The sequence below is a fragment of the Pinibacter aurantiacus genome, assembly GCF_019130065.1.
GTDB classification, from domain to species: domain Bacteria; phylum Bacteroidota; class Bacteroidia; order Chitinophagales; family Chitinophagaceae; genus Pinibacter; species Pinibacter aurantiacus.
In genome coordinates this window covers 173,014-230,684 of record NZ_JAHSPG010000011.1, presented here as the reverse complement: position 1 = coordinate 230,684, position 57,671 = coordinate 173,014, and the positions used below count along the sequence as shown (strand labels likewise).

Annotated in this window: 45 protein-coding genes and 1 tRNA gene (2 of these 46 only partly in view); 27 read left to right on the top strand and 19 right to left on the bottom strand. The window is 40.6% G+C overall.

Annotated features, from left to right (window positions below):
- The 7 genes from KTO63_RS14365 to rfbD all read left to right on the top strand — a co-directional run.
- Positions 1 to 634 carry the 3' portion of a DegT/DnrJ/EryC1/StrS family aminotransferase gene (locus KTO63_RS14365; protein ID WP_217792016.1) on the top strand. 497 nt of this gene lie to the left of the window's left edge, so only the last 634 of its 1,131 coding nucleotides appear in the window; its start codon lies beyond the left edge, outside the window; it ends in the stop codon at positions 632 to 634.
- A gap of 26 nt (positions 635 to 660) precedes the next feature.
- Positions 661 to 1,977: a UDP-glucose dehydrogenase family protein gene (locus tag KTO63_RS14360; protein WP_217792015.1), complete on the top strand. Its 1,317-nt coding sequence runs from the start codon at positions 661 to 663 to the stop codon at positions 1,975 to 1,977.
- A gap of 166 nt (positions 1,978 to 2,143) precedes the next feature.
- Positions 2,144 to 3,127 (top strand): UDP-glucuronic acid decarboxylase family protein, encoded by a 984-nt coding sequence (locus tag KTO63_RS14355; protein ID WP_217792014.1) that lies wholly within the window; start codon positions 2,144 to 2,146, stop codon positions 3,125 to 3,127.
- 120 nt (positions 3,128 to 3,247) lie between these two features.
- Complete coding sequence (locus KTO63_RS14350; protein WP_217792013.1) at positions 3,248 to 4,501, top strand: nucleotide sugar dehydrogenase; 1,254 nt, start codon at positions 3,248 to 3,250, stop codon at positions 4,499 to 4,501.
- On the top strand, positions 4,498 to 5,562 hold the full coding sequence (rfbB, locus tag KTO63_RS14345) for a dTDP-glucose 4,6-dehydratase (protein ID WP_217792012.1): 1,065 nt from the start codon (positions 4,498 to 4,500) through the stop codon (positions 5,560 to 5,562). The genes KTO63_RS14350 and rfbB overlap by 4 nt, the downstream gene beginning before the upstream one ends.
- 77 nt (positions 5,563 to 5,639) lie before the next feature.
- A complete protein-coding gene (gene rfbC / locus KTO63_RS14340) occupies positions 5,640 to 6,206 on the top strand; it encodes a dTDP-4-dehydrorhamnose 3,5-epimerase (protein ID WP_217792011.1) in 567 nt (188 codons plus the stop codon).
- Between the two features lie 23 nt (positions 6,207 to 6,229).
- Entirely contained in the window at positions 6,230 to 7,108 is an 879-nt protein-coding gene (gene rfbD / locus KTO63_RS14335) for a dTDP-4-dehydrorhamnose reductase (protein WP_217792010.1), read from the top strand.
- Positions 7,109 to 7,251: 143 nt separating this feature from the next.
- Here rfbD and KTO63_RS14330 read toward each other — a convergent pair whose 3' ends face one another.
- Both KTO63_RS14330 and KTO63_RS14325 read right to left on the bottom strand, forming a co-directional pair.
- A complete protein-coding gene (locus tag KTO63_RS14330; RefSeq protein WP_217792009.1) occupies positions 7,252 to 7,455 on the bottom strand; it encodes a hypothetical protein in 204 nt (67 codons plus the stop codon).
- Between the two features lie 87 nt (positions 7,456 to 7,542).
- Entirely contained in the window at positions 7,543 to 9,297 is a 1,755-nt protein-coding gene (locus KTO63_RS14325) for an alpha-L-fucosidase (RefSeq protein ID WP_217792008.1), read from the bottom strand.
- A 217-nt stretch (positions 9,298 to 9,514) separates the two neighbouring features.
- On the opposite strand from KTO63_RS14325, the gene KTO63_RS14320 reads away from it, so the two are divergent.
- Positions 9,515 to 10,546: a LacI family DNA-binding transcriptional regulator gene (locus tag KTO63_RS14320; protein ID WP_217792007.1), complete on the top strand. Its 1,032-nt coding sequence runs from the start codon at positions 9,515 to 9,517 to the stop codon at positions 10,544 to 10,546.
- A 153-nt stretch (positions 10,547 to 10,699) separates the two neighbouring features.
- On the top strand, positions 10,700 to 11,413 hold the full coding sequence (locus tag KTO63_RS14315; protein WP_217792006.1) for a basic secretory family protein: 714 nt from the start codon (positions 10,700 to 10,702) through the stop codon (positions 11,411 to 11,413).
- Between the two features lie 129 nt (positions 11,414 to 11,542).
- Here the strand turns inward: KTO63_RS14315 and KTO63_RS14310 are convergent, their stop codons facing one another.
- The gene (locus KTO63_RS14310) at positions 11,543 to 13,840 is read right to left on the bottom strand and encodes a GH92 family glycosyl hydrolase (RefSeq protein ID WP_217792005.1); all 2,298 of its coding nucleotides are present in this window, start codon (positions 13,838 to 13,840) and stop codon (positions 11,543 to 11,545) included.
- 342 nt (positions 13,841 to 14,182) lie between these two features.
- The gene (locus KTO63_RS14305) at positions 14,183 to 14,638 is read right to left on the bottom strand and encodes an META domain-containing protein (protein WP_217792004.1); all 456 of its coding nucleotides are present in this window, start codon (positions 14,636 to 14,638) and stop codon (positions 14,183 to 14,185) included.
- 293 nt (positions 14,639 to 14,931) lie between these two features.
- Between KTO63_RS14305 and KTO63_RS14300 the strand changes: the two genes are divergently transcribed.
- The 4 genes from KTO63_RS14300 (at position 14,932) to KTO63_RS14285 (ending at position 20,162) form a co-directional block, all read left to right on the top strand.
- Positions 14,932 to 16,245, top strand: coding sequence for a Gfo/Idh/MocA family protein (locus KTO63_RS14300; protein ID WP_217792003.1), 1,314 nt, complete (start codon positions 14,932 to 14,934; stop codon positions 16,243 to 16,245).
- A gap of 245 nt (positions 16,246 to 16,490) precedes the next feature.
- Positions 16,491 to 17,435, top strand: a complete 945-nt coding sequence (locus tag KTO63_RS14295) for an FAD:protein FMN transferase (protein ID WP_232373182.1) — start codon at positions 16,491 to 16,493, stop codon at positions 17,433 to 17,435.
- Positions 17,436 to 17,559: 124 nt separating this feature from the next.
- Complete coding sequence (locus KTO63_RS14290; protein WP_217792002.1) at positions 17,560 to 18,759, top strand: Gfo/Idh/MocA family protein; 1,200 nt, start codon at positions 17,560 to 17,562, stop codon at positions 18,757 to 18,759.
- A 26-nt stretch (positions 18,760 to 18,785) separates the two neighbouring features.
- Positions 18,786 to 20,162, top strand: coding sequence for a 3-keto-disaccharide hydrolase (locus KTO63_RS14285; RefSeq protein ID WP_232373181.1), 1,377 nt, complete (start codon positions 18,786 to 18,788; stop codon positions 20,160 to 20,162).
- A gap of 104 nt (positions 20,163 to 20,266) precedes the next feature.
- Here KTO63_RS14285 and KTO63_RS14280 read toward each other — a convergent pair whose 3' ends face one another.
- Entirely contained in the window at positions 20,267 to 20,968 is a 702-nt protein-coding gene (locus KTO63_RS14280) for a MarR family winged helix-turn-helix transcriptional regulator (RefSeq protein ID WP_217792001.1), read from the bottom strand.
- Positions 20,969 to 21,089: 121 nt separating this feature from the next.
- On the opposite strand from KTO63_RS14280, the gene KTO63_RS14275 reads away from it, so the two are divergent.
- Together KTO63_RS14275 and KTO63_RS14270 are read left to right on the top strand one after the other, a co-directional pair.
- A complete protein-coding gene (locus KTO63_RS14275) occupies positions 21,090 to 21,566 on the top strand; it encodes a hypothetical protein (protein WP_217792000.1) in 477 nt (158 codons plus the stop codon).
- A 234-nt stretch (positions 21,567 to 21,800) separates the two neighbouring features.
- Positions 21,801 to 22,010: a hypothetical protein gene (locus KTO63_RS14270; protein WP_217791999.1), complete on the top strand. Its 210-nt coding sequence runs from the start codon at positions 21,801 to 21,803 to the stop codon at positions 22,008 to 22,010.
- Positions 22,011 to 22,052: 42 nt separating this feature from the next.
- Here the strand turns inward: KTO63_RS14270 and KTO63_RS14265 are convergent.
- Positions 22,053 to 22,123 (bottom strand) — tRNA-Gln (locus KTO63_RS14265).
- Positions 22,124 to 22,227: 104 nt separating this feature from the next.
- Between KTO63_RS14265 and KTO63_RS14260 the strand changes: the two genes are divergently transcribed.
- Positions 22,228 to 22,719, top strand: coding sequence for a DinB family protein (locus tag KTO63_RS14260; RefSeq protein WP_217791998.1), 492 nt, complete (start codon positions 22,228 to 22,230; stop codon positions 22,717 to 22,719).
- 123 nt (positions 22,720 to 22,842) lie between these two features.
- A complete protein-coding gene (locus KTO63_RS14255) occupies positions 22,843 to 24,156 on the top strand; it encodes an APC family permease (protein WP_217791997.1) in 1,314 nt (437 codons plus the stop codon).
- 80 nt (positions 24,157 to 24,236) lie between these two features.
- On the opposite strand, the gene tyrS is transcribed toward KTO63_RS14255, so the two are convergent.
- The gene (gene tyrS / locus KTO63_RS14250; RefSeq protein ID WP_262901990.1) at positions 24,237 to 25,535 is read right to left on the bottom strand and encodes a tyrosine--tRNA ligase; all 1,299 of its coding nucleotides are present in this window, start codon (positions 25,533 to 25,535) and stop codon (positions 24,237 to 24,239) included.
- Between the two features lie 192 nt (positions 25,536 to 25,727).
- Between tyrS and KTO63_RS14245 the strand changes: the two genes are divergently transcribed.
- From KTO63_RS14245 to KTO63_RS14235, 3 genes are read left to right on the top strand one after another with little or no spacing between them, the layout of a single operon-like run.
- Entirely contained in the window at positions 25,728 to 26,840 is a 1,113-nt protein-coding gene (locus KTO63_RS14245) for a putative type IX sorting system protein PorV2 (RefSeq protein ID WP_232373180.1), read from the top strand.
- Between the two features lie 9 nt (positions 26,841 to 26,849).
- Positions 26,850 to 31,970, top strand: coding sequence for a putative type IX secretion system sortase PorU2 (gene porU2 / locus KTO63_RS14240; RefSeq protein WP_217791996.1), 5,121 nt, complete (start codon positions 26,850 to 26,852; stop codon positions 31,968 to 31,970).
- A gap of 17 nt (positions 31,971 to 31,987) precedes the next feature.
- The gene (locus KTO63_RS14235; RefSeq protein ID WP_217791995.1) at positions 31,988 to 33,079 is read left to right on the top strand and encodes an acyltransferase family protein; all 1,092 of its coding nucleotides are present in this window, start codon (positions 31,988 to 31,990) and stop codon (positions 33,077 to 33,079) included.
- A 24-nt stretch (positions 33,080 to 33,103) separates the two neighbouring features.
- Here KTO63_RS14235 and KTO63_RS14230 read toward each other — a convergent pair whose 3' ends face one another.
- The 6 genes from KTO63_RS14230 to yidC form a co-directional block, all read right to left on the bottom strand.
- On the bottom strand, positions 33,104 to 34,519 hold the full coding sequence (locus tag KTO63_RS14230) for a hypothetical protein (protein ID WP_217791994.1): 1,416 nt from the start codon (positions 34,517 to 34,519) through the stop codon (positions 33,104 to 33,106).
- Between the two features lie 104 nt (positions 34,520 to 34,623).
- A complete protein-coding gene (locus tag KTO63_RS26465) occupies positions 34,624 to 35,730 on the bottom strand; it encodes a glycosyltransferase (protein ID WP_217791993.1) in 1,107 nt (368 codons plus the stop codon).
- A gap of 47 nt (positions 35,731 to 35,777) precedes the next feature.
- Positions 35,778 to 36,737: a UDP-3-O-(3-hydroxymyristoyl)glucosamine N-acyltransferase gene (locus tag KTO63_RS14220; RefSeq protein WP_217791992.1), complete on the bottom strand. Its 960-nt coding sequence runs from the start codon at positions 36,735 to 36,737 to the stop codon at positions 35,778 to 35,780.
- 11 nt (positions 36,738 to 36,748) lie between these two features.
- Positions 36,749 to 37,375 carry a PIG-L deacetylase family protein gene (locus tag KTO63_RS14215; RefSeq protein WP_217791991.1) on the bottom strand — a complete coding sequence of 209 codons (627 nt, stop codon included), beginning with the start codon at positions 37,373 to 37,375 and terminating at the stop codon, positions 36,749 to 36,751.
- Positions 37,376 to 37,575: 200 nt separating this feature from the next.
- Complete coding sequence (locus tag KTO63_RS14210; RefSeq protein WP_217791990.1) at positions 37,576 to 38,235, bottom strand: hypothetical protein; 660 nt, start codon at positions 38,233 to 38,235, stop codon at positions 37,576 to 37,578.
- 131 nt (positions 38,236 to 38,366) lie between these two features.
- Entirely contained in the window at positions 38,367 to 40,196 is a 1,830-nt protein-coding gene (gene yidC / locus KTO63_RS14205) for a membrane protein insertase YidC (RefSeq protein WP_217791989.1), read from the bottom strand.
- A gap of 449 nt (positions 40,197 to 40,645) precedes the next feature.
- On the opposite strand from yidC, the gene KTO63_RS14200 reads away from it, so the two are divergent.
- Complete coding sequence (locus KTO63_RS14200; protein ID WP_217791988.1) at positions 40,646 to 42,220, top strand: phosphoethanolamine transferase; 1,575 nt, start codon at positions 40,646 to 40,648, stop codon at positions 42,218 to 42,220.
- A gap of 46 nt (positions 42,221 to 42,266) precedes the next feature.
- Here KTO63_RS14200 and KTO63_RS14195 read toward each other — a convergent pair whose 3' ends face one another.
- Positions 42,267 to 43,913 (bottom strand): CTP synthase, encoded by a 1,647-nt coding sequence (locus KTO63_RS14195; protein ID WP_217791987.1) that lies wholly within the window; start codon positions 43,911 to 43,913, stop codon positions 42,267 to 42,269.
- Positions 43,914 to 44,253: 340 nt separating this feature from the next.
- Between KTO63_RS14195 and KTO63_RS14190 the strand changes: the two genes are divergently transcribed.
- Entirely contained in the window at positions 44,254 to 45,090 is an 837-nt protein-coding gene (locus KTO63_RS14190) for a dienelactone hydrolase family protein (RefSeq protein WP_217791986.1), read from the top strand.
- Between the two features lie 135 nt (positions 45,091 to 45,225).
- Positions 45,226 to 45,624 carry a c-type cytochrome gene (locus KTO63_RS14185; protein ID WP_217791985.1) on the top strand — a complete coding sequence of 133 codons (399 nt, stop codon included), beginning with the start codon at positions 45,226 to 45,228 and terminating at the stop codon, positions 45,622 to 45,624.
- A gap of 152 nt (positions 45,625 to 45,776) precedes the next feature.
- On the opposite strand, the gene KTO63_RS14180 is transcribed toward KTO63_RS14185, so the two are convergent.
- The 3 genes from KTO63_RS14180 to KTO63_RS14170 all read right to left on the bottom strand — a co-directional run bounded on the left by KTO63_RS14180 (position 45,777) and on the right by KTO63_RS14170 (position 48,927).
- Entirely contained in the window at positions 45,777 to 46,523 is a 747-nt protein-coding gene (locus tag KTO63_RS14180) for a shikimate dehydrogenase family protein (protein ID WP_217791984.1), read from the bottom strand.
- Complete coding sequence (locus tag KTO63_RS14175) at positions 46,523 to 47,296, bottom strand: phosphosulfolactate synthase (protein WP_217791983.1); 774 nt, start codon at positions 47,294 to 47,296, stop codon at positions 46,523 to 46,525. The genes KTO63_RS14180 and KTO63_RS14175 overlap by 1 nt, the downstream gene beginning before the upstream one ends.
- A 209-nt stretch (positions 47,297 to 47,505) precedes the next feature.
- Positions 47,506 to 48,927: a tetratricopeptide repeat protein gene (locus KTO63_RS14170; protein ID WP_217791982.1), complete on the bottom strand. Its 1,422-nt coding sequence runs from the start codon at positions 48,925 to 48,927 to the stop codon at positions 47,506 to 47,508.
- 189 nt (positions 48,928 to 49,116) lie between these two features.
- Between KTO63_RS14170 and KTO63_RS14165 the strand changes: the two genes are divergently transcribed.
- A complete protein-coding gene (locus KTO63_RS14165) occupies positions 49,117 to 49,446 on the top strand; it encodes a hypothetical protein (protein ID WP_217791981.1) in 330 nt (109 codons plus the stop codon).
- A 525-nt stretch (positions 49,447 to 49,971) separates the two neighbouring features.
- Here KTO63_RS14165 and KTO63_RS14160 read toward each other — a convergent pair.
- Positions 49,972 to 52,161: a glutamine synthetase III family protein gene (locus tag KTO63_RS14160; RefSeq protein WP_217791980.1), complete on the bottom strand. Its 2,190-nt coding sequence runs from the start codon at positions 52,159 to 52,161 to the stop codon at positions 49,972 to 49,974.
- A gap of 162 nt (positions 52,162 to 52,323) precedes the next feature.
- On the bottom strand, positions 52,324 to 53,367 hold the full coding sequence (locus tag KTO63_RS14155; protein ID WP_217791979.1) for a hypothetical protein: 1,044 nt from the start codon (positions 53,365 to 53,367) through the stop codon (positions 52,324 to 52,326).
- A 302-nt stretch (positions 53,368 to 53,669) separates the two neighbouring features.
- On the opposite strand from KTO63_RS14155, the gene KTO63_RS14150 reads away from it, so the two are divergent.
- The 3 genes from KTO63_RS14150 to rfaD form a co-directional block, all read left to right on the top strand.
- On the top strand, positions 53,670 to 54,863 hold the full coding sequence (locus tag KTO63_RS14150; RefSeq protein WP_217791978.1) for a glycosyltransferase: 1,194 nt from the start codon (positions 53,670 to 53,672) through the stop codon (positions 54,861 to 54,863).
- A gap of 164 nt (positions 54,864 to 55,027) precedes the next feature.
- Positions 55,028 to 57,262: a phosphoribosylformylglycinamidine synthase subunit PurL gene (gene purL / locus KTO63_RS14145; protein ID WP_217791977.1), complete on the top strand. Its 2,235-nt coding sequence runs from the start codon at positions 55,028 to 55,030 to the stop codon at positions 57,260 to 57,262.
- Positions 57,263 to 57,363: 101 nt separating this feature from the next.
- Positions 57,364 to 57,671, top strand: the 5' portion of a protein-coding gene (gene rfaD, locus KTO63_RS14140) for an ADP-glyceromanno-heptose 6-epimerase (RefSeq protein ID WP_217791976.1). The gene runs 670 nt beyond the window's last position; 308 of the gene's 978 nt are visible here — the first part of the coding sequence; it begins with the start codon at positions 57,364 to 57,366; the stop codon falls past the right edge of the window.

Genomic DNA, 57,671 nt, shown 5'->3' with positions numbered 1-57,671 from the left:
TTATACCTTTAAAGACGGAACGACTAAAAAAACAGGATCCATTGGTACAATAGGCTGCACGTCTTTCTACCCATCCAAAAATTTAGGATGTTATGGAGACGGTGGCGCAATATTTACTGATGACGATGCGTTAGCTGACAAAATGCGGATGATAGCCAATCACGGCCAAAGCAAACGCTACTACCATGATGTGGTGGGTTGTAACAGTAGACTGGATGCCATTCAAGCCGCCATATTGGACATTAAATTGAAAGAACTGGATAATTATATAGCTGCCAGGACAAAAGTGGCTGATTTTTATGATAACGCATTTGCCAATAACCCTAAGTTAAAGGTTCCCTTCAGGGCTTCTAACAGCAAGCATGTGTTTCACCAATACACATTAACGCTGGAAGGTGTGGATAGAGATGGTTTAAGCAAATTTCTTGCAGAACATAAAATTCCTTCAATGCTTTATTATCCGGTGCCGGCGCACCGTCAAAAAATGTTTGCTGCGTTTAACAGCGAAGCAACTGATTTGCCGGTAACGGATTATTTGACTGAAAGAGTGATCTCACTTCCAATTCATACAGAAATGGACGCAGATCAAATGAAGTATATTATTGACAAAGTATTAGCATTTGTAAACAACTAAATAAACCATAAAAACACTTTCCTAAAATGAAAATTGCAGTTGTAGGAACGGGCTACGTGGGGCTCGTAACAGGCACATGTTTCTCCGAAACAGGAAATGAAGTAACCTGTATTGACATCGATCAGAAAAAAGTTGAGAAGCTTACTAATGGAGAAATCACCATTTATGAGCCCGGCCTTGAAAAATTATTCCTTCGCAATTTAAAAGAAGAGCGTCTTCGCTTTACTACCAATCTCGAAGAAGGTATTAAAGATGCGCAAATAGTATTCCTGGCACTTCCAACACCTCCGGGTGAGGATGGATCTGCAGACCTGAGATATATATTGGGTGTTGCAGATCATATAGGTAAATTATTAACCGACTACAAAGTAATCGTTGACAAAAGCACAGTGCCAGTTGGTACCGCAGAAAAAGTGCATGCAGCCATCGCAAAAAACTGCAAAGTAGAATTTGATGTGGTGTCAAACCCTGAATTTTTACGTGAAGGTGTTGCGGTTGATGACTTCATGAAGCCCGACAGAGTGGTGATCGGTACAAGCTCAGAAAAAGCAAAGAAGTATATGAGCGACCTGTACGCGCCATTTGTGCGTTCCGGTAACCCTGTAATTTTTATGGATGAGCGTTCCGCAGAACTTACCAAATATGCGGCAAACTCTTTCCTTGCTACAAAGATCTCATTCATGAACGAGATTGCGCAGCTTTGTGAAAGACTGGATGCAGATGTTGACATGGTTCGTCGCGGTATTGGTAGCGACGAAAGAATCGGTAAAAGATTCCTGTTTCCCGGCATTGGTTACGGCGGAAGCTGCTTTCCTAAAGATGTTCAGGCACTGGTAAAATCTTCAACCGAAGTTAGCTATGACTTCCAGATACTGAACGCAGTTATGGATGTGAATGAAAAACAAAAACTTCATTTGCTGCCAAAAGTTAGAAAATTCTTCAAAGGTGACTTGAAAGGCAAACACTTCGCTTTGTGGGGGCTTGCTTTCAAACCTAATACAGACGATATTCGCGAAGCTCCGGCTTTATACATCATTGATGCTTTGCTGGCAGAAGGCGCTACTGTTACTGCTTACGACCCTGAAGCAATGAACAATGTGAAAAGCGTTATTGGAGATAAAATTCAATACGCAGAAAGCCAATACGATGCTTTGGCAGGCGCAAATGCATTGATCATTGCAACAGAATGGAACGAGTTTAGAACACCGGATTTCCTTAAGATCGTTTCTAACCTGAAAAGTAAAGTGATCTTTGATGGTCGCAATCTTTTCGAAGTAGACGCTATTGGAGAACTGGGTTTCCACTATGAAAGCATTGGCCGTCCGGCAGCAGTAAAAAAGTAAGGAATTAGGAATTAGAAATTAGGAATTAGATGTTCCTGGTTTCTAATTCCCTGTTTATATTCGGGTAGATGCTAATGACACATTCTATAAAACGTTGCATTTCATTCACACTCGTAGAATATGAAACACTAATTCCTAATTCCTAATTTCTAATTTCTCAAACAACATGTCCCGTAAACGAGTACTCATCACCGGCGCCGCAGGATTTTTAGGATCACATCTTTGCGACCGTTTTATAAAAGAAGGTTTTCACGTAATTGGAATGGATAACCTTATTACAGGCGATCTTCGCAACATTGAACATTTGTTCAAGCTCGAACAATTTGAATTTTACCACCACGATGTGAGCAAATTCATTCACGTTCCCGGCGAACTTCACTATATCTTACATTTTGCTTCACCGGCTAGCCCGATCGACTATTTAAAAATTCCTATCCAAACGCTGAAAGTAGGTTCCCTGGGAACGCACAACTGTCTTGGTTTGGCAAAAGCGAAAAACGCCAGGATGTTGATCGCATCTACATCAGAAGTATATGGTGATCCGTTGGTGCATCCGCAAAACGAGGAGTATTGGGGCAATGTGAACCCGATAGGCCCACGTGGTGTATATGATGAAGCAAAACGCTTCCAGGAAGCGATCACAATGGCATACCACACTTTCCATAATTTAGAAACAAGAATAGTACGCATATTCAACACATACGGCCCGCGCATGCGACTTAATGACGGTCGTGCACTACCTGCATTCATCGGCCAGGCATTGCGTGGAGAAGATCTTACAGTGTTTGGAGATGGTTCTCAAACCCGCTCTTTCTGCTATGTAGATGATCTTATCGAAGGCATTTACCGTTTGTTGATGAGCGATTATGTAAACCCGGTAAACATTGGCAACCCGGATGAAATTTCTCTGAAAGACTTCGCAGAAGAGATCATCAAACTGACCGGTACAACACAGAAGATTGTCTACAAGCCTTTGCCAAAAGATGATCCTAAACAGCGCAAGCCGGACATCTCCAAAGCAAAAGAAATCCTGGGATGGGAGCCAAAAGTAAAACGTGCAGAAGGCGTTCGAATTACTTATGAGTACTTTAAATCCTTACCTAAAGAAGAGCTTGTAAAACAGCCGAAAGAATTTCAAAGCGTCAAATAAATTGAAAATTGAAAGTTGAAAATTGAAAATGAACGGTGCAACCTTTCGTTCTCCATTTTCAACTTTCCATTTTCCCCGCCTGAATGACTTTAGTCGGGCAGGAACTTTCAATTAATGCCCATGTTTCAGCAGTTACAAGAAAAAAGGACTTCTCTTGCCGTAATCGGCCTGGGCTATGTAGGCTTGCCTGTAGCACTGGCGTTTGCTGAGCATTTTTCTGTAATTGGGTATGATATCAATGTTGATCTTGTAAAAGAACTGCAGGGTAACAAACAATATAATTCTGAGACTATAATATTTACAAATGAGGCCGCAGCGTTGAGCAAAGCCTCATTTTTTATTGTCACCGTTCCAACGCCGGTAAACAAGTACAATGTACCCGATCTTGGCCCGCTGACCATTGCTTCTACCCAAATAGGCAAGGCATTGAAGCGCGGAGATTATGTAGTGTACGAATCTACTACCTACCCGGGTTGCACGGAAGAAGACTGTCTCCCCATATTGGAAAAGTGTTCGGGCCTTACATTGGGCAAAGATTTCAAACTCGGTTATTCGCCTGAAAGAATAAATGTTGGCGACACAAAAAACACATTGCAAAATGTAGTGAAAGTGGTGTCGGGCAGCGACGAAGAAGCACTGCAGGAAATAGCGCAGGTTTATTCACTGATCATTACGGCGGGTATTTTTAAAGCACCTTCCATAAAGGTTGCGGAGGCTTCTAAAATAGTTGAGAATACCCAACGCGACATGAACATTTCATTGATGAATGAATTGTCAATGATATTCGACAAAATGGGAGTGAACACTTTCGACGTCATAGAAGCCGCATCTACAAAATGGAACTTTCTCAGATTTCAACCGGGCCTTGTTGGCGGACATTGTATAGGTGTTGATCCCTATTACCTCACCTACAAAGCCGCGTCTCTCGGTTATGAATCCAAGGTAATTGCAGCAAGCCGGTTTATCAACGATGATATGGCGAAATATGTAGCCAGAAAGATTATTACACATGTTTTGCGCACCACCAACGAACCTAAAGTATTGGTGAAAGGGGTTACTTTTAAAGAAAATGTTAGCGATATTCGCAATTCCAAAATTGTTGATACCGTAAAAGAATTGCTGGCTTTCAATATTAAAGTAGACGTAGAAGACCCGTTTGCGAAACAGGAAGATGTGCAACTACAATACGGGTTGAAACTTGTGGAAAATGAAAGCGATGATTATGATGCGATTGTCGTAACCATACCGCATGACGCATATGTTAATTTAGATGAAAATTATTTTATAACACATACGAAACCCAACGCCTTGATAGTAGATTTGAAAGGCATTTATAGGAACAAAATCAATCATAGAAAATACTGGAGTTTATGAGCAACGCAAAGAAAACAATACTGATAACTGGAGGTGCCGGATTCATCGGCTCTCACGTGGTAAGGTTATTTGTAAATAAATATCCTGATTATAACATTGTTAATCTGGATGCGCTTACTTACGCCGGTAATCTTGAAAACCTGACAGATATAGAAAACAAACCAAACTACACTTTTGAAAAAGCCGACATTACCGACGAGGCAAAAGTAGAAGCGTTGTTTGATAAATATAAATTTGATGCTGTTATACACCTGGCAGCTGAAAGCCATGTAGACAGAAGCATTCTTGATCCCCTGGCATTTGTAAGAACAAACGTTTTAGGAACCGTTACTTTATTGAATGCAGCACGCAAACTGTGGAAAGGAAATATGGAAGGCAAATTGTTTTACCATGTTTCAACAGATGAGGTGTACGGCTCTCTTGGTGAGGAAGGATTCTTTACAGAAGAAACTCCGTATGATCCCCGTTCTCCTTACTCTGCATCTAAAGCATCATCAGATCATTTTGTATTCGCTTATCATCATACCTATCATATGCCCGTTATCATGAGCAACTGCTCTAACAACTACGGGTCTCATCATTTTCCGGAAAAATTAATTCCGTTGATGATCAACAATATTAAAAACAACAAGCCTCTGCCTGTATATGGCAAAGGTGAAAACGTGCGCGACTGGCTGTTTGTAAATGATCACGCAAGAGCGATCGACACTATTTTCCACACAGGAAAAGTAGGCGAGAAATATAACGTTGGCGGTTTTAATGAGTGGAAAAACATAGACCTTATTCATGCGCTTTGCAAACTCATGGACAAGAAATTGGGCAGGGAAGAAGGAACTTCTGCAAAGCTGATCACTTACGTTACGGACAGGGCAGGACATGATTTACGTTATGCGATTGACGCCACTAAACTCAACAAAGAGCTTGGCTGGGAGCCATCTTTACAATTTGAAGAAGGATTGGAGAAAACGGTAGACTGGTATCTTCAAAATGAAAAATGGATCAATGATATTACGAGCGGAAGCTATCAGCATTATTACGAAGAACAGTACGCGAAGAGATAATTAATAAAGAATAATTAATAGGGTGGTTGAGCAGCAGAATAGCAACTCAAAACTCCTAACTCAAACTCACAGCCTTCATGCCATTTATTAAAACCGATTTCCCCGATCTGCTAGTATTTGAACCTGCCGTGTTTGGCGATGACAGGGGATATTTTTTTGAGAGTTATAATCAGAATTTGTTTGCGAAGGAAGGAATCGATATAAAATTTGTACAAGACAACCAGGCGCGTTCAGTATATGGAGTTGTGCGTGGATTGCATTTTCAAAAGGGAGCATCTGCCCAAACAAAATTGATTAGAGCTTTAGAAGGCGCTATTCTTGACGTAGTAGTTGATCTTCGTGCTGGTTCACCCACACAGGGAAAAGTTTTTTCGATAGAATTATCTGCAAAAAATAAAAGACAATTGCTGGTGCCGCAGGGCTTTGCGCACGGTTACTCCGTACTTACAGAAACCGCTGAAGTAATGTACAAATGCGATAATTTTTATGATAAAGCAAGCGAAGGCGGCGTTCTTTTCAATGATCCGGCATTGGCTATCGATTGGAACGTACCTGCAGACAAAATGATTTTATCGGATAAGGATAAGGTATATCCTGTATATGCAGATTGTGTACATGGCTTTGTTTTTGCAGCAAAAAAATAACGCGACTCTAATCTTATATTACTATGCAAACAATTCTTGTAACAGGCGCTAAAGGACAATTGGGCAGTGAATTGCAACAATTGGCTTCTTCTTACCCAAAGTTCGAGTTTATTTTTACCGACAAGGAAGAACTGTCTATAGTAGATGAAACTGCTATCAATAGTTTTTTCGATATGCATCAGTTTGCTTTCTGTATTAATTGCGCAGCATACACTGCAGTCGATAAATCAGAAACAGATGCCGATGCCGCTTATGCTGTAAATGCCAATGCTGCAGGGTTTTTGGCGGCAGCCTGTAAAAAACACAATACAAGATTTGTGCAGGTTTCAACCGACTACGTTTTTGATGGCACAAGTACTGTTCCTTACAAAGAATCAGATCCAACCAATCCGCTTGGTGTGTATGGCGCATCCAAATTAAAAGGAGAGCAGCTGGCAACAGAAAAAGACCCTTCTGTGATCATTCTTCGCACCTCGTGGGTGTACTCTTCATTTGGCGCCAACTTTGTGAAAACAATGTTGCGTTTGATGAATGAACGGGAGTCTATCAACGTGGTAAACGACCAACTTGGTTCGCCAACATTTGCCGCGGATTTGGCAAAAGCGATACTGGACATTTGCCAATGGTCAATTGATAACAAGCAATGGCCCGCAGGCATCTACAACTATTCAAATGAAGGCATCATCAGCTGGTACGATTTTGCGGTAGCTATAAAAGAGTTGAGCAACAGCAAATGCCAGGTAAACCCAATTCCATCATCTGCTTACCCTACGCCAGCCAAACGTCCCGCTTACTCAGCGTTTGACAAAGAAAAAATAAAATCAACGTTCCGTTTACATATCCCCGAGTGGAAAGATAGTTTGCATGCGTGTTTGCTGCAGATTATGAAATATATTGCGTAGAGGAATTAATAATTAATAATTAATAATTAATAATTAATAAGGCCGCATTCGTGATTGAATGCGGCCTTCTTATTAGTCCTAAGCAGAAGAGATGTTGCTCCTTTAATTCGATGCTACATCCATTAATTATTAATTATTAATTATTAATTATTAATTTGACCCTTCAGTTCTTTCTTAAAAAAAGAGTATGCCTTATTAATAAGGAAACTATACGAGCTATTTTCAAATGTTTTCAATGCGCCCGTAGTTTTATCGACAAGTGTCATCCGCATAAGTTCATCATCGTCCATGGAGAGGTCGATGTCGTACTTTAGCAGCACTTGTTTCAGCTTGGTAGTATTGCGCATGTTTTTTGGCAAAATAAATGAAAAGACCCGACAGACTTTTAAAGTCTACGGGTCTTTTTGTTTTCTCATGTGTTTGGTAAACAGAAATCAGGGAACAAGTTTAAGTTGTCTAAGATTAATTGCCTGCCATTCTTTAGGATCCGGCTGTGCAGTAACCGTATATGTGCCGGCTTTTGAAATAACGATTTTGCCGGTTGTAAATTCTTTGTAATTATTGTAGCCACCAGTATTCGTAATGGTTCCATCAATTTTTTGATCGGCTATACCAATTGAGAATTTGCTTTGCTGAGCAGGCGTTGCCGCCGTCAACATGCATGCATAGGTGCCGGGTTTGGCCACATGGATCGTCCAAGAAACAGAAGCGGCGCTGCTTGTCCAATAACCGATGTTCCTGTTGCTCCAGTCTCCCTCAACCAAAGCAGATGTTTCGCCTTGTTTGTTATGAATATCGGCAGTTTCTGCCTTTAATGTAAAAGAACCATCTGGCGCAGAGTTAATCACGTATGGATCAATTTGCAAAGCTCCTTTCACTTCAACTTTTATTACACTCGCCACGGCGTTAGGCAGTTCATTTGGTAGGGAAATAACAACGCCTTCGCTTATATTCTTTGCTTCAAGTGCATTTCCGTTAGCGAGCCATTTTATAGAAGAGATTTTGTTTTTTAAACCAGGTAAAAGGATTGCATGTGCGCCGGGATTGCTAAACACATGCAGGTACAGTGTGGCGCCGCTTGTAGTAACTTTCTTCGTGCAACGACCGGCCCATGGCAACACTTTAAACGGACTCGCGGTAGTGCCATAGATAGCTTCATGATTGATATCCATCCATGCGCCTATGTTTTTGAGCCTTGCTACAATCGGTTCTGGAAATTCACCCATTTCATCGGGACCAACATTCAATAAATAATTGCCGCCTTTAGAAGCGATGTCAATCAGGTTGCGAATAAGTTCTTCAGACGACTTCCAATTGCCATCATTCTTTTTAAAACCCCATGTACCATTCATCGTCATGCATGTTTCCCAATCACGGCCAGCAATGCCCGTTGCAGGAATATATTGTTCCGGTGTTGTAATGTCTCCCTGGAAGCCACCGCCGAGCCTGTCATTTGTAATAATTCCCGGTTGTAACGAAAGTAAAGCATTCAGTTTTTCCGCCCTTGCCTTGCTCATATCAGTAGGCACGTCCCACCAGAGTTCAACAACATCTCCATACTGGGTTAAAATTTCTTTCACTTGCGGAATAGCAACGCTGTCGAGATACTGATCCATTGTGCGACTTTCCTGAAACTTGTCCCAATGGCCGAAAGCGGCCGCTCCGCCTGCATTTGACCAGTCATTTGCCTGTGAATAATAGAAGCCCAGCTTCATATTGTATTTACGACAGGCATCTACAAGCGGCTTTAAAATGTCTTTGCCATATGGTGTGGCTTTTACCACGTTCCAGTTACTTGCTTTGGAATCAAACAAAGCAAAGCCATCATGATGTTTGGAAGTAATGACAATGTATTTCATGCCGGCATTTTTGGCCATCAATACCCATTGCTCAGCATTGTATTTGGTAGGATTAAACTGTTTTGCATACTGTGCGTACACATTCACAGGTATTTTCGCATCCTGCATAATCCATTCACCCAAGCCGTCAATGTTTTTGCCGTCATATACTCCGGCTGGCACGGCATACACGCCCCAATGAATAAACATGCCAAATCTTGCCTCACGCCACCAATCCATTTTGTTGGCTGAAACAGTTGGTTTTACTGCATTTTGTGCAAAGGAGCAAAAATTGAAAGAGCCGGAAACGATTAATGCGATCAAAGATTTCCTTGTAAGAGAAAATGTCATAATCTGTAGTAGGTTGTCGAGTTTTGTGCAAAAGGTTGTAAATAAAAGTAAATCGTTTTACCGTAAAATCAAAGAGAAACCGCGTCTTAGTAGAAGCTCTTCAGGTAAATAGTGCAACAAAATTCCCGAAAAATGTAAATGAACTTGGCTGTTGTGTATATTGTGGCGTAATGTTGCTTTTTGTCGCAACAGGAAATAAAAATTGCCATAGTCTCGCATGAAGAAAATATCTATCAAGGACATTGCCCGCATGACCGGAACATCACCCACCACCGTGTCATTTGTATTAAATGGAAAAGGGCGCACCAGTGATGCACTTACGAAAAAAATTCTGGCTACGGCAAAGAAAGAAGGATATCAACCGAATCAAATAGCGGTGAGCCTCCGCACAGGGCAATCAAAAGTAATAGGCCTTATTGTTGAAAATATGGGCGGTTCTTTTTTTGGTGCCATATCAAAAGAACTGGAGAGCGAAGCGAAAAAATACGGCTATAGAATTGTGTACTGCAGTTCTGAAAACAATATCCGTAAAGGCCGTGAAATGATGGAAATGCTGGCCCACCAACAGGTTGACGGCTATATTATTACACCCACTGCGGGATTGGAAAAAGATGTAATGAAGCTAATGACAAGCAAAAAGCCTGTGGTGTTGATGGACAGTTATTACCCTGGTCTTGATATTCCATATGTGCTGGTGGATAACTTCAATGGCATCAAACAAGGCATTGATCATTTGCTGGAAGCAGGGTATGAAAACATTGGCTTTGTAACGGTGGATCTTGACCTGATTCAAATGAAAGAACGTTTATCCGGTTATACGGAGACGTTGAAGTTTCATAACATCAAACCTGACAAGAAGCTTGTACTTACATTGCCGTATGATTCTACTAAAGAAGAAATGGTAAATGAAATTAGTTCGTTTATCAGGAAGAACAAGAACATGGATGCAATATTTTTCGCGACCAACTATCTTGGAATCGCAGGCCTGCAAAGCCTTTCCAACATGCGGTACAAAGTGCCCGAAGATTTAGCCATGATAAGTTTTGATGATCACGAAATATTCAGTCTGTTTGCTCCCGGCATAACGACCGTTCAACAGCCTACAGAAGAAATCGCCCGGGCAGCCATGAATCTCCTGCTCACGCAATTGGGCAAAAAAGAAAGTAATCTTATCACGAACAAAATACAGATACCGGCGAATCTTGTTAAGCGAAATTCGGTGAAGAAGGGTAAAACGCTCAACGCCTGATGCGTAACGCTTAGGGCCCAACGCCTAACGCCTAACGCTGTTGGCAAAAAACTCAATCGCGTTGTCATTTAGACTGCGTTTGGCGTTAAGCGCTCAGCATTAAGCCTTTTTCAGATAAAACGTTTTACCTAAATTTGGTTATAAATCAACCTCATGACCAACACATTTACCAAAAAAATGCTCACGGGAATTATTCTGGCAGCTATTGCTGTTTCCGGCGCCAATGCCCAAGATTCCTGGAGGGAATACGACACAAAGGGTTTTACCAAAGTCGACTCGATTACAAAGAATGGATATACGCTCATTTTTGTAAATAAAGATGAGCAGTTCAGTGATGAAGTGAAAAAGAAAATGATCGACGCTTACTTCAAAGTTTATCCCAAACAAGCGAAAGAGTACAACCCTAAAACAATTAAAAAAGTAACCTTCTTAATAGATCCGACCTACGATGGCGTGGCAGCGACTGCAGACGGTCTTACACGCTACAACCCGCAATGGTTCCGCAAAAATCCACAGGATATTGATGTAGTAACGCACGAAGTCATGCACATCACGCAATCTTACCCCGGCGGTCCCGGCTGGGTTACTGAAGGCATTGCCGATTATGTGCGTTACACAATGGGCGTAGCAAACAAAGAAGCGGGCTGGGCGCTGCCCGCATTTTCTGGGTCTCAACACTACGATAACTCCTATCGCATTACTGCAAGATTTTTTGTTTGGCTCACGAAAAATGTTCGCCCCACTATTGTAAAAGAATTGGATAAATCTATGCGTGACGGAACATATACCGATGATATCTGGAAAAAACTAACAGGCAAAGATGTAGATGAGCTGTGGGCGATGTATGCACAAAACCCGGTGATTTAAGACCTACAGTCTTTTTCACCACTAGGCCACTAAGGCCACTAAGCTCCACTAAGAAATTCCAGATAATCCGGGTGTCTTAGTGGAGCTTAGTGTCCTTAGTGACTTAGTGGTAAAGATTTAGGTGAAGCATTACTTCCCGTGCTTATCACTCATATAAAAACTGATCTTACCGCCGTTCATAATTTCGCTGTGCGTTATATAAAGTCTGTTCAACTGCTGCCCATTCAACAGTACTTTTTTCACATACACATTCTTATCGCTTTGATTGTTCACCTCTATGGTAAATGTTTTACCATTCTCAAGATGTAAAACAGCGCCGTCAATAGCAGGACTTCCAATAGCGTATTGGTCAGAACCTGGAGCAACAGGGTAGAAGCCAAGCGTAGTAAAAATATACCAGGCACTCATTTGTCCGCAATCATCATTTCCTCCAAGGCCATCAGGAGTCGAACGGTATTGTTTTTTCAGAATCATTCTTACACGCTCCTGTGTTTTCCATGGTTGGTCCGTCCAGTTATAGAGATATGCAACGTGGTGTGCTGGCTCGTTTCCATGCACATAATTGCCAATGATGCCATCGCGTGTAATGTCTTCTGTTTCTGCAAAATATTTGTCGGGCAGCTCCATGGTAAACAACGAGTCAAGGTGTTGCACAAAACGTTTTTTACCACCCATCATTGTAATTAAAGAAGCCGGATCGTGCGGCACAAAAAAGCTGAAGTTCCACGCATTGCCCTCGATAAAACCCTGGTCATTTGTGCTAAGCACGTCAAACTTTTCCCTGAATTTACCATCGCTGTATCGCGGTCTCATGTAGCCAATGGAAGGATCAAAAACGTTCCTGTAATTTTCTGATCGCTTCATGTACTCATCATACACTTTGGTATTGCCCAGTTTTTTCGCAGCTTGAGCAATGCACCAGTCGTCGTAAGCATATTCAAGCGTTGTAGAAACAGATGTTCCGGTTTTATCGCAGGGCACATATCCTTTATCAATGTAGTAGCCCAATCCATCAAATCTTCTGAAGCCCGATGTTGTAATGCAGGCGTTCAACGCCCTGTTGGCATCAAAAGTTGCATTATCTTTTACAATGGCATCTGCCAACACAGAAACACTATGGTAGCCGCTCATGCACCAGTTTTCATTGGCATAATGCGACCAAACCGGCAACATATGCTCCGCACTTTGATCATAGTGCGCCAGCATGGACTGCACCATATCTGCATTGCGCTTCGGCTGAATCAAATTAAAGAATGGATGCAATGCCCTGTATGTGTCCCAAAGGGAGAAAACGGTATAGTTGGTGAAACCATCTGCCTTATGCACATTTTGATCAATCCCTTTGTAGGAGCCGTCAACGTCCATGTAAGTGATAGGGTTGATGAATGCATGGTACATTGACGTATAGAAATTTTCTTTCTCCTCTTTGCTTTGCGATTGGATGGTGATCTTTTGCAACTCATTTTGCCAAGCATTCTGCACATCGGATTTCACTTTTTCAAAATCCCAACCCGGAATTTCTGCACGCATATTCATTAAAGCATTCGCAGTGCTTACCGGCGACAGTGCAAATTTTATTTTTATTTTTTCGCCTTCCGTTGTTTTGAAATTGAAGTAGGCGCGGAATTGTTTGCCAGCTATTTCAGGGAAGTTTTTGCTTTGGTCAAATTTGCCCCAGAAGCCGTGATAGGCTTGTTTTTTATCAAAGTTTTTATTGCCGTATTCTGCGATTGGCTTGGAAAAACTCATGGCAAAATAAACGGTGCGTGTACGTCCCCAGCCATTAGTTTGGCGATAGCCGGTAACAAGCGTATCATTTTCCACCCGCATGAATGTCCACACGTTTTTATCATCATAGTTGTAGATGCCCGCCATCAGATCAAGAATGATGTGTGCATTATCGCTTTTTGGAAAAGTATATTGATGAAGTCCAACGCGGGTAGTAGCAGTAAGCTCCGCTTCAATATTATAGCGGTCAAGCTTTACCTTGTAATAACCCGCTTCTGCTGTTTCGTTGTTATGGGAAAATGGAGAACGATAGCCGCTTGTTGGATTCTCTGCCGTTCCGGGATTAAGTTGCAGATCACCAACTGTAGGGATGATTAAGAAATCACCAAGATCTGAGTGGCCCGTTCCGCTGAAATGCGTATGGCTAAAGCCTACAATTGTTTTATCATCATATTGATAACCTGCGCAGTACTTATACACGTCGCCATTGTATTTGCCATTCATTTCATAGGGAATGGTGTCTGTATCCGGACTTAACTGCACCATACCAAATGGAGCCGTTGCGCCGGGATAGGTATGCCCCATGCGCTGCGTGCCGATGATTGGCTTTACATACTGCACAAGATTTTCAGTACCCTTTTGTTGGGAATAAGCAGCTGCGTTCAATGCCAGGAAAAGTAAACTCAACGATCTTCTCATGTAAGTTGGTTTCAGGTGAAATTGAAAATGATTAAAACAAATGTAAATCGTTTTACCAAATTATAGTCGATATACAACAAATTAAACAAACCGGCCCCAAAAACCGGAAAGAAGACAAAAGAAAAAAGATAGAAAAGAGGCTATTGGAGGGGAGGAAATTATAAAGAAAAATTTGCGGAGATATTAAATGCTATGAAAAAGGAAGCTTAACTTTAGGATGCTCCGTTGCCTAACACTACAACGGGGGATTGAAACTCTATTCCCTACTTTATCCGATGAAATGATTTTTAAGATAAAACAGAAACAAATAAAAATGGGTAGTGCGAACTACCCGTTTTTATTTTATGGATGTGGAGTTTCTTCTTTTTGCGCAATGAATGCCGCCACGAAAGTATCATCTTTAAAAAGAGCCAGCTTGTCTCCGTCTATTTTGTACTTATTAGCATCTGTTAACGCGGTTGAAAGATCGTTTTCCACTCTCATCGCATCCGGCGTGCAGGCCTTTTTCGTTGAAACGACAGTGAACGTAATCCCATCTTTTCCAAAAAGCATATAGTTACCAGCAAGATTATTACAGCCGAGAAAACCGGTTATATTTTTGGTGGAATCGTTCAATGTCATCGAAACAAGTCTTACACCCGGAGGCGGATTATAAGGCGAGTTTCCTGCATACGCAAGTTTCCAATTTGTTCCAGCTAAAGGAGAATTCTTGTTGCGATTCTTTTTTTGAGCACTGCTGTCGGAAAATGAAAGCAATGCAGCTGTTAAAATAAGAAACGAGTACAGTAGTCTTTTCATGTTGCGAAATATTAGGCGGTCAAGATACGGAAAGGCAGCCAATTTGAGAATTTGAAAATTTGAGGATTTGAATATTTGAAAATGCTTTAGAGGCGTCATTCCGAATTTTTTATTGCTCTTCGATATTTGGTGGGTTAGTTTGAAAAATAACAAATTGCACAGAATGAATTTTCAAATATTCAAATCCTCAAATTTTCAAATTAATTCAAACAACCTGATTAACTTTTAAATAAACAGAAAAAATTTCATGCGTATTATATACATTTAACACTTAATAAAAAAAGCTTGTCACAATGCATCGCAGAAAATTCATTAAGTTAAGTTCCGCCTCGGCCGCAGGCCTCACCATTCTTAATTTTCCTGTGTTTGGAAAAATGGCTCCCAGTAATAAAGTAGTATTGTCTGTAATGGGCGTCAATAGCCGGGGCTCATATCTCGCCGAATGTTTTTCCAAAATGCCCAATGTGGAAATCGCTTACATCTGCGATGTTGAAGATAAAGCCATTCAAAACGGATTGAATGCATTGAAAAATGCACCACGCAAACCAACTGTTGTAAAAGATATACGCAAGCTTGTTCAGCAAAAAGACTTTGATGCTTTGGTAGTGGCTGCACCCGATCACTGGCATGCACCTGCTGCAATATTGGGCGTTTCCAATGGCAAACACGTGTATGTGGAAAAACCGTGTGGGCACAATCCATATGAAGGCGAGTTGCTTACAAAAGCTGAAGCAAAATTTGGCAAACTCATTCAAATGGGTAACCAGCGCAGATCAATGCCTACATTGATACAAGCCGTGCAGGAAGTGAGAGGCGGCATCATTGGCAAACCTTATTTAGGAAAATCATGGTACACCAACAATAGAAAATCAATTGGCATCGGGAAAAAAATTCCAGTCCCTTCAACACTTGATTTTGATTTGTGGCAAGGACCTGCGCCAAGACGCGATTACCAGGACAATCTTGTTCACTATAACTGGCACTGGTTCTGGCATTGGGGCACATCAGAAACCTGTAACAACGCGACACACGAAGTTGATTGCTGCCGTTGGTTCCTTGATGCAGAATATCCTACTAAAGTTACTTCTGCCGGTGGCAGATATGCCTTTAAAGATGATTGGCAAACACCAGACACACAGATCGCCAGCTTTGAGTTTGGCAACGATAAAGCCATTACTTGGGAAGGAAGAAGTTGCAATAATTTCCCTGTAGAAGGTTCTGGCAGAGGCTTTGTTATTTACGGAGATAAAGGTTCACTGATCAACAAAGGAGGTAGCGACTATGCCATTTATGATGCCAGCAATAAACTGATCAAAGAAGTAAAAAGCACTGCTGTTGTAGAAGCAGGAAATACTTTAAGTGCAAGCGGCAATGATGATTTGTTTCACCTCGACAATTTCCTCCAAAGCATTCGCGGCGCGGCGAAATTAAATTCTCCGGTAAGTGAGGCGCATAAAAGCGTGCTGCTTTGCCATCTGGCGAATATTTCGCAAAGGACCGGGCGCACGTTGAGCTGCGATGCATCAAACGGCCACATTCTAAACGATAAAGATGCGATGGCGTTGTGGAGAAGAACGTATGAGAAAGGCTGGGAACCGGTGGTTTAATTGAAAATTGAAAGTTGAAAATTGAAAATGGTAGGGGCGAATCGCATTCGCCCTGCTACACCCGAACGGTGTTTGAATTGAAAATGTAGCGGCGAATAGCAATCGCCCTGCGCAAGCCCCAGAGGGGCAACACGTTCGTTGAAAAATGACCGCACCATAAACCAAAGACGACATGTTAATAGCGTATGAATGTTTTTTTGTTTTTAATGTGCTTGAATGTTTGGAATGTGCAATCGTTTAATGAAATGCATAAATTCCAAATCAGCGGGTTTGCTCAGGGAACAACCTATCACATTACATACTACGCGGAAGATAGTTCGATCCATCAACGGCAGGTTGATAGTATTTTAAATAGCCTTGATAGTTCTTTGTCAATTTACAAACCGTATTCAGTCATTAGCAAATTCAATGCATCTGCCAGCGGATGTAACATTGATAAACATTTGACAGCGGTAGTGCAGAAATCATTAGACACATACGAGCAAACGAACGGATTGTTTGACATTACCGTTTTGCCACTTGTGCAGGCATGGGGATTTGGAAATAAGAAAAATGCAAGCGAACCGGACAGTATGGTTATACAATCATTATTGCCATGCATAAGTTCAAAGCTGCTCGTTTTGGAAAATAATTTTCTGCGGAAGTTAAAGCCATGCGTACAGATCGATGTAAACGGCATTGCACAGGGATATAGCGTGGATGTGCTGAGCGATTTTTTCGAAGCAAACGGCATTCGAAATTACATGATTGAAGTGGGTGGTGAAATACGCGTGAAAGGAAAGAAATATCCGGAAAACACCGCCATGAAAATTGGAGTAGAAGCGCCGCAGAGTGACTTTGATAACGAACATTTTCAAAAGGTGATCAGTCTTGATAGTGGTGCAGTAACCACTTCGGGGAGTTATAGAAAATATCACGAGTCCGGCGGAAAGAAAGTATCGCATATCATTAATCCGAAAACAGGCTATTCTTCGCAAAACGAATTGATAAGTGTTACAGTGTTTGCAAAAAATGCCATTACAGCCGATGCATATGACAATGCGTTGATGTTAATGGGACTTGCGAAAGCGATGAAATTTGTGGATGATAGAAAAGATATGAGTGCTTATTTTATTTACGAAGACAATGGTGTCATTAAAGATACAACCAGTAAAAATTTTAAAGATTCTAGTTTACCACTAAGGTACTAAGGACACTAAGCCGCACAAAGGGTACCCTTAGTGAAACTCAGTGTCCTTAGTGCCCGCCCGGATGAATCCAGTCGGACGGGCCTTAGTGGTAAATCTTAGAGGCAAGCGTTTAAAAAAGTTAACAATGGATCGCAGAAATTTTATTAGAAATGGAAGTCTGGTAGCAGGTGGATTGTTGTTAAGCAATCAACTATTGCATGCGCAAAGTGGCGGTGATAAAATAGCCGTCGGCATTATTGGTTGCGGTGACAGAGGCAAGGGTATAATGTCTGTGATAAAACAACTGAACGATAATTTCAGTGTAGTCGCTATTTGTGATGTTCTCGATTTTAGAATTGAAGAGGCAAAAAAAGTTGATGTTACAAACAATCCAAAGGTCTACAAAGATTACAAAGCATTACTAGACGATAAGACTGTTCAATCAGTTGTAATAGCCACGCCGCTTTCCGAGCATTACAAAATAGCTGCTGATGCATTAAAAGCAGGCAAGCATGTTTACCTGGAAAAAACAATGACCTACTCCATTGATCAGGCCATTGACCTGGTGAAACTTTCTAAAAGCCATAGCACACAGGTATTACAGGTTGGGCACCAATACCGCTATTCCCCTTTGTATTTTTCTGTGAAAGAAATGATACAAAAAGGTTACCTCGGCAAAGTGGTACAAATTGATTGTCGCTGGGATCGTAACTGGAACTGGCGCAGACCGGTACCATCACCGGAGTTGGAAAGGAAAATCAACTGGCGCATGTACAAAGAATATTCCGGTGGCTTAGTGGCAGAGCTGCTATCACATCAAATTGATTTTATCAACTGGGCATTTGATACGCATCCAAACGAAGTGGTGGGCGTTGGCGGCATCGATTTTTACAAAGACGGCCGGGAAACAAACGACAATGTACAGGCCATTCTGCGATATGATAAAGACAACATGATTGGCAACTTTGGCGCAACCTGCGGCAATGCCCACGATGGCTATATCTTTAAAATAAAAGGCACAAAAGGAGCAGTACATTTGTTAACCAACGACGGTGTTTTTTATCCTGAAAAAGGAAACGATGTGGTACACGAAACCGTAGACGGCGTTACCGGTGCCACTAAAATTGTAGAAAGAAATGACGGGGGCGTTTCGTTGGTTAAAGAAAAACTAAAAGATGGTACATGGTATGCACTGAAAGATTTTTATAAATGCATAGTGGAGAAATCTGTTCCAGCATCTAACATTATCACCGGTGCCACAACAGCAGTATGTGTGCATCTTGCAAACAAAGCAATTGATTCACGAGCAACACAAAATTGGCAAACAACCTATAATTTCTCCTGATAATAAAAGAAAAAACAAACAACAATATGAAACTTACCCGCTCAATAATGATTCTCGCTTGCAGCGCATTTATTGTTCCGGCTTTTGCACAAACAAAAACTTCCGGATGGACAAATTTGTTTGACGGCAAAACTTTAAATGGCTGGAAACAGGCAACGGGAAAAGCAAAGTATGAAGTAGTAAATGGCAACATTGTAGGCACTACTGTTACGGGTTCTCCCAATTCATTTTTGGTGACTGAAAAAGAGTATGGTGATTTTATTCTGGAAGCAGATATAAAAATCGAAGATTCTACCTTCAATTCAGGCATTCAGCTACGTAGTCATTTTGATCCCGATGGAAACGATGGTAAAGGGCGCGTATATGGCTACCAGGCCGAAGTAGATGGTTCTTCCAGAGCATGGTCCGGCGGTATTTACGATGAAGCAAGAAGAGATTGGTTGTATCCGCTTACGCTGCATCCTGAAGCAAAAAAAGCATTCAAAGTAAATGGCTACAATCACTATCGCATTGAGTGTATTGGCAGCGATATTCGCACGTTTGTAAATGGTCAGTCTGTTGCGTACCTGGTTGACGATGCGGATAAAAAAGGCTTCATTGGTTTGCAGGTACATGCCATTGGCAAAAATGATAAAGCGGGTAAGAAAGTGTACTTCAAAAACATTCGCATTCAAACCGCCAATTTAAAACCGGTGCCATTTTCGAAAAATATTTTTGTAGTAAACAAGCAACTGAACACTTTAAGCGATTACGAGAAAAGCAACGGTTGGAAATTGTTGTTTGACGGACAAACTAGCAAGGGCTGGAAAGGTGCATACAAACCGGGCTTCCCTGAGCAAGGCTGGAAAATTGAGGAGGGCGCATTAACCGTTATTTCGTCTGAAGGAAAAGAATCTGCGAATGGTGGTGACATTGTAACAATTGATGAATACAATGCGTTTGATCTTTCATTTGAATTTAAACTTACTCCCGGTGCAAACAGCGGCGTGAAATATTTTGTAACATTAAGTGAAAACAATCAGGGCTCAGCCATCGGTCTCGAATACCAGGTGCTGGATGATGAACTACATCCCGATGCAAAATTGGGCCGCGATGGAAACAGAACATTGTCTTCTTTATATGATTTGATCACAGCAAAAAAAGATCCTCGCTTTGTTCGAAAAATAGGACAGTGGAACACGGGGCGTGTTGTTGTGTTGCCTAACAACCATGTTGAACATTACCTCAACGGTGTTAAAGTGCTGGAATATGAAAGAGGGTCAAAATCTTTCCGCGACCTGGTTGCCATCAGCAAATACAAGGTATGGCCAAACTTCGGCGAAGCACCAAAGGGGCACATCCTTTTGCAAGATCACGGCAACGAAGTGAGCTTTAGGAATATCAAGATAAAGACGTTGAAATAATTGAAAGTTGAAATTGAAAATTGTAGGGGCGAATTGCATTCGCCCTTTTTTAAAAATGCCTGCTGGTTCCATCCAGCGGGCATTTTTCGCATAAAGGCCAACAACTAAAAACTAATAACCTGCCTGCATTGGAGCCTATCCTTTTTCTCTTTACTTTTTTTTCCGTTTGTTTTTTCTTCTTCCATAATGGCTTGATAAATTTCAGTGAACTCTTTGTTCTTATGTTTTTGCCACAAGGCAGAAAATTTTATTTCGATGTTTTTCAGAAGCTGAATGCAAAGCTCTTTGTCATCTTCTGCCATATCGTGCACCATCATTTTAGCGTTCATTATTATTCGTTGCTTGCAATCGGCAACCACCTTTTCTCCTTTGGCAGTAAGCTCAATTCTTTTGGAACGTTTATCTTCCTTGTCATCATATTCCTTTAGGAGGCCCCTGGCTTTCATTCGTGCGAGCATGTCGGTACCGCTTGAAAGTTCAAACAGGTTGGCATAGATGACCTCTGTTTTTCTTGGATTCTTTTCTTGTTTAATGGTGAGCAAAGTGCCGAACTCTTCAATCTGGTTTACTCCCGTTCCTTTCAATGCGAGGTTAGCGTAATTCGTATTTAGTTTATGTATGCGGCCGATTATTTTTAACAACAGGCCATCATTTATAATAGGAACAACTCCGCCTACAAGCGGCCCCTTTTCTTTTTTGTGCTCCCTATGTGCCAGGTAATGCCTGCAAAAATCGTCAATGGATCCATCCGGATGATGCTGTTCAAAAGCCGCCCATTCATTAACCAGTGCAACTGTTTTATTCATAACGGTTTATTTCGGTTTCGTTGTAAATGTAAAAATATTATAACGAAAGCTTGCATATTACATCGAAAACGTTTTATTTTTACAGTATATAATTCGAAAACGAAATAAATTTAAACTTACCATGCAGACCTTATACTACGCAGCGTTAGTAACGCATATTATTGGCCTCACCATACTGGCCGGTTCCACATTGATGGATTATCTCGTTTCTAAAAAATTCTGGCAGCAATTAATTTTGGATAGAGAAAGAGGCGTTGCCATACAGGAAGCAATGGCAAGAATTCCATTGCTAATGGGTGTAAGTCTCATTTTGCTCATTGCGTCTGGCGTAACAATGATGGGCATCACTCATGGCGTGTTTGGAGAGCAATTATGGTTCAGAATCAAGTTTGGTCTTGTTGTTATTATAATCTTAAACGGAATGATAATTGGCAGAAGGCAAACAATGAAGCTTAAAAAAATTATTGCTTCAACCCCGTCTATAAGTGTCGCCGATGAAAGTCTTATAAAAATCAGGAGTAATCTTAATCTTTTTCATATAATACAGCTCACACTATTTGTTATTGTGTTTGTATTAAGCGTGTTCAAGTTCAATTAAGGTTTCGCTTGCAAATCTATCTGGCTGAGTATGTTTATAGTCTACATAAATGAAACGTTCCCGCATAAAAAGGTTGCAAAAGAAAAGCATTCACATTTTATGTGTGCCGTTGAGAGTACATGTATTTCTTCTATTGCTATTGCTTCAGATAGAGAAAAAGAACCGGCAATTTTTTAAATAGTAAGCGAGGAAAAAGGCGGCAGGTGGTCCTTGCATAGCTTTAAAAAGAAAACAATGGTAGAAGTCTTTAAAACAAATGTAAAAAGGAGACAGGAAAGCCAAATTTTGTTATTGATGTTGAGCAGGACGTTTCCTTCGCTTAAAATAAATTTTGATCTGAATGACTGCGATAAAATTTTAAGGATTCAGGGAAATGAAGTTCATCCCGTACAGGTAATTGAACTGGTGGAGAAAAATGGCTATCAATGTGAAATATTGGAATGAATAAGACATAAAAAAACCGCTTCAATTGAAGCGGCTTTTTTGTTGCCCGACCTGGATTCGAACCAAGACAAACTGAACCAAAATCAGTTGTACTACCATTATACTATCGGGCAATCCGTAAATGGAGTGCAAAAATAAGGGAACAGCACATTCACGCAAAACAAATTTCAATCTTTTTCGAAATTTTTTTTCCGATAACTTTAAAAAAAATTATTCTATGGCACTAAACAAGGCTATTATAGCAGAATTAGAACACGAAGCGGCAGGAACGAGGAGAGTACTAAATAATTTACCGGAAGAAAATTTAAGCTGGCGACCGCATGAAAAATCCTACACCATTAGCTATCTCGCTCAGCACATTACGCAATTACCTGTGTGGGTAGTTATGACAATCAAGCATCCCGAACTGGATTTGTCAAAAGGTTTTGACAGAAAAATGGCAGAAAACAAAGCAGATATTCTAGAACTTTTCGAAGAGCATTTGGCAACTGCAAAAGACGTACTTCAGAATGTTACCGACGAAGAAATGGAAGAGAAGTGGACACTACGAAATGGCGACAATGTGATGTTTACTTTACCACGGAAAATAGTTCTTCGATACATGGTGCTCAATCACATTGTTCATCATAGAGGGCAGCTTACGGTTTATCTGAGGCTCCTCAATATTCCTGTTCCTGGGTTGTATGGCCCAAGCGCGGATGAGAAGTAGGAGTTAGTTGAGAGTGGAGAATTGAGAGTGGAGAGTTATGGTTTATTAACTGAGTAACTGAATAGCTTCACTCTCAACTCTCCACTCTCAATTCTCAACTACATTTTTTACTTTTGTTCCTTCATGTCAACAACACTTCAGCGAAAAATAGGATTGGTACAGGCATCGGCTATCAACATGATCGATATGGTAGGAATAGGACCATTTGTTGTAATGCCATTGGTAATAAAAACAACAGGATCTCATTTGTTTTTATGGGCCTGGATATTAGGCGCGGTAATATCGTTAATAGATGGAATGATCTGGAGTGAGTTGGGTGCAGCATACCCGCTCGCCGGAGGTAGTTATAATTTTTTAAAAGAAGCTTATCCTTCAAAATGGGGTAAGCTTCTTTCTTTTTTATTCGTTTGGCAAACATGCATACAGGCTCCACTGGTAGTGGCTTCCGCATCCATCGGGTTTTCACAGTATTTAAGCTATCTCGTTCCGTTGGGAGATATCGAACGAAAGATCGTTTCGGGTACGCTGGTTATTTTAACCACGTTTTTATTGTACCGAAAAATAGAAACCATTGGCAAGATATCAGTGTTTTTGTGCAGTGGTGTTTTTATTACCATTGGTTGGATAATTTTCGGCGGCTTTACAAAAGGTACTGTTGCGTACACATTTTTACCTGAAGGCAATGAAACACTTTTTTCATTTGCATTGTGGGCCTTATTGGGGCAGGCTTCTGTAAAAACGGTATACAGTTATCTCGGTTATTATAACGTTTGCCATCTGGGTGGAGAAATAAAGGAACCAGGAAAAAATATTCCGCGCAGCATATTCATTTCCATTATCGGCATAGCGATTTTATATCTGTTTATGAACGTGAGTATTGTAAAAGTTGTTCCCTGGCAAGAGGCAATGGAATCGAAGTTTTTGGTAAGCACCTTTATCGAAAAATTATACGGTTACACTGCCGCAAAAGTGGCGACAGCATTCGTTTTATGGATCGCATTCGCTTCGTTGTTTGCTGTGATGCTGGGCTATTCGCGTGTGCCTTATGCAGCAGCAGTTGATGGAAGTTTCTTCAAGATATTTGCGAAGCTGCACCCCACAAAATCATTTCCATATGTATCATTACTGTTTCTCGGAGGTGTAGGTTTGATCTTTAGTTTGCTCTTCAAATTGTCCGATGTGATCAGTGCCATTTTAGCAATGCGCATATTGGTGCAGTTTATAGCCCAGGCGATAGGAGTTGTGTTGCTGAGAAAACGAAAAGGAACAGATCAATTGCCTTATAAAATGAGGTTGTATCCGCTGCCCGTTATCGTGTCTATCGCAGCGTGGCTGTTCATCTTATTTTCAACGGGCTACTTCGCATTGGGCGGCATAAGCATTGCCGCGGTAGGAGCGCTGGTGTTCGTTTTGACGCGCAAATCAATAGGGAAATAATAAGCTGAATAACTGAATAAATGAACTCGTGATTGCTTAGCAACATCAGTTATTTAGTTACTCAGTTATTCAGTCATTTCTTATACGGCTTTCACCAAATAATAATTCTTTTTACCTTTTTGTATCAGCAGGTACATGTCGTGCAACAGCAATGAATCATTCACCGCAAATTGTTGGTCACCAACTTTGTTTCTGTTGATGCTCACGCCGCCGCCCTGTACCATTTTGCGGGCTTCGCCTTTGCTTGGGAATATGTTAGTTTCTGCAAGAAAACTCACGATGTCAACGCCCGTTTTTAATTTTTCCAAAGGAAAATCAAATTTTACCACGCCGTCCATGCCCTCAAGATCTTCCAATGAAAGTGAGTCTGCAGGTGCGTTTTGCTGAGAGAACAATTTTTCTGTTGTTTCTACAGCTTTCAAGTATTCAGCTTCTCCGTGCACAAACGTTGTTACTTCTTTTGCAAGTCTGCTTTGCAGAATACGTTTGCTTCTGTCTTTATCGTGCTCTTCGGTCAATGCATCAATTTCTTCTTTAGGTATGAAAGTGAAGATCTTGATCCATTTTAGCACATCTTCGTCAGATGCTTTTAGCCAGAATTGGTAGAACTCATAAGAAGAGGTTTTCTGACTATCCAGCCAAACGTTTCCTTTTTCAGATTTACCAAATTTTCCACCGTCAGCTTTAGTGATAAGCGGACAAGTGAAAACGAAAGCCTCACCACCGGCTTTACGACGGATCAGTTCCGTTCCTGTTGTCATATTGCCCCATTGGTCGCTACCGCCCATTTGCAATTTGACATTCATGTTTTTATACATCCAAAAGAAATCGTAGCCCTGCATAAGCTGGTAAGCAAATTCGGTATAGCTAATGCCGGTTTCCCCTTCAATGCGTTTTCTCACGCTATCCTTGGCCATCATGTAGTTCACCGTAATGTGCTTTCCGGCATCACGCAGAAAATCTATGAAGGAAATGCCCTGGAACCAATCGTAGTTATTGGCCATCACGGCGGCATTTGGTTTCGCTGCGTCAAAATCGAGGAATTTTTCCAGCTGGCTTTTAATGCCATTTACGTTTTTTTGCAGCGTTTCGTTATCGAGAAGGTTTCTTTCGTCACTTTTACCGCTCGGGTCGCCAATCATGCCGGTGGCACCGCCAACCAGCGCAACTGGTTTATGCCCAGCCTTTTGTAAATGCACGAGCAGTATAATAGGTACTAAACTTCCAATGTGTAAGCTATCGGCAGTAGGGTCGAAGCCAATATAGCCAGTGGTCATTTCCTTAAGCAATTGTTCCTCAGTTCCAGGCATAATATCCTGAATCATACCTCTCCATCGTAATTCTTCTACCAGGTTCATATCTTTGAATAATTTCCGCAAAAGTAAATTAATCAGTTAATACAACTATAGTGTGCAATAATTACATTCGGGGAACGTTTGTTTTTTTGCTAATCGGGTGTCCTTTTTCTGCCCTGAAATGTCTGATTTGTAAAGGCAGATATGCAGCCTTTAGTGATGAAATGGCATCTTATATACTTGTAAAAAATCAATTATCTTAGAAAAACTGAATGCATGAAGCATGTAATGAGGTGGCTTTTATTGTTTTTTGTCCTTTTCCAAACTACTGCTGTATTTGCACAGTTCCGCAAATATTCCAATGAATTTTTGAATATTGGTACAGGCGCAAGGGGTTTGGCAATGGGTAATGCCCAGATAGCCAGCGTTGCAGATGGCACCGCCGGTTACTGGAACCCTGCCGGTTTGGTTAATGTAAAAGATGCTCCTCAGGTAAACCTGATGCATGCTGAATACTTCGCAGGCATAGGAAAATACGATTACGGTAATTTGGCAATCCCCTTAAATGACGGGAAAAGAACACTTGGCATTTCTGTTCTAAGATTTGCAGTGGATGATATCCCCAATACGGTTTTTTTAGTTCAGCCCGATGGAACCCTCAACTTTGACAATATTACAACCTTCTCATCTGCAGACTACGCATTCCTCTTTTCTCTGGCGCAGGAAGTGGAATTGAAAAATGAAAGCAAGTTCAACTTTGGCGTTAATGCAAAAATAATACACCGAAAAGCCGGCGATTTTGCTACTGCCTGGGGCTTCGGTTTTGATGCAGGCGTTCAGTATACCTCCGGCAATTTGAAGCTGGGTGCGGTTGCAAGAGACGTTACGACAACTTTCAACGCATGGTCGTACAATATCGGTGAGCAAATGAGAGAAGTTTTTTACGTTACCGGTAATGACGTACCCGTGAAATCAACAGAGCTTACCGCTCCCAAACTGATCCTTGGCGGCGCTTATAACTTCAATATTTCCAAATCTTTTAATCTATTGGCAGAAGCAAATCTTGACGTTACTTTCGACGGAAAACGTGGAACAATTGTTAGTTTTAATCCAGTAAGCATAGACCCTAAAGTAGGCCTTGAAGCGTCTATCAACAATGTGTTTTTTGTGAGAGCAGGTATTAATAATTTTCAAAAGACGCTTGATGATGCCGATACTACCAATACTAAAAAAATCTGGATCTATCAACCAAGTCTGGGTGCAGGTTTCAAGGTTGCTAATGTGCAAATTGATTACGCTTATACAAATCTTGCGAATCAGTCCAATCCCCTATACACGCACGTTTTTTCTTTAAAACTTGATCTGAAGAAAAAAGGCGGAAAAAAATAAGTTTTTACTATGCAAAAAAAGATAGGTTGTCATAAAAGTTATTGTTTAACGCTGCTGCTGGTAATGATATGCTTTGCCACAATGGCTCAGAACTATGGCAATGAATGGATAGACTTTTCTAAAACATATTATAAGTTCAAAGTAATAAAAACCGGTTTGTATCGCATTCCGGTTTCGACATTAGCAACGGTGGGTATTGATGGTGCCAATGCGGAAGACTATGCGATGTACAGAAACGGAAAAGAGGTTCCGTTGTATACATCTGCCGCAACAGGAAAGCTGCCAGCAAATGGTTATATCGAATTCTGGGCAACAACAAATGATGGTGTTCCCGATAGGCAACTGTACCTCGATCCGGCTTTTCAACATACAACAGCTGTAAGTCTGATTAATGACACAGCAACCTATTTCTTATTTGTTCGTCCAAATGTTGCAGCAAATGCCCGCTATAGCACTTTGGCTAACGATGTGAGTAATCCAACATTACCTGTTGAGCCATACTTCTTGTATACAGTTGGAATTTATTATAAAAACAAGATTAATCCGGGCTTTTACCAGGATGTCGGTGAGTTTGTATATTCATCTTCTTACGATAAGGGAGAATTTTGGAGCAGTTTAGATATTGGAACGAAAGCTACCTTGACTTCGCCTTCCATAACCAATCTGTTTTTGTATACAGGCAGCGGTGCTCCGGATGGCGCTATAAAATATGGCGCATTTGGAAACAACCAGCGTTATAGTCGCCGGCTTGATGTGAAGGTTAATAATAATGTGGTAGGCTCTGCTCAATTGAATTTAGAATCAGATGTTGTGCAAACCGCACCAGTTCCGCTGGCGAACTTTAATAACGCTTCAACTACTGTTTCTTTTTACAATGCTGCAGATAGCACGCCCGACAGGGTTGTGGTTTCTTTTTTTGAGCTGACTTATCCGAGACAATTCAATTTTGGTGCAGCAGCAGAAAATTTCAAGTTTGACCTTGCTCCCAACAGCAGCGGCTACTACCTTGAAATTACAAACTTTATCACCAGTGGTGTTGCGCCGGTGCTATTGGATATTACTACGCAAAAGAGATATATAGGTAATATTGCTACGGCAGGTAAGGTGAAGTTTTCATTGCCGCCATCTTCCACCACATCGACATTCGTTTTGGCGAGCCAGGGTGCCGGAAGGTTTACCACGGTGAGCTCACTTACTCCCAAGCAATTTGTTGACTACTCAAAAAGTGAAAATCAGGGTGACTTTCTTATCATCACAAACCCTGTGCTGTATACCGGAACAAGCGGCAACAACCCAATCCAGGATTATGCCAACTACAGAAGCTCGGTTAATGGAGGAGGTTTCAAAGCAAAGATTGTTGAGATAGGAGACTTGACAGATCAATTCGCTTACGGTATTACCTATCATCCCTCATCAGTTAAGAATTTCATTGCCTATGCAAGAACTAAGTTTGCAACAACGCCGAAGAATGTCTTATTAATCGGCAAAGGCGTTAACTACGCAGAAGCAGCTGTAAATATCGGCAATAGCCTGTTGAAACAATTATGCCTGGTGCCCACATTTGGTAATCCGGCATCAGATAATATGCTCAGTGCGAACGGCGTTTCTTCACCCATAATAACAATTCCCATAGGTCGATTGTCCGTTATTAATGGAAGTGAGGTGGAGGATTATTTGCAGAAGTTAATACAATACGAAACTGCGCAGCGTACATCACCACATACCATTGCAGACAGGCTTTGGATGAAAAACGTGCTTGAGCTTACCGGTGCCGATGATGATTTAACAGGTCCATTGTTGTGTCAATACGTGGACGTTTATAAAAACATAATTCAGGACACATTAGCAGGAACAAAGGTGACTGTGTTCTGTAAAACAACGGTAAATAATGCAGGGCAAGACGTATCGCAAACAATTTCGAACTTGTTTGAAAATGGGATGAGCCTGTTGACATATTTTGGACACTCTGCTTCCACAGCGCTGGATTTTAATTTGAGCGATCCTGAGAATTACAATAGTGCAGGTAAATATCCAATCTTCTCCGTAAGTGGCTGTAACGCGGGTAATGATTTTTCTTTTACCACCTCCCGTTTGACTACCAAAGAAACCATCTCTGAAAAATTCACGCTGGCCAAACAACGCGGTGCCATTGCCTTTGTGGCAAGTACCCACTTTGGCATAGTGCAGTATTTACATCCTTACCTGATCAATTTTAATGAGGACATACGATCTAAAAATTACACGCAAACCCTTGGTGTAATTAATAAAGAAGCGTTAAGAACAATGTATGCAAATCAGCTTGATTTTTATTCACGCTTTCACGCGGAGCAAATACTCATTCATGGTGATCCGGCCATCACGTTTAATTTCCAGGCCAAGCCAGATTACGTGATCGAAGATCCGCAGGTATTGATAACGCCATCATTTATTTCTCTTGCAGAAGGAAACTGTAAAGCATTCATCAGGTTGTACAATCTTGGAAAGGCAATTACAGATTCCATTGTACTTGAAGTGAAACACCTTCATCCTGACGGAACATCAAGTGTGTTGTACAGGCAAAAAATGCGTGGTATTTATTATAGCGATTCAGTTACTGTTCCTATTCCTATCATTGCTTCAAAAGATAAAGGAACCAATAAAGTTGTTATCACCATAGATGCAGATAACGTTGTTGACGAAATGTCTGAATCAAACAATAGCATTACGAAAGAGTTCTTCATTTATGAGGATGAAGCAAGACCGGCATATCCTTACAACTATTCAATTGTAAATACGCAGGGGCAAAAGCTATATGCTTCAACATCAAATCCATTTAGTGAAGCAAGAGACTACATAATGGAAATTGATACTACAACATTGTTTAACTCATCCCTGAAGCGCCAGGTGAAATTGAACAGCGTTGGTGGTGTGATGGAGTTTAACTCCGGATTGAACTATTCGGACAGTGTTGTTTATTACTGGAGGGTTTCCATTGTTCCACAAGCCGGTGATGACTACCACTGGAATATGTTCTCGTTTATTTATCTGAGCAAAAGCACACCTGGCTTCAACCAGTCACATTACTACCAGCATCTTGGCTCTGTAGCGGATTCGGTGGAAATCAATAGCAATAGAAAATGGCAATATGCAAGTAGTAACGTCACCATTGATGTGAAAAGCGGAGTGCTTTTCGGTGGATGGGGTGCTCCGGGCGACTTCTGGGCAGGGTCGTCAAGAAACTTGTTTATTCAGAATGCCTGTGGGTACGGAATTGTATTTAATGTGTTTGATCCGATCACATTTAAATTATGGCAAAATGGCCCCACCGGGCAACCAGGCCTTTATAATTCAAATACAGTTTGCGCAGATGACAGAAGGTATAATTTCCAGTATGATCTAAGCAATCAGACCGGAAGAATAAATGCATATAATTTCCTTAATTCTCTTCCTGATAAAGCCTACGTAATTGCGAGGGTTGTTATTGGAAATCCTGCAGTTTCGGGCACGACAGGCGTTACCTATGCAAAACAATGGCAGGATGACACGACTGTTTTGGGACACAACAAATCGCTTTACCACAAGTTATTGCAGGAAGGATTTATAAACATTGACACCTTCAATTCAGTCAGGGCATTCATATTTGTTTATAGAAATAATGATCCTTCTTTTGCTGCAAAGAGCGCATTTACTGCCGGAGCCTATGACAAATTGAGTTTATCGGTAACAGGGCAGATTGATAACTTTGAAGGTGACGTGGTTTCTCCAACCTTCGGTCCGGCAAAAGCCTGGAAGCAATTCCACTGGCGCGGCAACAGCACCGAGAACCCATCTAAAGATAGCGTGACCGTTCAGTTGATAGGAGTGGATTACAATAACAATGAAACTCTTTTGAGGACATTGTTGCCTTCTGATGCTGATGTGGATATTTCGTCAATCGATGCCAAGCTTTATCCTAACCTCAAGTTTAGGATGTACACAAAAGACACCATTTCAATCACGCCGTATCAGTTGAAATACTGGAGGGTGAATTACGATCCCGTTCCGGAAGGGGCGATAGCTACAAACTTGTACTTCAAGTTTAAGGACACACTTGATGTAGGAGAAAAACTACCATTGGCAGTAGCTTTCAAAAACATCAGCCAAACGAAGTTTGATAGTATCCTGGTGAAAATGACAGTGACAGATAAAGACAACGTTGCTCACGTGATAACACTTCCGAGGACAAAAGCGTTGATTGCAGGCGATACAGTTACTTTAAGGTATGACGTAGATACCAAGGCCTTCGCGGGAAGCAATACGATGTATGTAAACTTCAATCCGGATCTTGACCAGCCGGAACAGTATTTGTACAACAACTTCTTCTACAAAAATTTCTATGTAAAAGGAGATAATATTAATCCGATGCTGGACGTAACATTTGATGGCGTTCACATTCTGAACCAGGATATCGTTTCCGCGAAACCGCATATCCTCATCAAACTGAAAGACAATGCGAAGTATTTGCTGCTGAACGATACGGCACTGGTAAAAGTAAGAGTGAAATTCCCAAGCCCCGATGGAGGGATTACTCCGGGAGAAATAAGAACGTACAAATATGATAATGATACGGTAAGGTTTGTACCTGCTCAAAGTGCGTCTGACAATACGGCGAGCATCGAGTTTACACCTTCCTTTGATAATTCTTACAGCAGTGACGGGGATAATTATGAATTGATATTATCAGGCAAAGACAAGAGTGGAAACTCGGCAGGACAGGTAGATTACAGAATTGGCTTTACTGTCATCAGCAAGCCAATGATCTCTAATTTGCTTAACTATCCGAATCCGTTTACCACGTCGACGGCGTTTGTATTTACCATTACCGGAAGCGAAATTCCTCAGCAGTTCAAGATCCAGATCTTAACGGTAACGGGAAAAGTGGTAAGAGAAATTACAAAAGATGAACTTGGTCCTCTCCATATTGGTAGAAACATTACTGAATTTAAGTGGGACGGAACCGACCAGTTTGGTCAGCGTTTGGCAAATGGTGTTTACATTTACCGGGTTGTAACAACGTTAGACGGCAAAAAGATGGACAAATACAAGGCTAAAGGTGATAATACAGATCAGTTCTTTAACAGTGGTTACGGCAAAATGTATTTAATGAAATAACTGTTGACAAACGATTTATGAAGAATAGCACAAATTTTCCCGCTTTGACGGGAATAAGAGCTATCGCGGCTTATTTGGTTTTTTTTACGCACGTATCACCCTTTGGGGGAAAAGTTATTTATGATAATCAATTGTATTTCTTTTTTCGCGATTTAAACATATTGCATATTGAGTTGTCTCTTTTTTTTGTGCTTAGTGGTTTTGTCGTTGCCAATAAATATTACGAAACTTCACAAAAAAAAGGCTGGAGAAATTATTTTGCAAACCGATTTGTCAGGATATATCCTCTCTTTTGGGGCATTACCACCTTGACGCTTCTTGCAAACTTTTTCTTTCGTTTACAAATGAACATAAATTGGAAACTGTACCTTTTAAACATTAGTTTATTAAAGGGCTTTTTCAAAGACTTATTTTTGTCCGGAGTTGGACAAACGTGGACATTAACGGTCGTAGAAATGTTCTATTTATTAGTGCCGATATTTTTTTTCTGCGTGAAGAAAAGTAAATGGAATCTTATTGCTATTCCTGCAATCTTGCTTGGCCTCGGCCTGCTGTTAGTTTCAGTATTCAAGAATTTTGATTTTTACGGCTTTTTTGGTTCCAATGATTTTATGCTTCAAACCTCATTGTTTGGCAGATGCTTCGAATTCTTTGTAGGAATTGCGCTGGCATTATTGTTGAAAAATAAGCGTGCAGATAGTGAAAGAAAAATTGGATTGACGTATGTAGGGTTGGCCATTATTCTGGTTCATTTAATTGTGTACGCCTACCTGGCTGAACTAGTAAAAGATCCTTCCCGGTTGACTTTAATTCGTGTTACGTTAAATAATTTTACGCTTCCGCTGTTTGGAATCTCGCTATTGTTCTGGGGTTTGATAACCGAAAATACAAGGCTAAACAGAATTTTGGGAGGCAAGGCGTTTGTTTTATTAGGCCAAAGCTCCTACGTGTTCTATCTAATTCATGTTGGTATTTTTACTGCGATTCTTATGAAGTTTAGCAGCAACATTGTTTTCTTATTTATTGCTTTAAATCTTTTAGCAATTATTGGATTTAAGCTGGTTGACGAGCCCCTCACAAAGTATTTGAAGCAAAAACTTCAAGTATAACGCACTCACTTGGTCGCATAGGAGCTACCGACCGGGGCGCTTATAGATGCTGATATAAATACCGCAACTGGAAAACGTTTTTACCAATTGCCAATGATTGACTATTTCATTCTTCAATGCAATATCCCTGTTTGAAATATTACTGCAGGTAGCATATGTGTTTTGCGAAAGATCAAATTCAGCAAAAGACATTTCGCTGTCATTTAATTCAATGTATTTTCCTGCTTGTGCACCGGGAAAGAAGAAACTCATACTTGCAGGATCAATATTGTTTTGCTTAACATAATCGATCGCCTGTTGCCGTAGTCTGTAATAAGGCAAATGCCCAAGGCTGCAATCCCATGCAGTTGAAAAACGCTCCGGGTATTTCCAGAAATGACTGGATATCATTCCGGCAAGCATAAGCACGCAAACAGCAATTGCCATCCTTCTTCTTAATGCTTCGAAAGCCATTTTACCCGCAAGAAAGTTTAGAAATATACAAGGCAATATGAAATATCTTTTACCAAATGAATTGGTGAAAGGCAGTGTGAGCAAGCTCATTACAAATAACGTCGAAGCAAAAAGATAAATGATAAAACGGTTGTCATTCAGAAATTTCTTTTTGTCTTTTACATTGGACCATGCAAAAATCAAGGCAATCCACGCTGCAATTGTTCCATTGTCCAGCATGAATCTGATAACGCCCTTTATATTTCCCAGGAATTGTTTAATGCCAACCAGTTCCCAGCTTCCTTTCCATAAACTGTTATCTTGTATGAAAAAAGAGCCGGTAGTTATTTTTTTTGAAACAAAGAATGTTACAATTGCTGCAATCGCGGGAAGAAACGGAATGATAGATCTTTTGAAAACTTGTAATGGCGCGTTGTTTTTATCAATGTACAATTCATAAAAGAAAATGGCTAAGCCAACTGCTCCGCAAATAGAGAATGCCCGAAGACTGCACATCGACAAGAACAGAAGCGAAAAGGATAGCAAAAACCGCTTATTTTTTTGATAGAGATTAATGCTCAAAAAAGAAAAGAAAAAGAGAAAAATGTCCGGAAACAACAACAATGTTTGGGTTAAAAAAGAGGCGTCTAATATCATCAGCAAAAAAAGAAAAGCAGCAGTGATTTTAACCGACGCATTTCTTTTGCAAAACAAGAATACCTGGTAAAAACAACCGATAGAAAAAAGGCCGAGAGCTACATGGGATGTTACAAGACTGCGTCCAAAAAATTTCCAGCTCAAGGCTAAAATAAAATGAATCAGCGGCGGATCAGCAACGCCATTGGGGTAATTGAAATTGCTGAAATTGTGGTCGTATAAATAAGTAGCAGGAACAGACAGCGCCTGTGTGCTGTCCCAAAAAAAATACGTATGCAGTAAAAATATTTTTCCGATTATAAACGCTATAATGGCTAATGGTAAAACATAATTTTCTTTAGCTTTTATCATAATTTATGGTTCGGAAAAATGTATTGTTTAACGGTAAATTTAATCAATAAAGTGAATAGCGTGCATCAATGCAATTGGGGTATCTATAACCGTAGTATCAGCTTTTAATCGGCTTTGAACAAATGGTTGTAGAACGAAATCAGTTTCTTTTCTTCATGTTGCCAATTGTATTGCAGTCGTGCCTTTTTGCAGTTCTGTTGTAACCGGTTGTATAATGCTTCGTCCTGCATTAAAAGCCGGACAGAGGAAACAATGTTTTCAACGGATAGCTCTTTTATCAGAAGAGCCACTTCAAATTCGCTGTTAATGTGTGCGTATTCAGGCAGGTCCATCGCAATCTGTGGCGTTAGTGCATGCATATAATCAAAAGTGCGATTAGATAGTGACAGATAGTAACTCTTGCCTTCAGCCAGCGTTGTATTTAAACCAATAAATGCCTTCTGTGTGATCAACTTTAAATCTGCAGGTAAAACATATCCTTTAAATTCAATTTTATCTTGCAACCCCAATGCCGATGTCAGGCGTTTTGCTTCTTCAAAATAGTCCCCCTTGCCACAAATAACAAGGTGGGCGTCTAAGTGCGTCATTGCCTGGATAATGTATTCAATGCCTCTTCCAGCCTGAATGGCGCCCTGGTAAAGCAGTAGACGGTTGTCTTTTTCTACCTCAATCTTATCGTCCTGATTCAATACAGCTGCATTCATTATCACTTCATAAGATAGTTCATACATTGTGTTATACTCTTTGGCAAGACTCTCATTTACCGTGTAGCCGTTTTTGAACTTTGGTAAAAAAGTTTTTTCGACGCGCTTCCAAAATTTATGAATGCGTGGCCTCAGCGCAACGCTCGGCATTTCACAGAAAAGCTCGTGGGCATCGTGTATTCTTTTTTTTCCCTTAATTACAGAAAGAAAATAAGCCGGCATGATTGTGTCCAGATCAATCGCACAAATTGCGTCACATCTGGTAAAAAGCAGATTAAAAAATAAACGAAAGTTGACTTCGGCAAATAGCAAAAAGCCCGTTTTTGAAAACACCCTGAATCGGCGCTGCTCAAATGATTGTGATATCAACGGCTTTACATTCTTTGTTTTGGCGATACCGGCCAGTAACACCTCATAATTATTGTTGACCAGTGAGCTGCAGATTTTCTGCATTCTCTGATCATAATTAGGATCATCACCAATAAGAAATAGAATTCTTTTTTTCACAAATCAAATGAGGGTTGCTTGATTAATAAGCGCACATTTCACATATGTTACGCATTATTGTCGTTTAGCTGATCTTTTAAATTTTTTTGGATACGCAAAAAATCTGTCATGTTGCGTGCCGGACTGCCCGCCCATACTTCATTTGCAGGAACGTTTTTAGTAACAACAGAACCTGTCCCAATCGTTGCATTTGCTCCAACGCTCAGTTGCTGGTTGATCGAAGTGGAAGGGGCCACCCAGGCATTTGCGCCAATTTCTGCACTGCCGCCCACCATAGCATTTGCAATGATAAAAGCATTTTCGTGTATCACTACATTGTGCGCAATGTGCACGAGGTTGTCAATTTTTACATTCGAATGAATAATAGTATTTCCCAGAGCCCCTCGGTCGATGCAGGTGTTTGCACCAATGTCAACATTGTCCATTATCTCAACACCTCCTATGTGCGGAAACTTTACAACTTCACCATTTTCATTTCTTGAATAACCAAAGCCATCAGCTCCAATAACAACCCCGGGATTGATCGTTACATTTTTACCGACGCTGACATTGGAGAATAAAAAGCAATTGCCATAGATTATTGTGTTGTCGCCAATTGTGCACTCTTCAATAATAGAGTGAGGCCCTATGTAGACATCTTTACCAAGTTTCGCATTTGGATGAACTATGGCTGTAGCGTGAATGCCCGGCGAATGTTTCGGTTTCACAAAAATATTTGCCAATAAAGAAAATACGCGTTTAGGATCTTGTGTGACGATAAAATTTTTCAACCGGTCATTTTTTGCTGACAGCAATTTGTAGGTGGCTTCATCACATACAACCAATCCTGCAAGAATATTTTTGACATCGGAATCTGCATTTATATTTCCCGGCTTGATCCATATTAAAGCACTGACGTCATTTGCCTGGTTCAATGGCAATGCCTTTGTAATGTGCAGATCGTCGTTAATAACAGTTTCAACACTTTCATTAGCCAGACATTGTATCAATATTTCTTTATTGAGCATTGCCGCAATCTTTAATTGATTATCATTCGGATGATGTCAAAAGCTTCAGCATATTCACAGCCAATTTGCGTGCCGCGCACAGTCGCCAATGAACGGATGAATGTTTCATTTGTATAAGGCCGCCCGTTTTGCGACACGTATTCCTGCAGGGCAAGCACTTTTTTATCGATATGTTCTTTTTTTAGCTTTATGAAAGATCGTGCATTGAACGAAATATTGTTCCATGGCATTTCGTAGCCGAAAATGGTTTTATTCTTAAACCCCCGCAATCCCTCTTCATAAATTACTTCATGGTCCTGGTGGATGTCAGTGGGTGATGGAACGAATACCATATCGATTTCATGCTTTTTATTAAGCGAGACGATGTCGTCCAAAATGTTCTGACGCGCCTCTTTAAATCGCCTGACTTCATAGTCGAAAATGATAAGATCTTGTGGGAGGATGCCCAAAACTGCAGTCGCATTTGTTACTTCGGTTCTTAAGGTATCCGGGGCAAAACCCTGTGGCAGCGATTGGCTACACGTGGAAAAAGCGGCGTAAATAACCCTATGACCTTCGTTGATGTAGCGGGCTATCGTTCCACCACAACCCAGCTCTCCGTCATCTGTATGAGGCGCCAAAATCAATATCGTTTTCATAGCAAAAATGGTTCTTGCATTTTGTTGATGAATAGCGAACAGCAATGCTATTTGCAGAAAGATAATCAATAAGCTTCGAAAATACGCCTTTCCGGTGTTTTCGGTCAGATCATGTCGAGCTAACAGGCTGAATTAGTGCAACCTGCGACGGACTCTACAGTTATAAAGCTTTTTATAGATGCTACAAGGTGAGACGCAGCTTACATTCCAAGCTTTTTGCTCTCATCATATGTCATTTCCCTGTATCCGCTTTTGGGAACGTCAAACTTGGAGGAAGGCACCGGGTTCAAACTTATGGATGAAACGGTGTAAGATATTTTGAGATTGCCCTGCGTTACTTCATATGCCAACGGAAGGCCCTTCAGATTTCTAAACTGATAGTTGAAATCCATATTTTCTGGAAGTATCTCTGTGGTATAATACACCACGAAAGAGGTGCCATCGTTGAGTTGGGCAACTGCTTTTTTACATTTATATCCGGCAATTACTTTTGTTTCGGTAGAGTCGACGAACTTTATATCTGCATATTTTTTGTTCTTTTCCTTCCAGTTGTCAGCATTCATTTTAATGAGCAGCTTCTGGCCGTTCACTTCTTCGAGGATGACAGCATTGCCCGTTTGTCCGTTGTAAATGGTTGTAAAAGAGGCGAGTGCGCTCACCATTTCGGTGCGGCTCAGGTTAGACTTCAAAAATATGGTGGTGGTTGATCCATCAAAAGCATCTGCCAGCTTGGGTTCAGATGTTCCGGTATTGATAACGGCATCGTAAACGAGGGTAAGGTCAGACACTTTTTTCTGTGCAACAGAGTGTAAGGTTGTAATGAGGAAAACAAAAGATATTAAAGCTTTTACTTTTTTCATGATAATCACTGGGATGATATCCTTTTTGCTTAGACGAGGTTGATAAGTATATAGTTGCCTTCTAAAAATAAGAAAGACCTTCTGAATTTCTAATTCGACGAAGGTCTTTTTTATTGAAAATCTGTGATTTATTATTTTCCTTTATTTTTTTGCTGCATATCCTGCACTCTTTTCTGCGTTTCCTGCATTTGTTCCATTCTTTCCTGCCATTTGGATTTTGACTTAGGCTTTTTGCGGTTCTCTTCCAGTTTTGCCAGGATCTTTTCGTGATTGATGATGTAATTCTGGATTACAAACTGAAGGATCAGCGTAATAACGTTTGAAACCGTATAGTACCATGTCAGCGCCGATGGAAGTTTATTGAAAATAAACAACAGCATGAATGGGAAAATATAAGGCATGTATTTCAGCGCCGGGTTATTTTGATCCGGAGTGTTTGACATACCGTACAATGAGATCAGGAAGCTGGTAATAACAGCAAGCAAAGTAAACAAGCTGATATGATCTCCCAGCAACGGAATTTTTACACCAAAGCTGATGATAGAATCATATACAGAAAGATCTTTTGCCCACAGGAAGCTTTCTCCACGCAGTGCTATATTCGAGTTAAAGAAGCTATACAGCGCAAAGAAGATCGGGATTTGCAACAGTGCCGGAATACAGCCACCCAATGGATTCACACCTGCTTCACGGAACAATTTCATTTGCTCCATACCAAATTGCTGTTGGTCGTCACCGTGTTTTTTTCTGATAAGGTCAATTTCAGGACGTAGCGCCTTCATTTTTGCACCACTCAAGTAGCTTGAGTAAACAAGCGGAGAGGTAAGCAAACGGATGAAAAGTGTAAGCAACAAAATAACTACACCATAGCTGCTGACAAAACCTTTAAAGAAGTCAAACACAGGCATGATGATGTATTGGTTGATCGGACGAACGAATGCATAGAGACTTTGGCCAAGGTTAATGATCTTGTCCATTTTCTTTACACCGCTGTTGCGCAAAATTTTATAGTCGTTAGGTCCGTAGTACAATTGCAGTGGAATATTAACATCGCGACCTGGAGCCACTTTTGTGTTGAAGCTGGCTTTCACCAAAGAAAGTTCTTTCACTGTATCAGAAGTTGGAGCTGCCCAATCTACCTGGCCACCATCAAAATTATTTTTTGCAATAAGGGTGGTGTTGAAGAAGTGTTGTTTAGCACTCAACCAGTTGATTGGTTTTTCAAATTTCTTGATATCAGTGGAATGGATGTTGTGATAGTCGAAATCGCCATCCTGTACAAAACACAATTGGGATTGTTGTTTTTCATAATCCAGATCTTTTTCCTGCTGCACCAGTTGGGATTGCCAGAAAAGATTGAAAGAATTCTGGGATAACAATTTATCAGCGCCTTGCAAACCGATGTTGAAGTCGATGAAGTAGCTATCTGGTTTTAAAGTGTATTGGTGCGTGATCACCTCACCGTTACCACCATTCACCACCAAAGAAACCGTTTGGCTGCCATCAGCAGCTTTTGTAACCTGACCCGGTTTGAAATACAGGTCAGTAGTTTGTTTGCCCGCATTGTTTGCATTAACGGCATAAGAAATAACATCTTTGTCGCCATCAACCAATTTCACGGGTTGGTTTTGAAAAGAATTGTATTTTTTTAATTCTACAGTTTTAGGAATGCCTCCTTTACTTGTAAGAACAACTTTTACCAATTCATTTTCCAGGGTAACCAATTGTTCTGTTACAGCGGCAGCGCTGTTAAAACCACTGTCTACAGTTGCAGCGGTTAAAGTGTGGGTAGTATCTGCAGCCGCTTGTGCTTTCTTTTTTGCAAATTCAACTCTTGCGATTGAATCTTCGACAGCTTTCTTTTTAGCCTCTATTTCATGTGTGTTCTTAGTTGAGATAAAAAGATAAGCGAAGAGTAAACCAGCTAATAATACAAAGCCGATAATAGTATTACGATCCATTTTTTAGAAAAATTGAGGTGCAAAGATAGGGGATTGCCGTAGAGTAACCCTATAATTATAGCCAAATGCGGCAGCTAGTCTGAGTTTTGTGTTAAATATTGAGATTCATCAGGTTATCTACAAATAGTTTTTGATTTTTAGGCTTAGTTAATAATGAATTTACATTCAATCAAAATAAACCCTTTTAAAGACCCTTTAAGGTCGTAGCTATCTCAAACAAGCTCAAATTTGTTAATAATCAATCTCCCAGTTTTCGAGGCTATATTTGCCGCAGATTTAAGATTCGGCATTTATTTTCGAAACCTCTTAACCTCTAATCTGTAATGAAAAAAGCCTGGTTAAAAATAGTTTTTTACTATTTGATAATGATTGCTGTCTCGCTTCTCATTCTTTCTCCGAAATTTTATTTCATAATTAAATACGGGAGCTATACCGAATTGCTTTTGAACATGTTTTTTGTTCAAGCTCTGTTATTGCTAGGGGTAATAGTTTTTTACAGATCCCTTAAAATATACTACTATACACTTGCCGTGTTAAGCAGCATTTTTGCACTATTTTTTATACCGGTAATTTTAGTAAAAGAGGAAGTCAATAAAGGTATCCTTGGATTGCTGGTAAATACAAACCTGCGCGAAAGCAGAGAGCTTATAGGTTGGTTCGTTATCCCAATCATTTTAGCGATGCTTGCCTTTTTTTTTATTGCGCTTTTTTTGTTGAAAAAACTGCCTTCTAAAATTGATTTCCCCAGAGCCATAATTTGTTCGCTAACAGGCTTTGTTGTCATTTTGTTGTTTGGATTTAAGAATAAGCCTTTTCACGAAAAATATGCTGATGCAGTAAGTGAAAATTTCAGATATTATTTCCCCACCAAAGTAGTGGTTGAGTTTCGCGATTATTATCAGCAAACGACACTGTACTCTGACAAAAATTACCAGCAGACCATGAGATCATTTTCTTTTGGTGCTGTAAAAAAATCTCAAAAAAAACCTGAACGGAAAATTCAAATACTGGTGATAGGAGAAGCGTCAAGGTACGATCATTGGGGTATCAATGGTTACCAAAGAAATACGTCCCCATATCTTTCACAGGAAGAAAATTTGATTGCTTTTTCCAATGTCACATCAGGCGCACCAATGACCGTAAAGTCTGTACCAATGCTGGTTTCCAGAGGTGGCATAGATAACTATTTCACCCATTATAAAGAAAAAGGAATACTCGGTGCATTTAAAGAGGCGGGATATTATACTGCATGGATCAGCAATCAGGAACCGGAATTAAAGCTGACCTTATTTCATATTCCGGATGCAGACACAATAATATTTTCAAAGAATACCAGGGGGAAATTCTATCAGCAGAATTTTTATGATGAGCTACTGATTGGAGAGTTGAAAAGAGTTATAGAAAACACCAATAAGGATATATGTGTCGTGCTTCATACTATGGGAAGTCACTGGAACTATTCTTGCAGATATCCGCCGTCGTTTCAAAAGTTTCCAACCAACTTAAGCCTCAATTCCATGTTGCCTAACTATGTGCCGAGACAAGACATGGTAAACGCGTATGACAATAGTATACTTTACACAGATTATTTTTTGGATCTCGTAATTAACGAACTTAAATCCTTCAAATCCGCTGAATCCTCTTTGTTATATGTTTCAGATCACGGTGAGAATCTTCAGGATTTCGATAATTTGGTAACACATACAGATATTCCCAATTATTATTCTCTAAGGGTTCCACTGTTTATTTGGCTGTCAAATGATTTTGCAGAGAACAACAATAAAGTTTACAATACTATTATTGCCAATAAAGACAAGCCGGTTTCTAGCGCCGAGTCTGTTTTTTATACATTGATGGATCTGGGTGGAATTACTATTCCTTCAGATCCTCATTGCAGTGTATATAATTTGTGTTCTGAAAAATTTGAGGACAGCAAACAGAAAGTTCTGACCCTCAATAATACGATCATGTTTTTCTCAGAACTTAAGACAGAAAAACAATGGCTTACCGAAAATAAAAAATGATCAATCCACGGATTGATCATTTTTATATATTTCTATATCAATTTGCTTAAATCATTTCGCTTTGTAAATGCGGCGTCTTGGAAACTTCCTTTTTTTCAACGCTTTCTTTTGCGGCTTTAATGAAATGAACAAAAAGCGGATGTGGATTTTCCACAGTGCTTTTTAATTCAGGGTGATATTGTACGCCGATAAAGAACGGATGGTTTGGCAGTTCAACAATTTCCACAAGACCAGTTTCCGGGTTTTTACCACTGGCAACCATTCCTGCTTGTTCAAACTTCTCCAAATATGCGTTGTTGAATTCCCAACGGTGCCTGTGTCTTTCAGTAATTTCTGTAGTGCCGTAAATAGTTTCAGCAAGCGTTCCTTTTTTAATTTCGCAAGGGTAGGAGCCCAATCTCATCGTACCTCCCTTCGCGGTTACTTCTTTTTGAGTTTCCATCAAATCGATAACCGGGTCAGGGGTTTTTTCATTCATTTCGGTAGAATGTGCGTCCTTCAAATTCAACACGTTTCTCGCAAATTCAATAACGCTCATTTGCATGCCCAAACAGATACCGAAGAAAGGCAAGCCTTTTTCTCTTGCATACTTCACTGCTGTGATCTTTCCTTCGATACCGCGAAGACCGAAGCCTGGTGCAACCAGCAAACCATCCAGGTTGCCAAGTTTTTCAGCCACGTTTTCTTCTGTAATAAATTCACTGTGTACGTTTACAATGTTCACTTTGCACTCGTTCACTGCTCCGGCATGTACAAATGCCTCCAGGATTGATTTGTAAGCATCCTGCAGCTCAATATATTTGCCAATCAAACCAATGGTAACTTTCGCTTTCGGATATTTCAATTTATCCAAAAACTCTTTCCATTTTGTAAGATCCGGGTCTGCATAGTTGGTGATCTTCAATTTGCGAAGGCAAATAAGATCCAGTTTTTCCCTCATCATTGCCAAAGGCACTTCATAGATAGTAGGTGCATCGGCAGCCTCAATAACAGCTTCTGGTTTTACATTACAGAAAAGCGCCACCTTCTTCCTGATCTCAGGAGAGAGTTGCTCTTCGGTTCTGCACACAATAATATCCGGGTGAACACCTTCCTGGCTCAGCATTCTAACACTGTGCTGGGTTGGTTTGGTTTTCAATTCTTTTGCGGCTCTTAAGTAAGGGATCAAAGTCAGGTGAACAACAAGGCAATCTTCTTCTGGAAGTTCCCACTGCAATTGACGAACAGCTTCAATGAACGGTAAACTTTCGATGTCACCAACGGTACCGCCAAGCTCAGTGATTACCACATCATAACCTTTGTTGCCCAACAACAGCATTCTGCGCTTGATCTCATCGGTGATGTGAGGAACAACCTGTACGGTTTTCCCCAGGTAAGCACCTTCTCTTTCTTTGTTAATAACTGTTTGGTAAATGCGGCCGGTGGTTACGTTATTGGCCTGTGAAGTGTAAATATTCAGGAATCTTTCATAGTGGCCAAGATCCAGGTCGGTTTCAGCGCCATCTTCAGTTACATAGCACTCACCATGCTCATAAGGGTTCAAAGTACCCGGATCCACGTTGATGTAAGGATCGAATTTTTGAATAGTTACTTTTAACCCTCTTGCTTGCAGCAATTTTGCCAGCGAAGCAGCAATAATTCCTTTTCCTAACGACGATGTAACACCTCCGGTTACAAAAATAAACTTAGCCATATACTTATAATTGATTCGTTTTTTGTTTCCGAGGGCGAATGCGATTCGCCCGTACCGACAAAAAATAAATAAAATAAGACCTGCTATTGAAATATGCGGGCTTAAAAAAAGCCTAATAAATCAACACCATGCTTTGGACCAGTCTTAATTAATATTATTTGTCTTTGCCTTGTGACCGGCGGAAGAAAAGAGAAATTCTCCGTGAGGTCATGCAAAGATACAATAATTTAACACAAGCCAATTGGTATAGTTTTTTTGTGTGGAAAATTTGCTTGCAAGTCTGTCCAAAACGTATAATATTTGTTTGAAACTCAATCTCCACACCATATTGTTAAGTTTTATGAAAAGAAAAATATTCACATTGCTGGTAATCTTAATGCCTGCACTGGGTATCTCCCAAACCGCCATGAATTGCTGTACCGCTTCCGCAACTGAAGCGTACGCTCAAAATGGTAACGACAAAGCGTTTGTTGCTTCACACCCCGATCCTTTGCCTTTCGTTTACAAAACCACCGCCGGGAAAGATATTTTTTACAAAACAAGCGATGGGAAAGACGCCCATGCCTGGGAGGTGATGGCAGCAAAAAAGACTCCTTATTATCTTATTGTTGTACACGAATGGTGGGGGCTAAACGATTACATAAAACAAGAAACGGAAAAACTGGCAAACGAACTTGGCATTAATGCCATTGCCATCGACTTGTATGACAAACAAGTTGCCACTACACGTGAGGATGCTTCCAAAATAATGCAAACGATAACCACCGAGAGGGCAACGGCGATCATCAAAGGCGTGTATACACATGTAGGCACTGACGCCAAAATACTTACCGTTGGCTGGTGCTTCGGTGGAGGATGGAGCCTGCAGGCTGCGTTGATGGCAGGCACTCAATTGCGCGGATGTGCCATGTATTACGGGGCACCGGAGAAAGATGTTGAGAAACTAAAAACGCTGAACGCAGATGTGATTGGATTTTTCGGGAATAAAGACAAATGGCCCAGCCCTGCGATGGTGGACGAATTTGTAGAAAACATGAAAAAGGCAAACAAGAAATTAATTGTGAACAGATACGACGCCACTCATGGCTTTGCTAACCCAAGCAATCCGGATTTTAATAAAGAAGCTACCGAAGACGCACACAAAAAACTGATCAGTTTTTTCAAAGAAAGAATTTAAACGATATTTACAAAACCCATTCGACTAATAAACACAAAAAAAACTGATGAAATACGCCATTAGACCTTTGCATACTTAAAGCAATGTTTATTTGACGAATTCCATCTGACCATTAAAAACAATAAACACACACTGATGAAAAAATTATTTGTAGGAATTTTGGCTCTGGCTGCTATTTACAGCTGCAACAACAGTTCGGAAACAAAAGCATCGGACACTGCTAAATCTGCTGATACGGCGGCCGCGACCCCAAACGCAGCGCTATCTGCAGAAAATGAAAAAGCTATCAATCTAATTGCACAATCAGACTGTCTTACTTGCCACAAAGTAGATGAAAAAACTACAGGACCGGCTTACAGAGATGTTGCGAACAAATACGAAAACAACGATGCAACCGTAGCATTACTAGCAGAAAAAGTAATTAAAGGCGGTAAAGGAAACTGGGGCGAAATACCTATGACCCCACATCCAAACCTTTCTGAAGCCGATGCAAAGGAAATGGTGAAGTATGTGCTGTCGTTGAGAAACAAATAGGGCCAATTTGAAAATTTGATGATTTGAAAATTCGAAAATGCATTGTGTGTATCATACAGCGTTATGAATTAACTCTTCGAAATTCGGAGAATAAATATTTCAAGACGAAAATAGCGCCTAAAGCATTTTCAAATTTTCAAATCATCAAATTTTCAAATTGAAGATTTGTTCCAAATCTTCCAACTCTCTTCCGCCTGAATCTCCAGCATTTCATGTCCATTCTCTATCGTAGCGCCTTGCGCTTCGCCTTTTTGCAGGAACAATGTTTTGGAAGGATTGTACACTAAGTCAAATAAATAATGGTCGGGGGTTAGTGCTTCGTACGGAATTTCCGCGCACTCATTCACGTTTGGATATGTTCCGAGGGGAGTAGTGTTTACTATTAATTTGTGAGCTGAGACAACGTCATTTGTCAATTGCGCATAGCTGATAACGTTAGCTTCAGGGTTTGCTTTCCTGCTCACAATTTTGTAAGAAATGTTAAGCTGTTGCAATGCATAAACAACGGCTTTTGCGGCACCGCCTGTTCCTAATACCAGCGCTGTATTGTGTTTAGGTTGCAATTTCTTTCGCAGAGAAACTTCAAAACCTTTGACATCGGTGTTATAGCCGATCAATTTACCAGCTACAATTTTAACGCAGTTGCAGGCACCTATCTTTTGAACAGCATCAGTTTGCTGATCAATAAATGGCAATACCTGCTCTTTGTAAGGAATAGTAATATTAAAACCTTCCAGATGGGAGTGTGTTGCCAGCAGATCTTTTAACTGATCTATGGAACTGAGAGGAAAATTTTGGTAGGAGCAGCCCTTTATGCCTTCCTTTTCAAATTTTTCTGTGAAAAATTTTTGAGAAAAAGAATGACCCAAAGGAAAACCGATCAAACCAAAAAGCCTCATTATTGAACGGTTTCTTTATTTAAGAATAGGTGGAAAGTATCTCCACGCAAACCAATACGCATTGCTTCCAGTGAAATAACTTCAGAAGGAGCGATGTTTCCAAGGTTTACATTGCAGCCGATCAATTCAATAAAGTATAACTGTTGTGCTTTTTGTGGCGCTTCCCAGAGAATCTTTTCTTCAGGTATTTGTGTAAGAATTTCCTGAACCAGACCTTCACGCACCTCGCCTGAGCCTCTGTAGATACCTACGTTACCGGCTTCACGGGCCTCTGCGATCACATATGTTGCACCAGCGTCAAGCTCGGACCGCATCAATTCGATCCATTTATAAGGAGGGATAATGTGAGCGGCATCTTTACTACCAACTTCACTTAACACCGTACCGTGTTTGGTTAATTTTTCAATATAGCCGCATTTCTCTGCATGAGGAATGGTGATAGAACCATCACTCACCTCCATAAATGCAACACCATATTCTTTACACACATCAATGTAATCCTGGAACTGGTTTCTTACTAAAAATGCCTCGAACAATGTACCTCCGAAATAAACCGGCATTCCGGCTTCGCGGTAAACTTCCAGTTTTTCTTTAAGATTAGGCGTAACGAATGAAGTTCCGAAACCTAGTTTAACGATATCAACGTGAGGTTTCGATATACTCAAAAAGTTACGGGTTTCTTCTATGCTAAGCCCTTTGTCCATCACCATCGTTAAACCGTTCTTCCTGGGCTGTTGGATTCTTTCAGGTATCTGCGATAAATTGAAATTCATTTACTGCTTTTGACTGTGTATAAAATACAAACGAGCGCAAAAATAGGAAACAATGGTGAATGAAAAATTCCAAATTGTTAATACTTAGGGTAGATTCCCAGATAATTATGCACTAGAAATTAAGAATTTAGATTTTTTTGATCGTAATTATCCTCCTTATGACCGCGGTCATACTTCATTTTCAATTTTCAACTCTCAATTTTCAAATGCTAAAAGTTCTTGTTGCGTTTGTACCTCGCGATAACATCTACCACCTGCTGGTTTTGAAGAATGGCAGGATTTAGCTCAACAAACAATTTTATTTTTTTGGGGGAAACGTGAATCGCCTTTTCGAGCTGCAGCAAACCTTCGCGTGATTTGCCCATAGCGAAATAAATAGCGCTCAGGTAGTATATAAAAACAGATTTTCCTTCAGTATGCTTAATGGCCGCCAACACTTGCTCCAGCGCCTCCTCGTAGTATTTAACTGAATAAAGGCAGCGGATAAGCGCTTCCCAGCCGGCAACATTTCTTGGGCGCGACCTAACGACATTTGAGAAATAAATGATCGCGTCTTTTACTTCACCAAGCTGCAACTTACATTCGCCCATTGCCAGGTTATATTCCGGCTGATTGCGGTGAATTTGCAAAGCAGCGTCCAGTTGTTTAATGGCCTGTGTCCATTGGCTTTCGTTGATGTAAGTGCAGGCAATTTTATAAAACAACTTGCTGTCATCATTATTAAGGTGCGAAGCCTTTCTGTAGTAGAAACGGGCCTGGGCATAATTATTCAAGCGGTCGTAGCAATGTCCTAACGCCTCGAAAATTACATCTTCGGGTCTGGATAGTTCCAGTACCTTTTCAAGCACCTCGATCGCATCTTTGAATTTGCGGAGCCTTATATAAGCGTCGCCCATATTACGGTACGCATAATCAAATTTCTCATCTATTGTCACCGCGTATTTATAGGCATCAATGGCCTTTTCGTAGAGTTTTAAGCCCTGGTAAGAGGCTGCGAGGTTAAACCATGCCAGCTCGTTATAGGGATAATCTTCAATGATCTTATTATGAAGTTTAATGCTTTCTTCGTTGCGCCCGGTAAAATCTGTCCAGAAACAGATCTTGTACAGCGCCTCTTCGTTTGTTGGCTCTTGTTCAAGGATCAATTTCAGGCAATCGAAGATCTTATCAAACTCTTCATAATCATCGTACACATCTGCCAATTCGAACAGCAATTCTATTCTTTCCTCGCCATCAAAGAGGTCCAATGCACTTTCCAGCAGTTCCACGGCCTTTTCTTGTTTATCGAGGGCCAGGTAAACTTCTGTCCGTAAAATATAAAGATTAATGTCGCGGCTGTCGAAAAGTTCGGCGCGCTCAAGAATTTCCAATGCTTCGGTATATTTTCTGGCGCCAATCAGCAAATCTGCTTTTTTTACCAGCAATTCAGATGAAAAAGGAAAATGTTCAACCGCAATTTCCGCCGCTTCTAAGGCTTCGTTGATATTGTCAGCGTCATCGTAGTAGTCGATGATCTTTTCGAAAGATTCCTCGCTGATGAAGGAGTGATTTCGACCCTTTTTCAGATTCTCGAACTGTTTTAAAAGTTCCTGAAGCTCTTCACTGTCTTGGCGGTAAGGATTTTCTTTCATGTAAAAGATGGTTACTGTAAGTTAGGTAATACAAAAGTATTTCCCAATTTTCTGTAACATTTTTTTGACTGATTCGTTAAAGAGGTATTAAAATTCTTGATGAAAGGTTAAAAAAATAAGAAAATAAATTATACTTTTGCCATAATGAAATTACTTTCCTTCATAAAAAGCTATAAAAAACAATCAGTTATGATAACTGTATTGGCTATTTGCGGCATACATGCGTTTGCTGCAATTGGTATTGGCGGTGGAGGAAAAACAAAGCAACAATCGGCCGGAATTGATTTTACTCCTATAAGTGTTGCTAACTCCTTTACACTTAAAGGCACTTTCAGCTACAGAGGGGGAAAAATTATGAGCGAGGAAAGAATTGCTCCTAATGTTATCTCTTTTAACTCCATCGTTACCTATCAGCAAGGTAACACTACATACATTATGCCTTACAAGAGCTCTGTTTCTCTTGCACCGGCAACAAATTCAAGCTTGCAAATGCTGAATTTGAAAGTTAAGATTCACTAGATTTTTCATTTTTCTATTTATTGGTTACAAATATGTCTTCCAAAAGGAAGGTGTTTTTGTGTTATTTACCCATCAAAAGGAGGGTAATTTCGTGAGGAAGTGTTTCTTTTATTTAGCGCTATTGTTTGTAATGAAACCATAGTTTTCAACATTTAACATATCGGCCCGCTGGGGCTGGCTATGGATTTTCGTCATTGATTACTTGGGTGCTACTAACGTATTGCCCCGCTGGAGCTTATTCGAGCTTTCCGCGTGCTTTAAAATAGCCCCAGCGGGGCGACACGTTAGTAGCCAACATTATGTTGCGGCGATCCTAATGCCAGACCCGTAGGGGCGACATGTTAAACATTGGGAAGCGAAAATTTACAGCAAGCCTAGGTTGACGGCCACGAGAAGGATAGAGCAAGAACGGTCAGGAATTTTTACTTTTTCATTTTGATTTTTAATTTTTTCCTATGCATAACAAAGGCCCGCAAATCGCGGGCCCTTGTGTTTCTTCTCATGTCAATACGAAAAATAACTAGTTTATCTTAAGAAAAGCATCTCACGATATTTTGGTAACAACCATTCTTTATCGTCTACCATCAATTCCAGTTTGTCAACATGGTAACGGATAGCATCAAAGAACGGAGCTTTTACCTGGCTTTCGTAAGCAATAGCTTTAGTACGAGTGTTGTCCATAGCATTGCAAATTTTTCTTGCTTCGATCATTTGTACAACCAGCTCGCTTGTTTTGCTGATGTAGTGTGACAATCTTTCAAGAATAACTATTTGATTCTTGTAAGAAGCCTCTGGCATACCCACTTCTTTCAAACCTTTGATGTTTTGGATCAAAGTGTTTTGATATTTGATAGCAGAAGGAAGGATGTGGCTGGTGCAAAGTTCACCCATGATACGAGCTTCGATCTGTACACGTTTGATGTATTTTTCAACTTCAATTTCGTGACGAGCTTCCAGCTCAACGTGAGTCAATACATTATTGCTTTCGAAAAGGTGTTTAGCTTTATCGGTAACCAATGCATCCAACGCCAATGGAGTTGTTTTTACATTTGGCAAACCGCGTTTTTCAGCTTCTTTTGCCCATGCTTCGCTGTAACCGTCTCCTTCGAATAATACTTTTTCAGAAGCAACGATGTATTCGCGGATAACGTGCATGATAGCGATTTCTTTTTTCTCGCCTTTTTCAATTAAAGCATCAACATCTTTTTTGAATTGTTTCAATGTTTCAGCCATAATTGTGTTCAGCACTGTCATTGGGTTAGCACAGTTTGCAGTAGAACCCACCGCGCGGAACTCAAATTTGTTTCCTGTGAAAGCAAATGGAGAAGTTCTGTTACGGTCTGTATTGTCAAGCATCAATTCAGGAATGCTTTTGTGCAGGTCAAGTTTCAGGATAGCTTCGTCTTGCTCGTCGAATTTATCGCTTACTCTTTCTTTAATGTCTTGCAATACTTTGTTCAAATATCCACCAACGAATACAGAGATAATTGCCGGAGGCGCTTCGTTTGCTCCCAAACGGTGGTCGTTACCTGCAGATGCGATAGACGCTCTCAGAAGATCTGCATAATCATGAACCGCTTTAATTGTGTTTACAAAGAAAGTAAGGAACATGAAGTTCGTTTTTGGAGTTTTACCAGGAGCCAACAAGTTAACGCCTGTATCAGTTGACATACTCCAGTTGTTGTGTTTACCGCTACCGTTGATACCAGCAAATGGTTTCTCGTGAAGCAATACACGCAATTTATGACGACGTGCAACGCGGTCCATGATGTCCATCAACAAAGTGTTGTGGTCAACAGCTACGCTAACTTCTTCGAAGATAGGAGCACACTCAAACTGAGCAGGCGCAACCTCGTTGTGACGTGTTCTTAAAGGAATACCTAATTTATAAGATTCTGATTCGAAGTCTCTCATGAAAGCGTACACTCTTTCTGGAATAGAACCGAAGTAGTGGTCTTCCAATTGCTGACCTTTTGCAGGAGAGTGACCGAATACAGTTCTGCCGCTCAATACTAAGTCAGGACGTGCATTGAACATAGCTTCGTCAATAACGAAGTATTCTTGCTCCCAACCCAATGTTGCAGAAACTTTGCCTACGTTTTTATCAAAATAATTAGCAACGTCAACCGCTGATTTGTTCAAAGCCTCAAGAGATTTCAACAAAGGAGCTTTGTAGTCAAGCGTTTCACCAGTATAAGAAACGAAAATGGTAGGGATACAAAGAGTTTTACCAGTACCTATTTCCATGATGAATGCAGGAGAAGAAGGGTCCCATGCAGTGTAGCCGCGAGCTTCGAAAGTCGCACGGATACCACCGTTAGGGAAAGACGACGCATCTGGCTCTTGTTGGATCAAAGCCGCACCATCAAACTCTTCCAAAGCAGAACCGTCACCTTTCAAAGTAAAGAAAGAGTCATGTTTTTCTGCTGTAGTACCTGTAAGAGGCTGGAACCAGTGTGTATAGTGAGATACACCTTTGCTTTCTGCCCACTGACGTAGACCAGCTGCAATTTGATTTGCAACGGCACGGTCAATTTTCTTTCCGCCTTTTATTGAACCCTGAAGACTTTTGTACGCCTCATCGCTCAAAAATTCGCGGGCAGTCTTAAGAGTAAATACATTTTCATTGAAAATAGCAGTAATTTTTTTGGATCCGGCATTACTTACTCCGTCCTTGCCGGCTAGGTTGTTGATTGCATTAAAACGTAATGACATGGGTATAAAAATTTAACTATTGCAAATGAACATCAATTCAAGCAAACAAACAATAATTTTGAAAAAAGATTACGTTTTTAACCAAAAAAAAAGAAAAATGAAACATATAACTCTGTTTCCTTAAAAATTCGGAGGTAAAAGTCAATAGGTATGATATATTTTTTAATTTTTAATAAGTGGCCTGAATTTAACAGACAGGAGCACCGGAGCGACAAAAAATGGCAAGAAAATACTCTTATACCTTATGACAGCCCCTACGATATGAACCATATATCCCAGGAACAACCAATTTGCCAGGAAAATAAACAGGCCAAAACAGAAAATGGCCCTTTGGGATTTGTTGAGGGGCAGATGATTGAATAGATAATATATAATAAGAGCCAGCAGCGCAATGATTTCAAGCGCAAAAGGGATGTAAAAAATGCCCAGCCTGTCCCAAAGGTAGGGCCTCAAAAAACCATGATCGATCGCCTGGGGCAAATTATATAAGTAGCTTTGAATGGAATTTTCCAGCTGATGATAGGGCAAAAGGGTAGTTGCACTAAGGGAGTTAAATTCAATTCTTCGCTTTATTAGCCACTCAGGCAGGTCCAGCGCCGGCGAAATGTATGACGATAAAAAGAAGCCGGCGGCGCAAACAACAAGCACTGCAACATTTATTTTCATGGCTTGGTTTGAAAAACGATAATTCAATGTGCATATCACAATAGCAGGGATCAGCGACAACCCAACATAACTTCTTAGCAGGAAAATAAAAAGGATACACAACGCGATATTTAAAATCATTTTCCCTGTCGTTTTTAGCGCGTTCATCCACAATGCAAGTTGATAAACAATCAGCGACATTAACATAAACAATAACCCGTCCTTGTGTAATCCGCTTGTCCAGAAAAGAGCAGATGGTATTAAAAAGGCGGCAAATACAACGAGACTTTTTTTCGCATCGCGGAATAAAAGACTATATGCTTTTACAAAAGCAATGTTGCCAAAAAAGGTGACGAAAGAAAAAAACAGAACATTGATATAGTAGTTACGAAAACTAAAAACATTAAAAATGGCCTCAATTTTTATCAGCGACAGATCTTTTATGATGTTCCAGTAAGATTTTCCAGAGCCGAAAGGTTCATTGTAGCTATACTGCGGTTCATAAAACCATGATGTAATAAATTGAATCGGGTTTGATGTTAAGACGCTGGTGTGCTTCAAACTTATAAAATACATTTTCCATGTATCGGCGTCTGCAATATGTTTCGAATATATATAGCCGTAAAAAATACCCGCAACAAGTTTAACGGAAAATAATATACATAACCATTTTAATGGGATCCCGCTGTTCCTTATAAAATTGATTTTAGTAAAGAGCCAGAAAAAGAAAATCAGGTATAATAAAAAAAGCAAATAGTACAACGGCATTGTTTTTTGTCAATGCAAAATAACTAATGACCAACAATAATTTAGCGCTTTTGCTCGCCTAGTTTTATTTATCTTGCCGGGACTATATTGAGACGATGGCAAGAATTGCAATAATGCTTAACAGATTGGTAATTGGAGGCGCCCCGCTGGACACCGTGCAGCTTGCTGGTTATTTGTCCGAAAAACATGAAGTGTATTTGGTAGTGGGGGAAAAAAATAAAGACGAATATGACGCTTCTTTTTTGTTGACTTCGTATCCTAAGCTTCGCGTTGTTCACATACGCGAAGTGCATAGGTCCATTAACTTCATCAGGGATATTCAGGCTTTCTTACATATCAAAAAAGAGCTTAAGAAAATCAATCCGGATATCGTTCATACAAATGGTGCCAAGCCTGGTGTATTGGGAAGATTGGCTGCAAAGATGATTGGTACAAAGGTGATCCTGCATACATATCATGGCCACGTTTTTCATTCATATTTCAATAAATTCTTTTCCTCTCAAATCATAAAACTTGAAAGATGGCTGGCAAAACAATCAACAAAATTGATTGCAACCAGTTTGATGCAGCAGCATGACCTTGTAGATGTATACCAGATCAGCGATTTGTCAAAAATTGCGGTGATCCCAATTGGTATAAACACAGCCTCATTTGAAGACAAAGAAGATGAAAAAAGACATGCCTTTCGTGCGAATTATAAACTGACGGAAAACGAAATCGCCATCGGAATAGTAGGGCGTATTGTACCAATAAAGGATCACAAGTTTTTTATAGATGCAGTTGAGAAACTGCTGTCTGAAACAAAACAACCCGTGCGGTTTTTTATTGTTGGAGACGGCGCCTTGAGAAACTCCTTGGAAAACCAGCTTGAAAGGAAAAACATATCCCATACATATTATCCCGGCTCCGCCCGGGTTGCGCAAGTCACGTTTACCTCCTGGCTCCTGAACATTGAAGAAGCAATGGCTGGCTTGGATATAGTAGCACTTACTTCCTTGAACGAAGGTACTGCGATCACTCTCCTTGAAGCGCAGGCTGCAGGTAAACCCGTCGTTACCACAAATGCCGGTGCAGTTAGCCAAACAATCGACCCGGGCCTAACCGGATTTATAAGTCCATTGCACGATTTGAATGGATTTGTCGCAAACACCTTGGTTTTGATAGAAAATAAGGAGATAAGAAAGTCCATGGGCGAAAAAGGGCGCGAGTTTGTTAGGATCAACTTTTCCAAGGAAAAAGAACTGGCCGATATGGAGCGCTTATATATGTCCCTGCTTGAAAATCGTTAGTGCCACGATGTGAATTTAACGCCCAAATTACCGGGAGATCAAATATTAATTATCCATTATTAATTATTAATTACCTGCGTAGAAATACATTTCAACTCTTGATTCACATTAATACACGGTAACTTATTACCTTTGCGCTTTCTCAGACCATCCCATATACTATCATGGAAATAACAGTTAAAACCGCCGAGCAATTGCGTCTTACGGCAGAAGAATTTGAGTTAATAAAGAAAAAATTAGGAAGAACCCCGAATTTTAATGAGTTATGTGCCTTCAGCGCGATGTGGAGCGAGCACTGTAGTTATAAAAACTCAATCAAATGGCTTAAAACTTTACCCCGCGAAGGCGGCAGAATGCTGGTAGCAGCCGGAGAAGAGAATGCAGGTTTGATGGATATGGGCGATGGCTACGGGGTAGTTTTTAAAATTGAAAGTCATAATCACCCGTCTGCAATCGAACCTTTCCAGGGTGCGGCAACAGGCGTAGGTGGTATTCACCGCGATATTTTTACAATGGGAGCAAGACCAATCGCGTCTTTAAACTCTCTCCGTTTCGGTAATCTTAATGAAGCAAAAACGCAGCATTTGCTGGGTGGCGTTGTTCATGGAATCGGTCACTACGGTAACTGCTTTGGCGTTCCAACCGTAGGCGGCGAAATCTATTTTGAGCAGTGCTATCACACCAACCCTTTGGTAAACGCAATGAGCGTTGGTATTGTAAAAGCTGGTGAAACGGTTAGTGCGACTGCATTAGGCAAAGGAAATCCTGTAATATTTGTCGGTTCCGCTACCGGTAAAGATGGTATCGGAGGAGCATCTTTCGCTTCAGCGGATATCACTGCAGAAAGCACAGAAGAATTGCCTGCAGTTCAGGTGGGCGACCCTTTCCAGGAAAAGAAATTGCTGGAAGCTTGCCTCGAAGTGATTCCAACAGGTGTAGTGGTGGGTATGCAGGACATGGGCGCTGCCGGAATCATTTGCTCAACAGCAGAAATGAGTGCAAAAGGCGGCGTAGGCATGCGCATCGATCTTGACAAAGTGCCTACACGTCAGCAGAATATGAAAGCCTGGGAGCTTTTGCTGAGCGAAAGCCAGGAGCGTATGTTAATGGTCGTGGAAAAAGGTAAAGAAGGCGTAGTACAAAAAATATTCGATAAATGGGATCTTCCTTGCTCAGTAATCGGAGAAGTAACGGAAGACGGCCTGTTAAGCTTTTTCATGCACGGAGAGTTGGAAGCTCAACTTCCGGCAGAAGAACTGGTACTGGGCGGCGGAGCGCCGCAATATGATCGCGCTTACACTGAACCAACGTATTTCGCAAAAACAAAGGCTTTTGACGCCGCTTCAATCGAAGTGCCAAAAGACTTAAAAGCTGTTGCAGAAAAACTGATTCAAATTCCGAACATCGCCTCCAAACGTTGGGTATATGTTCAATACGACAGCATGGTAGGCACAGGTAACACTTCTACCAACCAACCCTCAGATGCAGCAGTAGTTTTAGCAAAACCAAGTGATAAAGCATTGGCAGTTACAACAGATTGTAACAGTCGTTACGTATATGCTGATCCATACAAAGGTGCGATGATCGCTGTTGCAGAAGCTGCGAGAAATATCGTGTGCAGTGGCGGTGAACCTTTAGGCGTAACCAACTGCTTAAACTTTGGTAACCCTTACGATCCGCAAGTATATTATCAGTTTGTTCACGCAATTAAAGGAATGGGCGACGCCTGTCGCAAATTCAACACTCCTGTAACAGGCGGTAACGTGAGTTTCTACAACCAAAACCCCGACGGTCCTGTTTATCCGACACCAACGATCGGTATGGTGGGATTGCTGGACAGCGTACAAGATAAAATGACATTGGACTTTAAAGAAGAAGGCGATGTTATTTACCTGGTTGGTAAAAGCTACGGCGATATCAACAGCTCTGAATATTTGCAAAAAATAAAAGGAGTTGAGTTCTCACCGGCTCCGCATTTTGATATAGAAGAAGAATTTGCACTGCAGCAACAAATAACAAAAGCAATCAAAGAAAAAGTGATCGCATCTGCACACGACGTGAGCGAAGGCGGTTTGTTCATTACTTTGATCGAATCTTCTTTCAACAGGAACCTTGGTTTCGATGTAGCATCAACAGATGCCGGCATTCGCAAAGATGCTTATTGGTTCGGCGAAGCGCAAAGCAGGGTAGTGGTGACCGTGAAAAAAGATCAGGTTGCTGCTTTTGAAAAAACATTAAGCGGCGCGACATTCGCAAAACTGGGAACAGTTACAAATGGCTCAGTAAGCATCGAAGGTGAAAACTGGGGCAATGTAATTTCCTGGAAAGAAAAATACGATAATGCAATTGGCAACCTGTTGGCTGGACATGACAGCGAACATGCGTTGAGCGCTTTATAATAGTTAGGAGTTAGGAGTTAGTAATTAGGAATTAGAATTGTGCATTTATTCTTATTTTCTAATTTCTAACTCCTAATTTCTAATTCCTAATTTGACAAACCATGAATGAATCTTCAATAGTCGTAACCGGCGCCGCTGGCTTTATCGGGAGCTGTCTGGTGGGATTTCTTAACAGCCAGGGATATACGAATTTGTTGCTGGTAGATGATTTTTCCAGGGCAGACAAAGAACCCAATCTTCAAGGCAAAACATACCTTCAAAAAATAGAAAGAGAATCTTTCTTCGATTGGTTGCAGAAGAATGATCCTTCCATTGATTTCATATTTCACATAGGAGCAAGAACAGATACCACCGAATTTAACTACGCTATACACGAGCATCTCAACGTAGAGTATTCACAAAAAATATG

Bases quoted from the DNA above. Each gene is read 5' to 3' on its own strand.
- KTO63_RS14360 (WP_217792015.1), top strand. From the start codon at position 661: ATGAAAATTGCAGTTGTAGGAACGGGCTACGTGGGGCTCGTAACAGGC.
- KTO63_RS14355 (WP_217792014.1), top strand. From the start codon at position 2,144: ATGTCCCGTAAACGAGTACTCATCACCGGCGCCGCAGGATTTTTAGGA.
- KTO63_RS14350 (WP_217792013.1), top strand. From the start codon at position 3,248: ATGTTTCAGCAGTTACAAGAAAAAAGGACTTCTCTTGCCGTAATCGGC.
- rfbB (WP_217792012.1), top strand. From the start codon at position 4,498: ATGAGCAACGCAAAGAAAACAATACTGATAACTGGAGGTGCCGGATTC.
- rfbC (WP_217792011.1), top strand. From the start codon at position 5,640: ATGCCATTTATTAAAACCGATTTCCCCGATCTGCTAGTATTTGAACCT.
- rfbD (WP_217792010.1), top strand. From the start codon at position 6,230: ATGCAAACAATTCTTGTAACAGGCGCTAAAGGACAATTGGGCAGTGAA.
- KTO63_RS14330 (WP_217792009.1), bottom strand. From the start codon at position 7,455: ATGCGCAATACTACCAAGCTGAAACAAGTGCTGCTAAAGTACGACATC.
- KTO63_RS14325 (WP_217792008.1), bottom strand. From the start codon at position 9,297: ATGACATTTTCTCTTACAAGGAAATCTTTGATCGCATTAATCGTTTCC.
- KTO63_RS14320 (WP_217792007.1), top strand. From the start codon at position 9,515: ATGAAGAAAATATCTATCAAGGACATTGCCCGCATGACCGGAACATCA.
- KTO63_RS14315 (WP_217792006.1), top strand. From the start codon at position 10,700: ATGACCAACACATTTACCAAAAAAATGCTCACGGGAATTATTCTGGCA.
- KTO63_RS14310 (WP_217792005.1), bottom strand. From the start codon at position 13,840: ATGAGAAGATCGTTGAGTTTACTTTTCCTGGCATTGAACGCAGCTGCT.
- KTO63_RS14305 (WP_217792004.1), bottom strand. From the start codon at position 14,638: ATGAAAAGACTACTGTACTCGTTTCTTATTTTAACAGCTGCATTGCTT.
- KTO63_RS14300 (WP_217792003.1), top strand. From the start codon at position 14,932: ATGCATCGCAGAAAATTCATTAAGTTAAGTTCCGCCTCGGCCGCAGGC.
- KTO63_RS14295 (WP_232373182.1), top strand. From the start codon at position 16,491: ATGCATAAATTCCAAATCAGCGGGTTTGCTCAGGGAACAACCTATCAC.
- KTO63_RS14290 (WP_217792002.1), top strand. From the start codon at position 17,560: ATGGATCGCAGAAATTTTATTAGAAATGGAAGTCTGGTAGCAGGTGGA.
- KTO63_RS14285 (WP_232373181.1), top strand. From the start codon at position 18,786: ATGAAACTTACCCGCTCAATAATGATTCTCGCTTGCAGCGCATTTATT.
- KTO63_RS14280 (WP_217792001.1), bottom strand. From the start codon at position 20,968: ATGAATAAAACAGTTGCACTGGTTAATGAATGGGCGGCTTTTGAACAG.
- KTO63_RS14275 (WP_217792000.1), top strand. From the start codon at position 21,090: ATGCAGACCTTATACTACGCAGCGTTAGTAACGCATATTATTGGCCTC.
- KTO63_RS14270 (WP_217791999.1), top strand. From the start codon at position 21,801: ATGGTAGAAGTCTTTAAAACAAATGTAAAAAGGAGACAGGAAAGCCAA.
- KTO63_RS14260 (WP_217791998.1), top strand. From the start codon at position 22,228: ATGGCACTAAACAAGGCTATTATAGCAGAATTAGAACACGAAGCGGCA.
- KTO63_RS14255 (WP_217791997.1), top strand. From the start codon at position 22,843: ATGTCAACAACACTTCAGCGAAAAATAGGATTGGTACAGGCATCGGCT.
- KTO63_RS14245 (WP_232373180.1), top strand. From the start codon at position 25,728: ATGAAGCATGTAATGAGGTGGCTTTTATTGTTTTTTGTCCTTTTCCAA.
- porU2 (WP_217791996.1), top strand. From the start codon at position 26,850: ATGCAAAAAAAGATAGGTTGTCATAAAAGTTATTGTTTAACGCTGCTG.
- KTO63_RS14235 (WP_217791995.1), top strand. From the start codon at position 31,988: ATGAAGAATAGCACAAATTTTCCCGCTTTGACGGGAATAAGAGCTATC.
- KTO63_RS14230 (WP_217791994.1), bottom strand. From the start codon at position 34,519: ATGATAAAAGCTAAAGAAAATTATGTTTTACCATTAGCCATTATAGCG.
- KTO63_RS14220 (WP_217791992.1), bottom strand. From the start codon at position 36,737: ATGCTCAATAAAGAAATATTGATACAATGTCTGGCTAATGAAAGTGTT.
- KTO63_RS14215 (WP_217791991.1), bottom strand. From the start codon at position 37,375: ATGAAAACGATATTGATTTTGGCGCCTCATACAGATGACGGAGAGCTG.
- KTO63_RS14210 (WP_217791990.1), bottom strand. From the start codon at position 38,235: ATGAAAAAAGTAAAAGCTTTAATATCTTTTGTTTTCCTCATTACAACC.
- yidC (WP_217791989.1), bottom strand. From the start codon at position 40,196: ATGGATCGTAATACTATTATCGGCTTTGTATTATTAGCTGGTTTACTC.
- KTO63_RS14200 (WP_217791988.1), top strand. From the start codon at position 40,646: ATGTTTTTTGTTCAAGCTCTGTTATTGCTAGGGGTAATAGTTTTTTAC.
- KTO63_RS14195 (WP_217791987.1), bottom strand. From the start codon at position 43,913: ATGGCTAAGTTTATTTTTGTAACCGGAGGTGTTACATCGTCGTTAGGA.
- KTO63_RS14190 (WP_217791986.1), top strand. From the start codon at position 44,254: ATGAAAAGAAAAATATTCACATTGCTGGTAATCTTAATGCCTGCACTG.
- KTO63_RS14185 (WP_217791985.1), top strand. From the start codon at position 45,226: ATGAAAAAATTATTTGTAGGAATTTTGGCTCTGGCTGCTATTTACAGC.
- KTO63_RS14180 (WP_217791984.1), bottom strand. From the start codon at position 46,523: ATGAGGCTTTTTGGTTTGATCGGTTTTCCTTTGGGTCATTCTTTTTCT.
- KTO63_RS14175 (WP_217791983.1), bottom strand. From the start codon at position 47,296: ATGAATTTCAATTTATCGCAGATACCTGAAAGAATCCAACAGCCCAGG.
- KTO63_RS14170 (WP_217791982.1), bottom strand. From the start codon at position 48,927: ATGAAAGAAAATCCTTACCGCCAAGACAGTGAAGAGCTTCAGGAACTT.
- KTO63_RS14165 (WP_217791981.1), top strand. From the start codon at position 49,117: ATGATAACTGTATTGGCTATTTGCGGCATACATGCGTTTGCTGCAATT.
- KTO63_RS14160 (WP_217791980.1), bottom strand. From the start codon at position 52,161: ATGTCATTACGTTTTAATGCAATCAACAACCTAGCCGGCAAGGACGGA.
- KTO63_RS14150 (WP_217791978.1), top strand. From the start codon at position 53,670: ATGGCAAGAATTGCAATAATGCTTAACAGATTGGTAATTGGAGGCGCC.
- purL (WP_217791977.1), top strand. From the start codon at position 55,028: ATGGAAATAACAGTTAAAACCGCCGAGCAATTGCGTCTTACGGCAGAA.